This window comes from Roseateles saccharophilus, from assembly GCF_031458095.1.
In the GTDB taxonomy this organism is placed as follows: Bacteria; Pseudomonadota; Gammaproteobacteria; order Burkholderiales; family Burkholderiaceae_C; genus Pelomonas; species Pelomonas saccharophila_A.
Genome location: NZ_JAVDXU010000005.1, coordinates 390778 through 433627, shown reverse-complemented (window position 1 = coordinate 433627; position 42850 = coordinate 390778). Strand labels below are relative to the sequence as shown.

The window sequence follows — 42850 nt, the reverse complement described above, 5'->3', positions numbered from 1 at the left end:
GAACCCGACTTCTCCAATCACCTCACCGCTAACTGCCGTTCCCGACAAGCGCTGCGTTGTGATCAGCGAAGCCCACGACTGTAGCACAGGTTTTTACGTACGTGGAAGCCCTGGCCGAGTTTTCTTTTGGAGCGCGCGGAGTACGCGGCTCATGCCGCGGCCTGCCCGGCTTGGCGAACCGGCGGCACGCCTTGGTTGCACGACGATTCGGAAAAAGACTGCGGGGCCCGGCGACGCCTCGGCGTCACCAAGCCCCGCAGCCAGGAATGAGCGTCGTCAGAGTTCTTCCTGGAAGGCTTCCTCACGCTTGTTTTTGATAGACGGCAGCATCACCACGACGATCATCAATGCCGCGGCGATCAACAGGCCGGCCGACAACGGGCGGGTCAGGAAGGTGCTCCAGTCGCCACGCGCCAGCAACAGGGCGCGCCGCAAGTTCTCTTCCATCATGGGGCCGAGGATGAAGCCCAGCAGCAGCGGCGCCGGTTCGCAACTCAGCTTGTAGAAGACATACCCGACCAACGCGAAGGCCGCCGTCAGATAGACGTCAAAGCTGTTGTTGTTCAGCGAGTAGGTGCCGATGCAGCAGAACACGACGATGGCCGGGAAGAGGAAACGGTAGGGCACCGTCAGCAGCTTGATCCAGATACCGATCAGCGGCAGGTTGAGAACGATCAGCATCAGGTTGCCGATCCACATCGATGCGATCAGGCCCCAGAACAGCTCCGGGTTGCTCGTCATGACCTGCGGACCGGGCTGGATGCCCTTGATCGTCATCGCTCCCACCATCAGCGCCATCACGGCGTTGGGCGGGATGCCCAGGGTCAGCATGGGAATGAACGAGGTCTGGGCGCCGGCGTTGTTGGCGCTTTCCGGTCCGGCCACGCCCTGGATGGCGCCCTTGCCGAAAGGAATGCGCGGATTGCGGGCGACCTTCTTCTCCAGCGTATAGGAGGCGAAGGACGCCAGCAGGGCACCGCCGCCCGGCAACACGCCGAGCACCGAGCCCAGGGCCGTGCCACGCAGTACCGCGGGCCAGGCCTCCTTGAAGTCCTCCCGGGTGGGCCACAGCCCCTTGACCTCCTTGGTGAAGACCTCGCGGTGCTCTTCAGGTTGGCCTAGGTTGGCGATGATCTCGCCAAAGCCGAACACGCCCATGGCGATGACGACGAAGCCGATGCCGTCGGTCAGCTCAGGGATATCGAAGGAGAAGCGCGCCGTGCCTGTGATGACGTCGGTGTTGATCTGCCCGAGCAGCAGACCAAGCACGATCATGGCGATGGCCTTGATCAGCGAGCCCGAGGCCAACACGACCGCGCCGACCAGGCCGAGCACCATCAACGAGAAGTACTCGGCCGAACCGAACTTGAAGGCCAGTTCGGTCAGGGGCGGCGCGAAGGCCGCGATGATGATGGTGCCCACGCAGCCTGCGAAGAAGCTGCCCAGGCCGGCAGCCGCCAGCGCCGCACCCGCGCGGCCGCGTCGAGCCATCTGATAACCATCGATGGCCGTCACGACGGAACTGGATTCGCCGGGCACATTGATCAGGATGGCCGTCGTCGAGCCACCGTACTGTGCGCCGTAATAGATACCGGCCAGCATGATGAGGGCGGGCGTGGCATCCAGCGTGTAGATGGAAGGCAGCAGCATCGCGATGGTCGCGACCGGGCCAAGCCCAGGCAGCACGCCGATCAGCGTTCCCAGCACCGTGCCAAAGAAGGCGTACAGCAGGTTCTGCAGCGTCAGCGCCGTCTGGAAGCCGAGGCCGAGGTTGTTCAACAGGTCCATGGTCGCCCTCAGCCGGTGATGTAGATGGGCCAGAGCGGAATGGTCAGCTTCAGGCCAAGGATGAACAGGGCCCAGCTGCCGACCGTCAAGACGACGCTGCTGATCAGCACGTCACGCCAGTGGAACTCGCTGCCGGCAAGGGCCGACAGCGTGATGAGGATGGGCAGCGTGCAAGCCAGGCCCAGGCGCGGCAGCGCGAGACCGAAGACGGCGATGGCGACAATGATGATGAGCAGGGGCCGCCAGGCGATGTCGCCGATGGGGTCACCGCCTTCCGACTCCAGTGTCAACGCCTTGAACAGCACGAGGCCGCCGAGCAGGGCCAGCAGGATGCCGAGACCGAAAGGGAAATAGCCCGGGCCGGGCCGGGCCGAGGTGCCGAAGGAATATTCCGTCGCGCCCCAGGCAAATGCCACACCCACCACCAGAAACATCAGCCCGGACCAGAAGTCCCGCTGGCTCTTGATCTTCATCGCTTGTCGCCTCCGACGCGCCACGGAGGCGCGCATTTGTTGCCGGCGATTCTGGCAGTCGGACTCTAGGCAACCGCCTGTGGATTACACGTAAGACAAGGGTCTGCGCCCCGGCACATCTCAGCCTTCCCACGCCGGCGTGCTGCGCAGCACCTCTTCCACGGTCGTCGCGCCTTCCGCTACCTTCATCGCTCCGGCCAGTCGCAGCGGGCGCAACCCCTCCTGCATGGCCTGACGCCGCAACGCCGGCAGGTCGGCAACCGCAGCCTTGACACCCTCCGACACCGTCAGCAGTTCGTAAAGACCCGCGCGCCCCCGGAAGCCGGTGTTGCGGCACTCCAGACAACCGACCGGTTTGTAGGGTTTGACACCGCCACCCAGCCGCCAGTGGCGCACCAGCTCGTTGAGGCTCTCGCGCGTGACCATGGGATCGGGCTGCTTGCAATGCGGGCAGAGGGTGCGCACCAGGCGCTGGGCCAGCACGCCGATGACGGTCGCGCTGATCAGATAGCTCGGCACGCCGAGGTCCATCAGCCGGGTGATGGCCGACACCGAGTCGTTGGTGTGCAGGGTGCTGAACACCAGGTGACCCGTCAGCGCCGCCTGGATGGCCATCTCGGCCGTCTCCAGGTCACGGATTTCGCCGACCATGATGATGTCCGGGTCCTGGCGCATCAGCGCTCGCAGGCCTTCGGCGAAGCCGAAGTCCAGCACGTTCTGCACCTGGGTCTGGTTGAAGGCCGGCTCGATCATCTCGATGGGGTCTTCGATGGTGCAGACATTGACCTCGTCAGTCGCCAGGCGCTTGAGCGTGGAATACAGCGTCGTCGTCTTGCCGCTGCCGGTCGGGCCGGTCACCAGGATGATGCCGTGGGGCTGCTTGACCAGGCTCTCCCAGCGGTCCGAATCGTGCTGGCCAAAGCCGAGAGACGACAGGTCCTTGACCGCCGTCTCGGGGTCGAAGATGCGCATGACCATCTTCTCGCCAAAGGCTGTGGGCAGGGTCGACAGCCGCATTTCGACCTCGTCGCCGGCCGGGTTGCGCGTCTTGATGCGGCCGTCCAGCGGGCGGCGCTTCTCGACGACGTCCATGCGGCCCAGCAGCTTGATGCGCGAGGTCATCGCGCTCATCACCGTCGGCGGCAGCTGGTAGACGGTGTGCAGCACGCCGTCGATGCGAAAGCGGATGACGCCCATCTCGCGGCGCGGCTCGAGGTGGATGTCCGATGCGCGCTGGTCGAAAGCGTACTGCCACAACCAATCGACGACCTGCACGATGCCCTGGTCGTTGGCATCGAGCTGCTTGTTGCTCTTGCCCAGCTCGACCAGTTGCTCAAAGCTGGCCACCTGGCTCTGCTCACCGGCCTTGGCCGCGGCGCGCACCGATCGAGCCAGCGTGAAGAACTCCGTCGTGTAGCGCGCGATCTCCAGCGGGTTGGCAACGACAAGCTTGATGGGCTTGCGCACATGCGACTCGATCTGCGCTACCCAGCTGGTGTCGAAGGGCTCGGAGGTCGCGATCGTCACGTCGTTGATGCCGAACTGCACCGGCAGGCAGCGCTTGGCCTCGGCATAGCCGATGGACATCACATCACCCACGCGGCCGACATCCACCTTCAGCGGGTCGATGCGCAGATAGGGCAGCTTGGCGCGCAAGGCCAGCCATTCGGACAAGGAGTCCACATCCAGCGGCTTGCCCGTGCTCAGGCGCACCAGGGCGGCATGGCCGAGGCGCACCAGCGGGTGCAGGGCGCTGTCGCCGGCCGCGAAGCGCTGCTCGGTGCGCTGCAACTGGGTCTCGTCGATGAGACCGTCCTCCTGCAGCCAATGCAGCAGTTGGCGCCATTCCAGGCGGCCTTCGGTCTTCGTGGGGGCAGCCAAGGGCTTGGACTTGGTCGACATCGAGGGCTCTGCTTCTCAAAGGGCGTTGAGGATGCTCATCGGCAGGGGCCGCACCAGCCTAAGCCATTTGCGGGCCGGCAGCTTGAAGCGCGATTCGATATTAGCCGCGCGCTGCTCGAGAACTTCACGATGCGGCACCGGCACGCCGCGGGCGGCGACCATGATGGTGTTGCCCTCCTTGGTGGGCGCCAGGCTCCAGACCTGGTCGGACCCGAAGGCGCGGGCGATGCGCAGGGCGCTGCGGGCAAAACTGGCGCTGCGGCCAAAGAGATTGACCGTCATCAGCCCACCGTCGGCCAGCACGCCGCGGCAGGCGGCGTAGAAGGCGTCGTCGTCCAGCACCGGCGCGGCAGCATCGTGGTCGTAGAGGTCGACGTTGAGCACATCGACCGTCTGCAGATGGGCATCGTCCATGACCCAACGCGCCGCGTCTTCATTGACGACGTTCAGGCGCGCATCGTTCGCCGGCAAGCGGAACCACTGCCGGCAGGCGGCGATGACCTCGGGATTGATCTCGACGGCCGTGGTCTTCATCTTCAGCTGGCCATGGCAGAAGCGCGTCAGCGCCGCAGCACCCAGGCCCAGCTGCACGGCATGGCCTTCGCCCAGCGCGGCCGGGTCGCGCCACAGCATCCAGGCGCACATGCGCTGGATGTATTCCAGCTCCAACTGGTCGGGCTTGCGGATGCGCATGGCGCCCTGCACCCAGATCGAGTCCAGGTGCAGGAAGCGCACGCCGTCGAACTCGCTCAGCGTCGCCGGACCCCAGGTTTGAGCTTTGGACTTCATTGCTGGGCCACCCAGTCGCCGACGCCCTTCAACATCGCGTCCAGGCGCAGGCGGTCCAGCAGCCGGCCGGCGGCCATGTCGACGACCGTGGCGTCACGCAGGATCAGGTCGGCCGGATTGGCCTCGGCGGCCCAACCCGCCCAGGCCGCGAGCGCGGCCGTCAGCATTCTTTTCATCCAGGCATCCTAGGCCAGATAAGGCGCCAGTCCGGCCTGCCACTCGGCGATCTTGTCGGCCAGGCTGCGGCCGGCGTGAGCCGGGCTGGTCGACGGCAGGCGCAGTACCGGCAGGCCTGGATCACCCAGGGCCAGCAGCGTCTGCTTGTGCGCCAGCGTGCCGTTGCAGGCGATGGCACGCAGCTGGGGCAGGCGGGCAACGAGAGCGGCCAGGTCGCTGGGCTCGGCCGCTTCGATGGCCGTGTCCAGACTGCCCTCGCGGCGGCAGGCGGCCACGGCGTCCCACAGCGCGACGCGGTGGCGGCGCAACGCCTGCAGCCGCTCGGCATAGGGCAGCGCCGGCAGGGCGGCGTCGCCCAGCAGCGCGCCCATGAGCGGCCAGAAGGCATTGCGCGGATGGGCGTAATACTGTGCTGCCTGCAGCGAGGCCGCACCGGGAAAGCTGCCGAGCACCAGCAGCCGCGCACGCGCGTCGTAAACCGGCGCGAGGCCAATCAGACGCCGCTCGGTCTCGGCGTTTGCTGGATTGGCCGGCGGCTGAGAGGATGCGGTTGTTTTCAAAGACGGGAGAACCCATGAACACGGAAGCCATCTGGCAGTTTCTCAGCACCCAGGGCGTGGATTTCGGCCTCAAGATACTCGCGGCCATTGCCGCCTGGGTCGTCGGCCGGTGGCTCATCTCGATGGCCTTGCGGCTGTTCACGGGCGCGCTGGAGCGCGGCAAGCGCATCGACTCGACGCTGGCCACTTATCTGCGCTCCATCCTCGGCGTGCTGCTGAACATCGTCCTCATCCTCGCGATCCTGGACATCTTCGGCGTCAAGACCACCTCCTTCGCCGCCCTGCTGGCCGGCGCGGGCCTGGCCATAGGCACGGCCTGGGGCGGGCTGCTGACGCACTTCGCGGCAGGCGTCTTCATGCAGGTGCTGCGGCCCTTCAAGGTCGGCGACTTCGTGCAGGCCGGCGGCGTGACCGGCACGGTGACCGAGATCGGCCTGTTCGGCACGACCATCAACACGCCCGACAACGTGCACACCATCGTCGGCAACAACACGGTGTTCAGCGGCGCCATCCAGAACTTCTCCGCCCTGCCGCATCGGCGCGTGGACTGCACGGCCAAGGTCGCCAACGGCGTGGACCCGCTGGATGCCATCGCGCGCCTGGCGCCGGCCATCGCCGCCATTCCCCATGTGATGGCCAAGCCGGCCCCCGACATCGAGATCCTGCAGTTCACGCCCGAGGGCCCGCTGCTCTGTGTCAGGCCCTATTGCCACACCGACCACTACTGGCAGGTCTATTTCGACACCCACAAGGCCATCGTCGCGACCTTTGGCGCCGCCGGTTACCCCGTGCCGGAGACGCCGATCGCACCGCGCAACCGCTGAAGGACCGCTGACATGGCTGACCTGATCGCCCGTATCGCCGCGCTCTGGCGCTACCCCGTGAAGTCCTGTGCCGGCGAAGCCGTCGCCAGCCTGCAGTTGGACGCCGACGGCTGGCCCGAGGGCGACCGCGGCTGGGGCATTGCCGACGCCGCAGGCGAGCTGACCTGGATGGGCGCGCATCCGCGCCTGGCCCTGGTCAAGACGACATTGAGCGCCCAAGGGCTGCAGCTCGAGGCCCAGGGCCGTTCGCTGACCGTGGCGCTGGATGGCGGCGAGGCCACCACGCTGCGCGGCTGGAACGGCGAGCGCCAGGCTTTCGACCTGCTGCCGGCCTGGGATGCCGGTGACGACGCCGCCGCCCTGCTGCGCGCCACGACGGGCGAGCGCCTGCGTCTGGTGCGGCTGAGCGCCGAGGCCCAGCGCCGTCCCATCCTGAATGCCCTGCACATCGTCGGCGACGGCTCCCTGCGCGCCTGGAGCGAGGCCATGGCCAGGCCGCTGAACAGCCCGGCGCAGCGGGCCCGACCCAATCTGCTGCTGCGCGCCGACGACGGTGATGCCCTGCCCGCCTTCATCGAAGACATCCTGACCGAGGCCCGAATTGGCGCGCTGACGCTGAGCCGCACGACGGCCTGCGTGCGCTGCGTGGTGCCGACCGTCGACCCGGCGACCGGCGAGGCCCAGCCGCCGGCCCTGGATGCGCTGACCCAGCTCAGCGCCGAGCGGGCGCCGGGTGCGCCGGTGCAGTTCGGCATCTATGCACGCGGCAGCGGCGCCGGCCGGCTCAGCGTGGGCGATCGGGTGGAGCTGTCGCTGAACTTCGGCGAAGCCTGATCAGCGCAGGCGCGGTAGGGCTGCACGCGCATTGGCGCTGGTGATGGCCGCGGTCCGTTCCAGCGTCCAGCCGCGCAGTTCCGCCAGGCTTGCGGCTATGCGCGGCAGCTCTGCCGACTCGTTGCGCGCCTGGCCCGGGCTGGCTTCGCGCTGCTCGGCCGTCTTGTAGAGCCAGTGCGGCGGGATGTCCGGCGCGTCGGTCTCCATGACCAGGGCCGTCTCGGGCACGCTGGCGGCGATGCGGCGAATCTGCAGCGAACGCTCAAACGTCAGCGTGCCGCCGAAGCCGAGCTTGAAACCCAGGTCAATGAAGGCTTGCGCCTGCTGTTCGCTGCCGTTGAAGGCATGGGCAATGCCGCCCTGCGTGAAGCCGACCCGGCGCAGGCCGGCCAGCAGCTTGTCGGCGCTGCGGCGCACATGCAGCAGCACCGGCAGGCCGGCCCGCTTGGAGAGCTTGAGCTGTTCGACATAGAAATGCTGCTGGACCTCGGGGTCAAGGCCTTCGACAAAGAAGTCCAGGCCGATCTCGCCGACGGCGACCAGCCGCGGGTCGGCATGGTGGGTTTCAAGCGCTTCAGCCAGGCTGCCGAGATCGCCCTCGGCCGCACGCATCACGCACAGCGGATGGATGCCCAGGGCATAGGTGAAATCGTGCTGGATGGCCAGCAGCCTCACCGCGTCGAGGTTGTGCACATCGACAGCCGGGATGACGACCTGCTCGACGCCTGCCGCCCGGGCGCGCGCGACGACGGCGTCACGGTCGGCGTCGAACTCCGCCGCGTCGAGGTGGCAGTGGGTGTCTATCCACATGCCGGCACTTCTACCTCAGCGGAAGACGACCGTGCGGTTGCCGTTCAGCAAGACCCGATGCTCGGCATGCCACTGGATGGCGCGCGCCAGGGCCACGCACTCCATGTCGCGGCCGATGCCGACGAGCTGCTCGGGCGGCATGCTATGGTCGATGCGGGCGACCTCCTGCTCGATGATGGGGCCCTCGTCGAGGTCGCTGGTCACGTAATGGGCCGTCGCGCCGATCAGCTTGACGCCGCGCTCATAGGCCTGGTGATAGGGCTTGGCGCCCTTGAAGCTGGGCAGGAAGCTGTGGTGGATGTTGATGGCCCGGCCGCTCAGGTCGCGGCACAGCTCGGGCGACAGGATCTGCATATAGCGGGCCAGCACCACCAGGTCGATCTGGTTGTCGGCCACCACTTCGCGGATCTTGGCCTCCTGGGCCTGCTTCTGAGCTTGCGTGCCGCCGAGCAGCGGGAAATGATGGAAGGGAATATTGTGCGAAGCCGCGAGCTGGTAGAAGTCGCGGTGGTTGGACACGATGGCCGGGATTTCGATGGGCAGATGTCCGGTCTGCACGCGGAACAGCAGGTCGTTCAGGCAATGGCCGAGCTTGGACACCAGCAGCAGCACTCGCGTCTTGCGGGCGCGGGCGACCAGCTCCCAGTCCATGCCGAACTCTTCCGCCAGCGGCTTGAAGGCCGCCTGCAGCGCCACCTCGTCCGCGGCCGCCTCGAACTCGATGCGCATGAAGAAGCGCGCATGGTCGGCGTCGCCGTGCTGGTGCGACGTGAGGATATTGCCGCCCTGCTGCAGCAGCACGCCGGTGACAGCGTGGACGATGCCGGCGCGGTCGGGACAGGAAAGCTTCAGGACAAAACGCGGATTCATGGTGCTTGGAATTGCCCGGCCACCAGGCGCAGCTGCCGGTCGCAGCGTGCCGCCAGGTCGCGGTCGTGGGTGACGAGGACGAAGGCCGTGCCGAGCTCGCGGGCGCGCTCCAGCATCAGCTCGAAGACGGCCGCGGCGGTGTCGCGGTCGAGATTGCCGGTGGGCTCGTCGGCGAGCACGCAGGCCGGGCGGGTGACGAGGGCGCGGGCGATTGCCACGCGCTGGCGCTCGCCGCCGGACAGCTCGGACGGGCGGTGCTGCACGCGCTCCTTCAGGCCCACGCGGGCCAGCATCTCGGCAGCCGCGGCCCGCGCGTCGGCCGGCGTCTGGCGGCGGATGCGCAGCGGCATGGCGACGTTGTCCAGGGCCGAGAACTCGGGCAGCAGGTGGTGGAACTGGTAGACGAAGCCCAGCTGCTGGTTGCGCCAGCGGCTGCGCTCGGCTTCGTCCATGGAGGCCAGCGACTTGCCCATCAGCGTCACGCCGCCCGAGGTCGGCGAATCCAGGCCGCCGAGCAGATGCAGCAGCGTCGATTTGCCCGAACCCGAGGCACCGACGATGGCCAGGGTCTCGCCGCGCGCCACATGCAGGTCCACGCCCTTGAGCACGGTGACGTCCAGGCCGCCCTCGCTGAAGCGGCGGGTCAGGCCCGTGGCCTGGAGGATCTGCTCACTCATAGCGCAGCGCCTCCGCCGGTTGCACACGGCTGGCACGCCAGCTCGGGTAGAGGGTGGCCAGGAAGGACAGAGCCAGGGACACCAGCGCGATGGGAACGATGTCGCCGCGCTGCGGGTCGCTGGGCATCTGGCTGATGACGTAGATGCTGCCCGGCAGGAAGCTCACATTGAGGACATGCTCGATGAAGGGCACGATGACGTCGACATTGAAGGCCACGAGCAGGCCCAGCAGCACACCCGACAGCGTGCCGATGACGCCCGACACGGCGCCCTGCACGATGAAGATGCCCATGATGGAGCGCGGGCTGGCGCCCAGCGTCCTCAGGATGGCGATGTCGCTCTGCTTGTCGGTCACCGTCATCACCAGGGTCGACACCAGGTTGAAGGCGGCGACGGCGACGATCAGCGTCAGGATGATGCTCATCAGCCGCTTCTCGATCTGCACGGCGTCGAACCAGTTGGCGTTGGCGCGCGTCCAGTCGCGCACCAGGATCTCCGGACCCATGATGCTCTTCAGCTCGGCGGCGACGCGGCGGGCCTCGTGCACGTCCTTCAGCTTGAGCTGCACGCCGGTCGGCCCGCCGGTGCGATAGAGCTTGGCCGCGTCGTCGAGGTGGATCAGGGCCAGGCCCGAGTCGTATTCATAGTGGCCGGCGCTGAAGGTGCCGACGACATTGAAAGTCTTGTACCGCGGCACCATGCCGGCCGGTGTCATCTGGCCACCGGCAGCGAGGGTGATCTTCTCGCCCACGCCGACGCCCAGCTGACGGGCCAGCTCAACGCCCAGCACGATGTTCCAGGCGCCGGGGGTCAACTGGGCAAACACGCCGTCCTTGAGTTGCGCGCCCAGACCCGTGACGGTCGCTTCCTCCGCCGGCGAGATGCCGCGGATGATGGCGCCTCGATATTCATCCCCCCGAGCGAACAGGCTCTGGCCGGCCACGAAGGGTGCCGCGCCGACGACTTCGGGATGCTGCCTGGCCTTGGCCGCCGTGGCCCGCCAGTCCGGCAGGGCCTGGCCGGCGTAGTCCAGCAGCTCGACATGGGCGATGACATTGAGCATGCGGTCGCGCACTTCCTTCTGGAAGCCGTTCATGACCGACAGCACGATGATCAGCGCCGCCACCCCCAGGGCGATGCCCAGGATGGATACGCCGGAGATGAAGCTGATGAAGCGGTTGCGCCGCCCACCGCGGCCAGCGCGCGTGTAGCGCCAGCCGACCTGGAGTTCAAACGGCAGGGCCATGGGGCGATGCAAAGGGAGACAGCATGGGGCCGGGATGGTAACTGGGCGCCCCGAGCAGAATGGGGCATCTGTCCTTAGAAACCCGCGATGAAGCCCTTGTCCGTCCTGCTGCCGGCGTCTCTACTGACAGCCGCCCTCATCTCCTGCCCCGCCTTCGCCATGCCCGACCTCGTCATCCTCGTACGCCATGCCGAACGGGCTGCCGCGCCCGCCGACGACCCCGGCCTGACGCCGGCGGGCGAACAGCGCGCCCAGGCCCTGGCCCAGGCCCTGGCCGGCCTGCGCGTCGACGCCATCGTGACGACGCCGCTACGCCGCGCGCGCGACACGGCCGCTCCGCTCGCCAAGGCCCTGGGTCTGCAGCCGCAGATCGTCGAGGCGCGGGGCGCCGCCCATGCGCCGGCCGTGGCAGACGCCGTGCGCGCCCAGACCGGCGTCGTCCTCGTCGTCGGCCACAGCAACACCATACCGGCCGTCATCGCAGCCCTGGGTGGCCCCAAGCTGGCCGATCTGTGCGAGACCAGCTTCCACCACGCCTTCCTGCTGCAATTGGGCGCGCTGGCGCCGCGCTGGGCCCAGTTCAGCTATGGCGCACCGAGCGAGGCCCCGGCCGCCGGCTGCCTCTAGTTCGCGCCGCGCTTGAGCTCCCACTGCGCCAGCGTGAACTCGCGATAAGGCACGGCCTGGGTCGTCAGCGTGCGCTCGAACCACGGCAGCGCCTCGCCGCGCCGCCCCTGGGCCGCAAGCTGCTGGCCGATGAAGAAATAGGCCTCCGCCAGGCGCAGCCTCTCGGTTTCGGGTTTTTCGCGGGCCCGCCTCAGCAGGGCCTCGCGGTCCAGGCTGCCGCCCAGATAGCTCAGCAGCGCGCCGCTCCATTTGCCGGCGTCGGCCGCGGCCAGCTCGTCGGCGATGGCCGCCTTGCCGCGGCCGCCCTGGCGCTCGGCGGCGAGGTAGAGCCACAGCAGCGTGAACTGGCGCGCCTCGCCGCTGGCACTGGCGGCGCTGTCGCGCAGCGCGGCCTCGGCGCTGGCGTAGTCGCCCAGCATGTAGTGGGCCGTGCCCAGCCAGCTGCCGCCGCTGCCGGCCAGCTGGGCCTGCTGGTTGAAGGCGGCCAGGGCTTCGGTCGGGCGGCCCAGGCCGACCAGCGCGACACCCTTGGCCTCCAGCGCCGCACCGCCCTCCTCGCCTTCAGCGCGAATCGCCAGGGCCGCTTCGGCATCGGCCAGGGCAGCCGTGAAGTCACCCAGCTGGTTTTGCGCCTGGGCGCGTTCGACGCGGACCCAGGCGGCGAGGCGGCTGCCGGGCGCCACCTGGTTCAGCAGCTCGGCGTCGATGAGGCGATTGATCTCATTGCCCAGCATCAGCTCCCACAGCGCATCCGGCCGGGCGCCATTGCGAAAGCGTGCCATGCGCTCGGCAATCTCGGTGAAGGGCTCCTCCAGGGCCTTGCGGTCCACCAGGTTCAGGCGCAGGCGCTGGGCGCCCAGCATCTGGCGGGCGCGGCCGACGCGCTCGCGGTAGCCGTCGACATCGCCCGGCAGCACCTCGTCGGCGCGCCGCTCCACACGGCTGATGAACTGCACGGTGGCGCCCTGCACCTCGACGCGGCTGCTGAAGGCGAAATGCTTGTCCATCAGCTGCTGGGGCGCGGGCGGCTGGGCGGTGAAGGGGCGCGCGCCGGTCACGGTCAGGCGCAGCTCGGCCGCACGCGTGCCCTCGAGCTGGAAGGGCAGGCGACGCCGCGCCTCGGGCGGCACGGGCAGGGCGTCCACCAGCTCGGCGGCGGGGAAGTCCAGGTCCAGCCAGCCACGCTGGTAGCGGCCGATGCTGGGATGCTCGAAGTGCAGCTTCAGCAGCCACTCGTTGCTGTCGCGATCGTCGATGACCTCGGGCTGTCCGGTGCTGACCAGGCCCGGCAGCAGGCGCACATAGGCGCCGCCGATGGACTCGGCGATGCGCTCCAGGCCGGCGGTGGCGAGGTGGGCGCGCCAGCGTTCGGCGGCCAGGCCGACGGCCTTGAAGGAGGTCGTCAGCTGCGCGGGACGGGCCAGCTCGCTGAAGTCCCAGTCCTGGCGGAAGCTCAGGCTGTCCTGGGCGAAGACCGGCGGCACCACGGCCACCGGCCCCGTCTGGCCCTGGCCGACGACGAGGGCGGCGCCGTAGCGGTAATAGCCGCGCTTCTCCAGCGAGTAGCCCTGACCGTTCATGGTCGGGTCCAGGAAATACACCACCTCGCCCAGCTTCACGCGGCTGATGACGTGGTCGAACTGGTCATGCGAAGGCAGGTAGTTGGCGATGCCGCGGTTGCGGGCCATCGAGATCAGGGCCGGCTGGGCCTCAACGCCCATGGCGGCCAGCAGCGTGTTCAGCAGCAGGGTCTTGTCCTTGCAGTCGCCCAGGCGCTCGGCCAGCGTCTTCGCCGCCGGCTTGGGCCGGTGCGAGCTCTCGCCCAGCGAGGCTGAGAAATAGCGCACCTCGTCCTGCACGAAGCGCAGCGCCGCGGCCACCTGCTGCTCGGGCGTGCCACCCTGGGCCTTGATCTCGGCCGCCTTGGCAGCGACGCCCGCCGAGGCGGGTTCGATGGCGAACAGCGTCTTGGCCCATTGGTCCACCTCGGCCCAGCTGGCGTATTCGCTGACATGCAGGGCCGGATAGACCTTGAACCAGGGCGGCGTGGCGGCCTCGTCCTGCACGGCCGGCACGCGCTCACGCAGCACGCGGATGACCTGGCGGCCCCCCTCCTCGAAGCGTTCGGGCACGACGTCGCTGGCCAGCGCCTTGACGGCCAGCCTGCGCTCGGGCGGCGCCTCGATGCGCAGGTGCAGGCGCTCGACCGGTGCGTCCGAGGCGAGCTGCAGCAGCGCCGAGTAGCGGCCTTCGAAGATGGGGTTCTCGCCCTCCAGCGTGTAGGCCAGGTCGACGACATCGCCGACGCGCACATCGCTGAGCACGACCAGGGCGGTGCGCACGCCGTCGATGAGCTGGCGCTCGAGTTGCTGCTCGCGGCGCATCAGTTCGATGCGCACGCCCTTGAGCCGGTCCAGGCGCTGGCCGTCGCGAATGACGGCGACCTGGTGGATGACGAGCTGCTGGTAGGCCGGGTTGAAGCTGATCTGCGGCTCGGAGACGTCGCGCAGCGTCGAGGTGTCCAGGGCTTCGTGCTGAAGATGGATATAGGTGGCCGTCGCCGACCGGGGCGCGAGCTGGACCTGCACGTCGATCAGCGGCTCGCGGCGCGCCTTGGCACCGGCCGTGGCCGCGGGCCGGGCTTCAGCGGGAGGCAGCGCCTTGACCCAGGCCGGCACGGGGCCGAAGCGATAACCGGCACCGGCGGGCACGACAGGATGGGAGGCATTGGCCTTGGCGGCAGGCTTGGGCGGCGTCTGCGCCGCAGCCCCCAGGGACAGGGCCAGCAGCAACGCTGGCCAGAACTTCCAACTCATCCACGTCCTCCCGGCATACCGCCTTGATTGTGCGGCTTGGCCGGAGGAACCCTCTTCAGTGCAGCATTTGTTCCACTTCGGCCGCCGGGTCGCCCGTTGCGGCGATCTTGGCGGCCAGCAGTTCCAGGTCGAGATGCAGATGCTCGATGAGTTCGGGCACGGCCACCTTCAGCGCATGCACGGGTTCGTCGTGATGCTCGGCGGCGTCGGCCAGCACCTCGGCCACATGCAGCACCGCGGCGATCAGCGAGAAGGGGCGGATCTCCAGCGGCGTGTTGGCGTCCTTGAAGGCTTCCACCATGGCATGCGGGAAATGCCAGTGCGCGGCCAACGACGCCGTCACGTCGGCGTGGGTGCAGCCGAAGCGGTGCTCCTCCAGCGAGAAGCGGCTGCCCGGCTCGGCGGCATGGGTCTCGACGTCGGCCACCAGATGGGGCTCGTCGATAGCCATCAGCAACTGGCCCGTGCGCAGCATCAGCCCGCCCAGGTAGGCGGTGTCGCTGGTGGTGGCGTCGGCACCCAGCATGCGGGCCAGGATGCGCGCGTAGTTGGCCGTCGCGACGCTGTGGCGCCAGAAGGTGGCGCGGTCCAGGCCCTCGATCTTGGGAAAGGCGCCGCTCAGGCAGGCGGCCATGGCGAGATTGCGCAGCGTCTCCAGGCCCAGGGCATGAGCGGCGTCGACGACGGTGGAGATCTGATGCGAGGGGCTGTAATGGGCCGTGTTGGCCAGGCGCAGCACCTTGGCCGCCAATGCCCCGTCCTTCTCGATCAGGGCGGCGATCTGGGACAGACCGACGTTGTCGTCATCGAAGCTCTTCAGCAGCCGCGAGGCCACCTCGGGCATGGTGGGCAGGGCGTTGTGCTTGACGAAGAAACGTTCCGCGGCTGCGCTCATCTGATACCTCCGGATCGACGATGACCGGCCCAGTCTAGGCCTAAGGTTTCGCCCGCGCCACGCTCTTCACCTCCCCTAAACGATCAGCAACGCACGGAAGTCGTTGACATTGGTGAAGCTGGGGCCGGGCGTGAGCAGGTCGCCCAGCGGTGCGAAGAAGCTGGCGCTGTCGTGGGCGTCCAGCAGGGCCTGGGGATTGAGCCCCAGGGCGCGCGCGCGGCCCAGGCTGGTGGGCGTCAGCAGAGCGCCGGCATGCGGTCCGACGCCGTCGATGCCGTCGGTGTCGGCCGCCAGCGCGTAGACGCCCGGCTCGCATTGCAGGGCCAGGGCGCAGCCGAGCAGGAATTCGGTGGCGCGGCCGCCTTTTCCAATTTCAGCGGCTGGCCTCCCCGGATCGACCGTCACCGTCGTCTCGCCGCCGGACAGGATGACGCAGGGTTTGGCAAAGGGCTCGCCGCGGCGCGCCACGGCACGGGCCAGGGCCGCATGCAGGCCGCCGACGACGCGGGACTCACCCTCGATCTCGTCGCTGAGGATATGGGCGGCAAGGCCTTGCTCGCGTGCCAACGCCGCGGCCGCCTCCAGGCTCATCTGCGGCGTGGCCAGCATGGCGAGTTCATGGCCAGCCAGTCGCGCATCGCCGGGCTTGGGCGTCTCGAAGGCGCCCGACTCCAGGCCGGCGCGGGCGGCGTCGGGCAGATGGATGCGGTAGCGACGGCAGATGGCCAGGGCGTCGGCGCAACTGGTCGGGTCGGCCAACGTCGGGCCGGAGGCGATGACGGCCGGATCGTCGCCCGGCACATCGCTGATGGCCAGCGTCAGCACCCGGGCCGGCGCGCAGGTGGCGGCCAGGCGGCCGCCCTTGATGCTTGAGAGGTGCTTGCGCACGCAGTTCATCTCGGCGATGGCGGCACCGCTGTTCAAGAGGCCGCGGTTGACGGCCTGCTTGTCAGCCAGCGTCAGGCCCGGCGCCGGCAGACTCATCAGGGCCGAACCGCCGCCGGAGATCAGGCAGATGACGAGATCGTCGGCCGTCAGTCCGCGCGCCAGGGCCAGCATGCGCTCGCTGGCGGCAAGGCCCGCAGCGTCGGGCACTGGGTGGGCCGCTTCGACGAGTTCGATGCGCCGCGGCCGCCAGCCGCCGGGGACATGGCCATAGCGTGTGATGACCAGGCCCGACAGCGGCGCGTCGGCGGGCCAGGTGGCCTCCAGCGCCTGCACCATGGCGCCGCCGGCCTTGCCGGCACCGAGCACCAGGGTGCGGCCTTTGGGTGGCAGCGGCAGATGGGCGGCGAGCACACGGCCGGGCAAAGCACGCGCGACGGCGACGTCATAGAGCTGTCGCAGCAGCGCGCGCGGGTCCGGCGTCATGGTTGCTGGGCCCAGCGATTGATGAGAGCGCGCTCTTCGTCAGTCATGCCGGTCGCGTTGTTCAGCGGCATGGCGCGCTGCACGACCACCTGCTGCAGCATCTGGGCCTTGTGGGCGGCCAGGCCTTCGGCGCTGTCCAGGCGCACGCCCTTCTGCGCGACCTCGCCGGTATGGCACATCGCGCAGCGCTGGGCGACCACGGCCTGCACCTGCTCCAGCGTGACCGGCGCCGCCGCGGCCGCAGCCGGCTGGGGCTTGGGCGCCATCCAGGCGATGAGACCGGCCAGCAGGGCCAGGGCCAGCGCGACGGCCCCCCAGCTGTTGACGCCCTTGTGGCGCTTGACGAAGAAGATGCGGATGGCCACGCCCGCGGCCATCAGCACGCACAGCACGATCCAGTTCTGCGCATGCTGGTGCAGCATGCCGTAGTGGTTGCTGAGCATGGCGATCAGCACCGGCAGGCCGAAATAGGTGTTGTGGACGCTGCGCTGCTTGCCGCGCTGGCCGTAGATGGGGTCGGGCTTGTGGCCGGCGCGCATCTGGGCGATGACCTTCCTCTGGCCCGGGATGATCCAGTGGGCGACGTTGGCCGTCATCATGGTCGCCAGCGTGGCGCCGACGATGAGGAAGGCGGCGCGGCCGGCAAACAGATGGCAGGCCAGCCAGCTCTCGAAGATGACGAAGACGACGACCACGGCCATCACGCGGCCGTCATTGCCGATGCTGCCATCCTTGGTGCGGTCCAGCACAGAACAGGCGATGTCGTAGACGGCCGTGCCCACGACGAGAAAGCCCAGCGCCGCCGCCACCGCCTGCCAGGGCGCGCCCCAGGCATGGATGCGGGTGTCGATCAGCATCTGGCTGGCATTGCACAGATAGAGGACGACGAAGAGGGCGAAGCCGCTCATCCAGGTCCAGTAGCTCTCCCAGTAGAACCAGTGCAGGTCCTGCGGCAGGTTGCCCGGCGCCACCATGTACTTCTGCGGGTTGTAGAAGCCGCCGCCATGCACGGCCCAAAGTTCGCCGTCCACGCCCTTGGCCTTGAGCTCGTCGGACATCGGCTTGACGAGGTGGTTGTCCAGCCAGACGAAGTAGAAGGAGGCGCCGATCCAGGCGATGACAGTGATGACGTGCAGCCAGCGCAGCAGCAGATTGGCCCAGTCGAGCAGGTAGATGTCCATGAGCGGTGGTGTTGTTCTCGCACGACCCCACCACGGCGGGTGCTGTGGGGCCTCAAGCGTCGCGTCTGCAGGCCCTCGTGAGCCCGACACCGCTGCGACAGGCCGCGAGTTTATGCAGGTCGGCGAAGGCCCGTGCCAGCGCTCAGGCCTTCTTGAACCCGACGTAGCTCACGCCGATCACATGGCCCTGGCCGTCCTTGATCGGCCTGTAGCAGGCGTCGAACAGCGTGCCGAGCACGTCCACCTCGCCGCGGAAAGACTGGCCGCGGCTGACGGCCTCATGGGCCTTGGCCCGCGCCAGCGGCGTGCCGACGCCGCGCATGCCCTCCGGCGTCAGCACGTTGGTGCTGACGCGCACGAAGTCGTCGCCCGACTTCACGAACAACGTCGCCGTCGCGCCGAGAGCCTTCTTGAGCTCGTCCACCAGCGCATATTGCTTGTTCAATTTGTGGCTGCCGAAATACAGGCCCGGCACTTCCCGGTCGCCGACGCGCTCGGTGCCCTGCAACCGGGGCGTGCCGAGTTGCGCCAGGCGCTCCTCCAGCTCGGCCATGGCGCGCTCGGGATTGCCGGTGTCATGCAAGCGGAAGAAGGCGACCGCATCGACCAGCTGCTGCGCCTGGTCGCGCAGGCTCGTGGCCGCTGCGGCGCTCTGCTCGACCAGCGCGGCGTTCTGCTGCGTGGTCTGGTCCATCTGGGTGACGGCCTCACCCACGTCGCTGACCTGCCGGGCCTGCACGGCGCTGGCGGCGCTGATCTCGTTGACGATACGGTCCACCTTGCCGATGGCGTCCACCACCTGTTGCATCGTCTCGCCCGCGCCATCCACCTGGCGCGAGCCCCGCTGCACCTGCTCGCCGCTGTCGGTGATCAGCTGCTTGATCTCCCTGGCCGCCGCGGCGCTGCGCTGGGCGAGACTGCGCACCTCCCCGGCCACGACGGCGAAGCCCCGTCCCTGCTCGCCCGCGCGGGCGGCCTCGACCGCGGCGTTGAGCGCCAGGATGTTGGTCTGGAAAGCAATGCTGTCGATGACGCCAATGATCTCGGCGATGCGCGACGAACTGGTGCTGATGCCGCGCATCGTTTCCACCACGCCGCCCACCACGGCGCCGCCCTGCGCCGCGGCGACGCTGGCTTGCGTCGCCACGCCGCTGGCGTCGCCCGCATGGTCGGCGCTGAGCATGACCTGATGGCGCAGGGCGTCCATCGCCCCCGCGGTGCGCTGCAGTGCGGCGGCCTGCAGCTCGGTGCGCTGGGAGAGGTCCATGTTGCCGGTGGCAATCTCGGCGCTGGCCATGGCCACGCCTTCGGCGCCTTCGCGCACCTGGGCCACGACGCCGATCCATCGCTGCTGCATCTGAGCGAGGCCCGACAGGATGCTGGCGTCGTCGCCCGGCCGCACCGGCAGGCGGTAGGCCAGGTCACCCTCGGCGATGCAGCGCAGATGCCGCGCCACGTCGCTCGGCTCACCCCCCAGCGCGCGTACCGTTGCGCGCGACAGCACCACCGCCAGCGCCCCGCCGGACAGCACGCTGACCGTCAACAGGACCCAGATGGCCAGGCGCGCCGTTGCCTGGCCTTCGCCGGGCGCTTGGCCGAGCGCCTGCAGCGCGGCCCAGCTGATCGCGACCGTCAGCACGATCAGCCAGCCGAATGCGAGCAGCAGCTTCTGCGCGGTTCCGAACCCGACTCTGCGGCCGAGCGGGTCACGGCCGTCGCGCTGCGAGCCTGGCGGGCTGGAATGGCGCATCGCGATCTCCTTCTTCATCAAGCTGTTTCACAAATCCCGCCCGGGGCGCGAGGCCGCCATCGTCGCAACATGACATCGATGGCCCTCCCCGCGAGCGGTGCTGTAACACCGCGTGCCGCGACTTTGTTCACGCCAACGAAAGGACCTGGGCTAGCACGGCAACTGCGATGACCGCAGGCACCTTGCCGGTGACACCCTGCACCCCGATGGGGCAGGTCACCTGGGCGCGCTCGGCCTCGGTGAAGCCGCGCGCCTCCAGGCGCTGGCGAAAGCTCGCCCATTTGGTTCGGCTGCCGATCATGCCGATGAAGGCCAGGTCGCCCTGCTCGCGCTGGCGCTTCAGGCAGGCGGCGACGAGGTCGAAGTCCTCGGCATGGTTGTGGCTCATGATGAGCACGGCCGAGCCGGGCGCCAGGTCGGCCACGGCGTCGACTGCCGGGTTGCAGACCTCCTGGCGCCAGCCGCGCTCGGGCGGCCGCTCGGGGAACTGGTTCTCGCGGCTGTCGATCCAGTGCAGGGCCAGCGGCAGGTCGCGGGCGATGTGGGCGATGGCCGCGCCCACATGGCCGGCGCCGAACAGAGCCAGCGGCCGCAATGGCGCCTGCGGCAGGCGGGCCGCCAGGTCCTCATCCGCCGCGACGCGCTCAAAGCGCAGCCAGACGACGCCGCCGCAGCATTGGCCGAGGCTGGCACCCAGCGGGTAGCGCACCTCTTCTTCCAGCTCACCGCCCGCCAGCGCCGCGCGGGCGCGGGCGATGGCGTCGAACTCCAGATGGCCACCGCCGACGGTGCCGCGGATGGCGTCGCTGCCGACAGCCATCCACGCCCCGACTTCACGCGGCACGCTGCCGGTGGTGCGGGAGACAGTGACGAGAACGACGGCTTCAGCTTCCACGGTAAGTTGAATAGCTCCAGGGCGAGGCCAGCAGGGGCACGTGGTAGTGGCTGCTCTCGTCGGCAATGCCGAAATCCAGCGGCACCTCGTCCAGGAAGGCGGGCTCGGGCAGCTTGTCGCCGCGGGCGCGGAAATAGGCCGCCACCTCGAAGACCAGGCGGTAGCGGCCGGCCATGAAGGTCGCCCCCTCCAGCACCGGCCCATCGGCACGGCCGTCGGCGTTCAGGTGCAGGCTGCGCAGCCATTTGGGGCCTTCCGCGTCGAAGCGGTAGAGCCGTACGGCCATGCCGGCGGCCGGGCAGCCGTTGGCGGTGTCCAGCACATGTGTTGTGAGTTTGCCCATGGAATCTCCGTTGATGGAAGCGCTGGGCGAGCCCCTCGCGAGTGCGCGCGCCTGGATACGGGATGCAGCGCCAGACGCAAACCGCAGCCATAGCTCGTGCTATGGCGCGGATTTGCAACGCCGCGAGCGCCCGTAGCCAGGATGCGCGCGCCGCGAGGGGCTTGCTCAGCGCTTCCTTAGGGCAAAGTGTAGGGATGAGCAACGCCCGCTACCCCCGCGATTTGATCGGCTACGGCGAGAACCCGCCCCATGCGCAGTGGCCCGGGGGCGCCCGAGTGGCCGTGCAGTTCGTCCTCAACTACGAGGAAGGCGGCGAAAACTCGGTGCTGCATGGCGATGCCGGCAGCGAGCAATTCCTGTCAGAGATGTTCAACCCGGCCAGCTATCCAGCCCGCCACCTGAGCATGGAGGGCATCTACGAATACGGCTCGCGCGTCGGCGTCTGGCGGCTCTTGAAGGAATTCGAGCAGCGCGCCCTGCCGCTGACCGTCTTCGGCGTGGGCATGGCGCTGGAGCGCCACCCCGACGTGACCCAGGCCTTTGTGGAGCTGGACCATGAGATCGCCTCCCACGGCTGGCGCTGGATCCACTACCAGAACATGGAGGAGGACACCGAACGCGCCCACCTGGCCCAGGCCATGGCCAGCCTCAAGCGCCTGACCCTGGGCCGCGACCCGCATGGCCTGGGTTGGTACACCGGCCGCGACAGCCCCAACACCCGCCGCCTGGTGGCCGACTTTGGCGGCTTCGAGTACGACAGCGACTACTACGGCGACGACCTGCCCTTCTGGCTGCAGGTCCGCAAGACCAATGGCGAGCTGGCGCCCCATCTGGTCGTGCCCTACACGCTGGACTGCAATGACATGCGCTTCGCCCTGCCCCAGGGCTTCAGCCATTCAGAGCCCTTCTTCGAGTACCTGCGTGATTCCTTTGACGTGCTCTATGCCGAAGGCGCCGACAGCCCGAAGATGATGAGCATCGGCATGCACTGCCGCCTGCTGGGCCGCCCGGGGCGCATGCGCGCACTGCAGAAGTTCCTGGACCATATCGAGGCGCATGACCGCGTCTGGGTCTGCCGGCGCCTGGACATCGCGCGACACTGGAAAGCCGTCCACCCCTTTGACGCCAAGACGGCCTTCGTCTGGGAATGATGACTCTCGACCAACTCAATCAAGCCAGCGCCGCGGACTTCGTCGCGCTGCTGGACGGCACCTACGAACACTCGCCGTGGATCGCCGAGCGCGCCGCGGCTGCACGCCCCTTCAAGAGCCTGGCCGCGCTGAAGGTGGCCCTGGCCCGCGTGGTGCGCGAGGCCAGCGTCGACGAGCAACTCGGCCTGATCCGCGCCCACCCCGAGCTGGCCGGCAAGGCAGCGGTGGCGGGCGAGCTGACAGCAGAGTCGACCAACGAGCAGCAGAAGGCCGGGCTGACGGCCTGCACGCCGGAGGAATTCGCGAAGCTGCAAAAGCTCAACGCCGACTACAACGCGCGCTTCGGCTTTCCATTTATCTTGGCCGTGCGCGGGCCACGTGGCACGGGATTCACGCGCGCCGAGATCATCGCCACCTTTGAGCGACGGCTGCGCGCCCACCCGGACCTGGAGCGCGCCGAGTGTTTGCGCCAGATCCACCGCATCGCCGAGATCCGCCTCAACGACAAGTTCGGCGTGAAGCCTGAACTCGGTGAACAGCTCTGGGACTGGGCCGCTGCACTGGCTGCCCACAGCGACACCGAGGATTTCCTGACCTGCACCTATGCCACGCCGGCCCACACGGCCGTCGCCGAGCAGCTGATGGCCTGGATGCGCGAATGCGGCTTCGACGAGGTCAGCCGTGACGCGGTGGGCAATGTCGTCGGCCTCTACAAGGGCACGGGCGACAAGACGCTGCTGACCGGCAGCCATTACGACACCGTGCGCCGCGCCGGGCGCTTCGACGGGCGGCTGGGCATTTTTGTGCCCATGCTGGTCGTGCGCGAACTGCACCGCCAAGGCAAGCGCCTACCCTTCGGCCTCGAAGTCGTCGGTTTCTCCGAGGAAGAGGGCCAGCGCTACCCGGCCGACTTCCTCGGCTCGAGCGCGCTGATCGGCAGTTTCCAACCCGCCTGGCTCGACCAGACCGATGCGGCGGGCATCACGCTGCGCGATGCGATGCAGGCTGCCGGTCTACCCGGCACGATGCAGGCCATCCAGACGGTCAAGCGCGACGCCTCGCGCTACCTCGGCTTTGTCGAAGCCCATATCGAGCAAGGCCCGGTGCTGGACAGCCTCGACCTGCCGCTGGGCATCGTCACCAGCATCAACGGCAGCCGCCGCTACACCGGCGAGATCATCGGCCTGGCCAGCCATGCCGGCACCACGCCCATGGGCCAGCGCCGCGACGCCGCGGCCGGGGTGGCCGAGCTCATCCTGTTCACCGAGCAGCGCGCCGCCGCCGTGCCCGATGTCGTCGGCACCGTCGGCATGCTGGAGGTGCCGTCCGGCTCCATCAACGTCATCCCCGGCCGCTGCCGTTTCAGCCTGGACCTGCGTGCGACGACCGACGACGCGCGCGACGCGCTGGATGCCGACGTGCGCGCCAAGCTCGACGAGATCTGCGAGCGCCGCGGCCTGAGCTACACGCTGCAGCCCACGCTGGCCGCCAACGCCGCGCCCAGCGACGCCACCTGGCAGTCGCGCTGGGAGGCCGCGGTCGCCCAACTGGGCCTGCCCATCCACCGCCTGCCCTCGGGCGCCGGCCATGACGCCATGAAGATCCACGAACTGCTGCCCCAGGCCATGCTGTTCGTGCGCGGCGGCAATGGCGGCATCAGCCACAACCCGCTGGAATCGGTGACGGTGGATGACGCCGAACTGTCCATCCGCGCGTTTGAACGTTTGCTCGATACCCTATGACACAGAACGCCATTGACGCCTGGATTGCCGGCCACTTCAACGACGAAGTCCGCTTCCTCCAGGCCCTCGTCCGCATCCCCACCGACACGCCGCCCGGCAACAACGCACCGCACGCCGACCGCACGGCCGAACTGCTGACCGAGCTCGGCTTCGAGGTCGAGAAGCACGCCGTGCCGACTGCCGATGTGCAGGCAGCAGGCATGCAGTCCATCACCAACCTCATCGTGCGGCATCGCTTCAGCGAAGACGGCCCGACGATTGCACTGAATGCCCATGGCGACGTGGTGCCGCCCGGCGAGGGATGGGTGCACCAGCCCTATGGCGCCGAGATCGAAGACGGCAAGCTCTTTGGCCGCGCGTCGGCCGTCAGCAAGAGCGACTTTGCGACCTACACGTTTGCGCTGCTGGCGCTGAAGAACTCCGGGCTGAAGCTCAAGGGCGCCGTCGAGCTGCACTTCACCTACGACGAGGAATTCGGCGGCGAGCTGGGCCCGGGCTGGCTGCTGCAAAAAGGCCTCACCAAGCCCGACTACCTGATCGCCGCCGGCTTCAGCTACCAGGTTGTCACGGCCCACAACGGCTGCCTGCAGATGGAGGTCACCCTGCACGGCCTGGCCTCGCATGCGGCCTATCCGAGCACCGGCATCGACGCGCTGCAGGCGGCAACGAAGCTGCTGACGGCGCTCTACGCCCACAACGACGTGCTGAAGATGCGCCGCTCCGAGGTGGCCGGCATCACCCACCCCTATCTGAACGTGGGCCGCATCGAAGGCGGCAGCAACACCAATGTCGTGCCCGGCAAGGTCGTCCTCAAGCTGGACCGCCGCATGATCCCCGAGGAAGACCCGGCGGCCGTCGAGGCCGAGGTGCGCGCGCTGATCGAGAACACGGTCGCGCAGAGCCCGGGCATCAAGCTCGACATCAAGCGCCTGCTGCTGGCCAGCTCCATGAAGCCCCTGCCCGGTGCCGCGCCGCTGGTGGCCGCGCTGCAAAGGCATGGTGAGGCGGTGTTCGGCGAGCCCATCCCGACCTCGGGCACGCCGCTGTACACCGACGTGCGCCTGTACACCGCCCACGGCATCCCGGCTGCCATCTACGGCGCCGGGCCGCGCACGGTGCTTGAGAGCAATGCCAAGCGGGCCGATGAACATCTGGTGCTGGACGACCTCCAGCGAGCCACGCAAGTGGTCGCCGGCGCCCTCGCCGAGTTGCTGGCCGCCTGAGCTTCAGGCCGCGGTGATCGCCGCGTTGACCATGTCGACCAGGCCCTTCAAGCTGCTCTCGCCCCAGCCCGTCTTGATGCCGGCGACACTGCGGTCGCGTCGCAGCACGACGGTATAGGGCAGAGAACCCGGTGCCTTGAAGGTTTCCTGGCAGGCCTTGCCCGGGTCATAGGCCAAGGTCAGCTGCACATGCTCGGCCAGGGCCCGGGACAGCTTGCGAAAGACGTCGCGCTCCTCGGTATTGACGGACACGACCTGCAACCGGTCGGCGGCGGCGCGCTGCAGCTTGTCCAGATAGGGGAACTCCTCGCGGCAGTAGCCGCACCAGGAAGCCCAGAAATTGACGACGACGACCTTGCCCTCGTAGTCGGACAGCTTCAGCTCCTTGCCGTCCAGCACCTTGCCCAGCGGCGCGTCGGTCGCCACGCGCTCCAGCGGCGGCCGCGCGGGCCCGGCCTTGGGGGCATCCTCGGCATGTGCGGGCAGGCTGCCCGTCAGCGCGGCCAGGCCCGCCCAGGCCAGCAAGCCGCGTCGATCCACGATTTCCTTGTTCATTCGGCTTCTTTCAGCACCCGGTGGGGAGAGGAGAAGCCTAGGGCATCCCCTGCGATGCCCCCCCACCTAGAATCCCAGTATGCCCAAGCTGACGCACGCCCGCGCCCGCCGCCAATCCTGGTGGCTGTTGGCCGTGTTCCTGCTGGGCGTGCTGGCGCCGGGCATCAGCGCGGCGCTGGCCCATGCGCGGGGCGACTTCTCGGCCTGGCAGGACATCTGCCGCTCACCTTCGGCCTCGACGAGCGCCGTCCAACCCAAGCCCATCGAGAAGGCCCTGGACCTGCTGGCCCATGGCCATTGCCCGGCCTGCCATCTGGGCGCGGCCGATCTCATCGAAGCACCCGCGGCGCCCGAACTGCAGTTGCGTGACGACCTGATTCTGCAAGCCCCCGAGCGCTTCTGGACCGCCCCCGTCACCCCCCACGCCTGGCGGCCTGCCAGCGCTCGCGCCCCACCCGGGCTGATCTGAGTCATCCGTCGCCGCGGCCGCGAGGCCCGGCGCTTTGCCGTCGCCCCCAGGGCGATGGCCGACCCAGATCCTGCCCCTGCATGCAACCCCACTCCCTCGCGCGCGCGGCTGCCGCCTGCGCCGCCCTGTCCGTCTGGACCTTCGCCCAGGCCTGCGACGACTGCGATTGCGACGACGCGCCGCCGCCAGCTCAGGTCGCCGACACCGACGCCCCCACGCCACGCAACAGGCTCGGCCTCGTGCGCGTCCAAGGCGCCGCGCCCTCCTCCCTGCCCAGCAACATCCCGACCACCCGCGAGACGGTGACGCGCGAGGACATGGCCCGCAGCATCAACGCCACCGACGCCGAGGACGCGCTGAAATACCTGCCCAGCCTGCTGGTGCGCAAGCGCTATATCGGCGACTACAACCACGCCATCCTCTCCAGCCGCGCCTCGGGCACCGGCAACAGCGCGCGCTCGGCCGTCTATGCCGACGGCATGCTGCTGTCCAACTACCTGGGCAACGGCGTCGGCGGCCTGAGCTTCCCGCCGCGCTGGGGCCTGGTGACGCCCGAGGAGATCGAGCGCGTCGACGTCATGTACGGCCCCTTCTCGGCGGCCTACCCGGGCAACTCGGTCGGCGCCGTGGTGGACTACCAGACGCGCATGCCGACGAAGTTCGAGGCCCATGCCAAGCTCGGCGCCGCCAGCCAGTCGTCGGAGCTTTACGGCCATCAGAGCCGCTTCAACGCCTGGCAGGCCAGCGCCTCCGTCGGCGACCGCGCCGGGGATTGGAGCTGGTGGATCAACCTCAACCGCAGCGACAGCGAAGGGCAGCCCCTGACCTTTGCCACACGCACGGCCAGCACCGGCACCACGCCGGCCGCCAACAGCACGGCCCAGCCGGTGACCGGTGCCGTCCTGCAGCTCAACACCACCAACACGCCCTGGTATCTCATCGGGGCGGGCACGCGCTATCACACGGTGCAGGACCACGCCAAGCTCAAGCTGGCCTACGAGCTCAGCCCCACGCTGCGCGCCAGCTACACCCTGGGCCTGTGGCGCAACACCAGCGAGGGCAACTCCGAGAGCTGGCTGCGCAATGCGGCCGGCCAGCCGGTCTACGGCGGCGCCGTCATCATCGACGGCAAGCAATTCGCGGCCTTGACGGGCAGTGACTTCGCGGTCACGCGCGAAAAGCTGCAGCACTTCATGCACGGCCTGTCGGTGAAGAGCCACGGCGGCGGTGAATGGGATTGGGAGGTCGCCGCCAGCCTCTACGACTACGACCGCGACCACAAGCGCCAGAACGCCGGCGCCAACCCACAGCCAGGCGCACTGACGGGCGGCGCCGGCACCCTGTCCGACGGCAGCGGCACCGGCTGGCACACCCTGGCCATCAAAGGCATCTGGCGCCCCGCCGGTGGCTCGCATGTCGTCGACCTGGGCCTGCAACAGGACGGCTACAAGCTCGACTACGCCACTTCCAGCATCGCCGGCAACTACCTCGCCGACGGCCCCGGAGCCCTGGCCAGCCAGGTCGGCGGCCGCACGCAATTGCAGGCCGCCTATTTGCAGGACGCCTGGCTGATCGCGCCGGACTGGAAGGCCGTGCTGGGCCTGCGCGCCGAACGCTGGGAAGCGCGCGACGGCCGCACCGACTTCTCGGCCATGTCGTCGCAGACCTATGCGTCGCGCCGCGAACGTTTCCTGTCGCCCAAGGCGGCGCTGTCCTGGCAGGTCGCGCCGAACACCCTGCTCAAGGCCTCCGTCGGCCGCGCGGTGCGCATGCCCACGGTGGCCGAGCTCTATGGCGCGACGTCCACCGCCAATTCCAGGTTCATCAACGACCCCAACCTCAGACCCGAGAAGTCCTGGACCGGTGAGTTCAGCGCCGAACAGGCCTGGGGTGCGCTGCAGGGCCGGCTGACGCTGTTCGCCGAGACCACCCAGGATTCGCTGTACTCCCAGACCCTGTTTGACCCGGCTGCCAACACCAATATCGGCCGCGTGCAGAACGTCGAGAAGATCGCCACCAGCGGCCTGGAAGCCACGCTGGGCGCGGTGGATGTCGGGCTCAAGGGCTTGGACTTCAACACCAGCCTCACCTACACCGATTCAAAGATCAAGGCCAACGCCGGCTTCGTCGGCACGCCGGGCGACACGATGGGCAAATGGCAGCCCAACATCCCGCGCTGGCGTGCCACGGTCGTCACCGGCTATCGCTTCGACGAGCACTGGAGCGCCAGCCTGGCCGTGCGCCACAGCGGCCGCCAATACCGCACACTGAACAACAGCGACGTGAACCCCTTCGCCTACATGGGCGTCAGCAAATACACCACGGCCGACATGCGCCTGCTGTGGAAGATGGACAGGCAATGGAGCGCCGCCTTCGGCATCGACAACCTGAACAACTACCAGTACTGGAATTTCCACAACTACCCGCAGCGCAGCTACGCCGCCGAGCTGAGATTCGACCTATGAAAACCACCCTGACCGCCAGCCTGCTCGCCGTCGCCGGCGCAGCGCACGCCCACATCACGCTCGACCAGCCCGAGGCCCCGGCCGGCAGCAGCTACCGCGCCGTCTTCAAGGTCGGCCATGGCTGCGAGGGCGGCTCAGCGACCAAGGAGATCGTCATCACGCTGCCCGAAGGCCTGCGTGGCGCCAAGCCCATGCCCAAACCGGGCTGGACCCTGACCACCCGGCAAAGGCCGCTCAAGACCCCCTACGACAGCCATGGCAAGGCCGTCACCGAGGAGCTGGCCGAGGTGCGCTGGACAGCCAATGGCGAGGCCAACCAACTGCCCGACGCCTGGTATGACGAATTCATCCTGCGCGCCTCCCTGCCCGCTGAGGCGGGCGAGCTGGCCTTTGCCGTGCGCCAGGTCTGCACCCAGGGCGAATGGAACTGGGCCGAGCTGCCGACGGCCGCCAATCCCAGGCCGCGCGCCCCGGCGGTGCGGCTGAAGGTCATCCCGGCTCGCGCCGAGGCTCACGCCCACTGAAGCCTAAAAAAGCCGGGCCGACCCCGGCTGATCGCGGCTTCGTTCACGGCCGGCTGCGCCGATGATTCAGCCCGTCACCAGTGCACGGCCCCCGGCAACGCTGCGGCCCCTGGCGAGGCGGATAACGCGATCCGCCCGCGACCATGAAAGCACAAGTTCCTGGCCCGCCCGCGTCACCCCGGTGTCGCTCGTCGAAGGCCGCCTGCGCTGTGTGAACGCCGCAGCCCTACGCACCCCAAAGGTGTGTCCCGGGCGGCGTGAAGCGCTCTTGCGCCCCGCCTGGCTCCGTCCAGGCGGGGCTTTCCTTTCTCTAGCGCATTGCCACGATGCCGCCTTCGGTCGCCGGTGCAATCAGGAAGAGGCCCGGCTCGCCGCGCTCCCCGCTCTTCACCTGCACATCCACTAGGCAGACCGAGCCCACTGGCGTCGCCCTCAGCAGGCGCGTCTTGCGCGGCTGCGGCGAGCGGCCCAGCCTGTCGATCAGTTCGCGGTAGACCGCCAGGCGGCCCGTGTCGGCGCCGGCGCCCAGGCTGCCGTCGATCGTGAATTGGGCGGTCAGGCCCCAAGCGTCGCTGGCATTCCAGCGGCTGTCGAAATCTTCGAGCTGGCGCTGCAACGACGCCTTGTCGTCGCAGGCCGAGGTGGTGGTGGAGGCCTCGGCGCGCAAGACCAGCGCGCTGGCGGCGACGAAGCCCAAGGCGATGACGAGGGTCGAGAACAGGCCGCGCGAGGCAGCGGGAGCGAGGTGTTTCATGGGGATCTCCTGAAAAGACAAGAAGTGGGTGCGCCGGCGGCGCGGGTGAGAGTGGCAAAACGGAGGGTGAGAGGCGTCATTGCGGCCGGCCGAGCGACCAGCTGCGCTCACCCAGGCCCGAGTCCGAGCCCTGGATCTGCCCGCCGGTGACCACGCCTTGCGCCGACCACACATGCCCGCCGAAGAACGGGGCCGTCGTGCTGCCACGCGGGCAGTTCACCGTCAGCACCGAGTTCCAGCGCGTGCTCAGCGCAAGCGTGTAGCGCGCAGGACGGGTGGATTCGTCGACGACCAGCTGGCCCGTGGTGTCGGCCTGCGCCAGCGACAGCCGGGTGGGCGACACGGTATGGGTGCAGACCGGATCGAGCATGGTGTAGACATGCTCGGCATCACCGCTCGGCCGGTAGACCCGCAGCGTGTCGGTGCTCTGCGCCGCGTCCAGTGTCCAGCGGGTGGCGAGCTTGAACTCGTGGCCCGTGAGGAGGTCGCCGACGACACCCTTCAGCGAGCCCACCCAGGCGTCCTCGGTGACGCGGATCCTGGCGGTCAGCAGCAGGCGGCGGCCGCTGGCGCCGTGGACGCTGCGAAAGCGCAGGGTTAGCGGATTGGTGGCCGGCACCTGGGCCGGCGCGGTGTAGACCACGCCGGCCTGCGGCTCGACGGCCAGCGTGCCGAGGCTCGCCGCCGGCGCGTCGCTGCCTTCCAGCGTCCACTGACGCTGGAAGCCGGGCTTGGCGTTGAGCACCGGCACGGTGACGTCACGCAACACCGGCATGGGAATGCACAGATCGTCCGGGTCGCCGCTTGCACAGGCGATGTCGCGCATCGCGTAGATGCTGACCGGCATAAAGCGCTGGCTGCCCAGCACGCGCACCGTTGCCGCGGCGGGCAGCAGCTTGTGCGCCTTGACGCGCACGAAGTCCGCCTTCAGCACGGACGATGCGGCGGCGGGCTTGGCCTGCAGCGTGCTGGCTGTCGGCTGCGCAGGCCACAGGCCGGGCGGCAGGCTGACCTGCAACAGGTGCTGGGCTTCGTCGTGAGCGGCCAGTGGCAGCACCCACCAGCTGCCGTCGACCTGGCGCAGCGCAATGCGGTCCTGCGTGACGTCGTCGGCGTTCTCGTCGGCGCCATAGCGCAGCGACAGCGTCAGCGTGCGGGCGGGACGCTCGGGCAGGCTCAGGCTCAGCCCGGGGCCCACGCCGTCAGGCAGCGGGTTGCCGGTCGGCCGCAGCAGCGCCGTGCCGGCCTGGCTGAAGCTGCCGTCGGGCAGCTCCAGTTGCAGGCTGCCGTCGGCTGCGCTCAGCCGGCGGGTGGCGGGAGTGAAAGGCAGCGGCGTGCCGTCGCCCACGGGTTGCGGGGCCGCCGTCGTCAGCACCGCCTCGCTGCCGGTGCGGGCGCTGGCGGAGGCGGCGACGCTGCCGTCCGTGCGGACGAGGCGGTAGGCGTAGCCGGTGTCGGCACTCAGGCCGCTGTCCAGCCACAGGCCGGCGTCGCTGTCGACTTCGGCGACGGCGGCAAAAGCGCCACCGTCACCGCTGCGGCGTTCGAGCCGCCAGCGGGTGCCGGGGCTGCCGCCGCTCCAGCTGACGGTGGCATGCATGGCGGAGCCTGACACCGCGGTCATCGTCGCGGCGGGTGCGGGGGGCGTGGGCGTAGGTATGGGCGTCGATGGAGAAGGCGGCACGGCAGGGGCGGCGCTGTCGCCACCTCCGCCACAGCCGGCGAGCAGCAGCAGGCCGGCGCACAACGGCGCGAGCAGGCGCAGGGAAGCGGTCATGGGAAGACTCCAGAACGTGGGTGGGTGGGGAAAGCGGGCGCCGCGGCGCCCTCGCGCTCACAGCCAGTGCCGCATCAGCACGACGTCGAGGTCGCTGCCGTTGGCCTCTCCGGCCTGCAGCACGCGCACGGTCGTCACGCGCTCGTCGGGCTGCAGGGCCAGCGCACGGCCAGCGTCGGTCTTGGTACCGGCCGCCACCGCCGTGGTGCGGATGCCGCCGGGGCCGAAGGTGGTGTCGGCGCTGCCGTCGGCCTTCAGTCGCAGCAGCACCGTGTCGGCGCTGGAGCTGTTGCCGGTGTAGACCCAGCCCCCCAGCAGCAGCCGGCCATCGGCCTGGCGGACGATGGCCGTGGCCTCGTCCCAGTTGTCGGCGCTGATCGCGACGACGGCGCGACCGCCCGTGCCGAAGCTCGCATCCAGGCCGCCATTGGGCAGCAGGCGCACAGCAGCGAAGTCATGGTCACGATGGCCCGCCAGCACCAGCTGGTTGTCGGGCGTGACGACGACGCTGCGCGCCGCCCCGGTGACGCTACCGAACAGGCTGCGCACGATGCCGCCGGTGCCAAAGCCCGTGTCCAGCGTGCCGTTGCCGCGGTAGGCAGCGGCGATGAAGTCGCCCTCGCCGCCCACGGCGACGATGCGCGACACGCCGCCGACGGTCTGCAGCGCCAGGCCGTAGATGGTCTCGCGCGCGCCGTCGCTGCCGATGGGGGTCAGCACCTTGCCGCCGCTGCCGAAGCCGGAGTCCAGGCTACCGTCGGCGTTGTAGCGGGCCAGCGCGAAGTCGGTGCCGTTGGCGCCCTGGGCGCTGTCGCCCGCCAGCACGATCTTGCCGTCGGGCTGCAGCAGCAGCGCATAGGCCTTGTCGGCGCCGTTGCCGAAGGCGGTGATGACCCGGCCGCCGTTGCCGAAGCTGGTGTCCAGCGAGCCGTCGGCGTTGTAGCGGGCCAGCGCGAAGTCGTAGCCGCTGACGCCCTGGTCGCTCGTGCCGGCGACGAGTATCTTGCCGTCCGGCTGCACGACCACGGCCTGGGCTTCGTCGCTGCGGCCGCCGTTGTTGAAGGCGGTGGCGACCTTGCCGCCGTTGCCGAAGCTGGTGTCCAGGCCGCCGTCGCGCAGGTGGCGCACCAGCAGGAAGTCGGTGCCGCTGGCGACCGTGGTGATGCCAAAGCCGGCCACCACGGCCTTGCCGTCGGCCTGCACGGCCACGCCGCGCACATAGTCGTCGGTGAGCCCTCCGGGCGTCACCAGGGTGCCGCCCCCGAAGCTGGTGTCGATGTCGCCGGCGGCGCCGCGCACGGTCACCGTCAGCGGCTTGCTGGCGCCGACGGTGCCGGCGCTGCCCTTGACCGTGACGGAGGTCGGCAGCGAATGCGGGGCCGTGAGGGCGGCTTGCAGGATCAGCGTACCGGTGCTGCTGCCGGCTGGCACATTGAGTGCGGCCGCAGTGGCGCCGGCGGGCAGGCTGTCGGCGCTGAACTGGATGGCGTCGGTGAAGCCGGCGTCGCGCTGCACCGTGACGGCCAGCGTCGCCTGCTGGCCCTGCCAGACGATCGCCTTGGACGTGTCCAGCGTGAAGCTGAAGCTGGCGGCTGGTGCAGGCGCCGGCGCGGGGCCGGGCTGGGGTTGCTGGGGCTGCGGCGCCGAGTCGGGCGTGGTGGCGCTGCCGCCACCGCCACAGGCGGCCAGGGCGGCGCAGAGAGTGGCGCTCAGCAGCAGTGCATGAGCGGGACGACGGTTGAGAGTTGAAGCGAGCATGGTGTTCCTGGGGTGGACGGTGGAGGAGGCCCTGGACCGGAAGGCTTCCGTTCAGGGGGTGGCGCCACTGTGCCGAGCGGCCCCCCCGCTGCCATCCGCCGAAAGGGCCAGTGCCACCGGTCGCGAAGAGCCATGCCGCCCTGGCCCGGCCATGGCCCATCGGAGCGATGCAGCGGCGGCGGCGGGCCGGAACACTGGCAGCTCCTCCCCTCACCCGCCGCCTGCCATGAGCACCCCGATCCGCCCCGACCTCTACGCCCACATCCACAAGGCGCTGCGCTTCTTCATGAGCGACACGCTGCACAAGCTCGGCCAGCTGGACGTGGACGACCCGCTGGACCTGGCCGCCAGCCTGGCCCAGCTCGAATCACTGCTGGACGCCGCCCGCCACCATGTCGACCGGGAGAACGGCTACATCCACCCCGCCATCGAGGCCCGCCGCGCCGGCGCGAGCGCCGCCATCGAGGCCGAGCACGAGGACCACCTGGACAGCATCGCCGCCCTGCGGGCCGAAGGCGCGGCCCTGCGCGCCATGCCGTCGGCCGCCGCCGCCCAGCGCCTGTACCGGCGCTTTGCCGTCTTCGTCGCCCACAACTTCGAGCACATGGGCGTGGAGGAAAGCCGCCACAACCAGGCCCTGTGGGCCACGCACAGCGATGCGGAGCTGCAGGCCCTTCACGGCCGCATCCTGGCCAGCATCGGCCCGCGCGAGATGAGCGAGACGCTGCGCTGGATGATCCCGGCCCTCAGCCCGGCCGAGCGTGCGCTGCTGGTAGTCGGCCTGCCGCCACAGGCGCAGGCGCCGGTGCTGGCCGCCGCCCGCTCCCTGCTGGACGACGGCGCCTGGGCCAAGCTGTGCCGGGCCCTGGGTCAGCCCAGCGTGCCTGGCCTGGTCGAAGCCTGACGGTCGCGCCACCAGGCGGCAGCCTCGCCGCGTGAATTCAGGACCAGCTTGTCGAGGATGTTGGCCACATGCCGCTTGACGGTGTGGGGGCTGAGGTCCAGCGCACGGGCGATGTGCTTGTTGCTGGCACCGGCGGCGATCTGCGCGATGACCTCGGCCTCGCGCTGGGACAGGCGCTCGTCAGGGGACTGGGTCTGCGTGTCGACGGCGATCCGCGTGGCGGGGCGCACGGCCTCGGCCCAGCCGCGCAGGCGGGCCAATTCGGCGCCGTCGAGCAGCTCGCCCCAGTCCTCGCCCGCCATCTGCAGCAGCCTGGGCACGGCCCACATCAGGCCACCCGGTTCGCGCCGGGCCAGCGCCGGTGCGAGGGCCCCGGCCGCGCCGGCCCGGTCGCCGCCTTCCAGCAGCACCGCGGCCAGAAGCACGCGCGCTTCGGCCAATTGACCCAGCAGGTCGCCACCTTCACCGTCGGCGAGGAAACCGCGCCAGGCGGCGATGGCTTCATCGCGCCGGCCCTGCAGTGCCGCGAGCTGGGCCTGCAGGCCGAGCAGCGGCCGCGGGCGGTGCGGCATGACAAGGTCGGGCAGATCCGCGCCGATGCGCGCCAGGCGCTCCAGGGCCTCGGCCAGCGCCTCGCGGTTGCCGGTGGCGGCTGCCATGCGGGCCAGGGAAAAGTGGGCATGCCAGCCGCCCCAGGCCCCATAACCCGGCACCTGCTCGGCCACCCGCAAGCGCATCAAGGCCATGGCCTCGTCGTGGCGGCCGGCGATCAGCTCGAACATGGCATGCAGGGCCTGACCCTGGTTGCGCGCGATGACGATGCGACCCAACCAGGCCGCATCGGCTTCGGCGCGGTCCAGCAGCTGTCGGGATTCTTCCGGCCGGCCCTGCCAGAACAGGTTCCAGGCCTGGGCCGTGTGGGCGTTGACGCCGAAGGGCAGCAACCGGTTGCCCAGCACCTGCATGGCGCCGCGGTACCAGCGGTCGGCCACCGGGGCCATGCCGACGCAGCTGATCTGGCGTGGGGGCGGCGAGCAGATGTACCAAGTCTCCAGCGTGGTCGCGTTGAGCAGCTCGGTGACGAGGGCGTCGAACAGCGGCGCAACCGCGTCGAAGCGGCAGCTTTCCATGGCATGCCAGGTGCGGCCCAACAGTGTCACGCGGCGCAGCTCGCCGCTCAACGCAAACGGGTCGAGGTCGCTAAGCAGGGCCTCAGCCTCCTTGAGGCGGCCCTGGGCGATCAGCAGGATGCTGCGATGGCCGCGCGCCGCGCGCAAGCCGGCCTCGTCGCCACGCGCTTCGAACAGCGCCTCGGCGCGGCTCTGATGCCATTCGGCCTGCTGGGCCTCCCACAGCACCCACAGCGACAGCGCCTTGACGCGGTGCAGCTCGGGGCTGGACTCGGCGAAGGCGGGGTCGAAGCGCTTGGTCAGGTCCAACAGTCCCTGGGCGCCGAGCTGGTTCATCAGCAGGGCGCCATCGTCCAGCAGCAGCTCGGCCGCACGATCGGGCCGGCCGGCGGCGAGCAGCAGGCTCTGGCGGCGCAGCGCATCGGTCTCCAGCGTGGCCGCGCGTTCGAGCTGCAGGCGATGCCGCTCGGGCTGTTCCTGGCGCAGGCGCTGCTGCAGCATGTCGCGAAAGAGCTGGTGCAGGCGCAGCGTGTGCGGCGCCAGGTCGACGACGGTGACAAACAGGGACAGCCGCTCCATCTCGGCCAACCATTGCGCCGCGTGCATATCCTCGCCCAGTGCCTGGCAGCGCGCGGCGTCCAGTTCGTGCAACACGCTGGTGCGCAACAGGAAGCCGCGCAGGCCGGGCTCGAGGCGGTCCAGCACCTCGGCGGCCAGGTAGTCGAAGGTGGCACGGTCGATGGCCGCGGGCAGGCGCTGGCCCTGGCTCATGCCCAGCGCCAGGCGCAAGCCGGCGGGCCAGCCCTGGCAGCGTTCGTACAAGCCCACCGCCGCAGCTTCTTCCAGGCCCGCGGCCTGGGCCAGTTGCTCGACCTCCTCCGGTGCCAGCGCCAGCTCGGCCGGACCGAGGTCGGCCAGCTCGCCGCTCGCGCGCAGGCGGGCCAGCCGCAGCGGGGGCTCGTGGCGGACCGCCAGCACCAGCCGCCAGCGCTCGCCCATGCGGGCCAGCCAGCGGTCCAGGAACTGCTGCGAAGCAGGGTCGGCAAGATGGTGGGCGTCGTCCAGCACGATGAGGCCATGCTGGACCTCGCAGGCCTCCAGCGCATTCAACATCGCATCGGCCACGGTGACGATCTCGGCTCCACCCCGCAGGGCGGCGTCCCGCAGGCCCTCGGGCGCCACGCGCCAGGGCGGGTCGTAGGGCTCGAAGGCGGCAAACAGGCAGTCCAGCAGGCGGCCGAGGTCATCGCCCTCGTCCAGGGCCACCCAGGCGATGGCGGTCTCGGTGGATGCATCGGCCAGGGCCTGGGTCAGGAGCGCCGTCTTGCCATAGCCGGCAGGGGCGCAGATGAGGAGGACGCGCCGGGTATCCAGCGCATGCTTCACGCGGGCCAGCAGGGCTGGGCGCGGCAGCAGCAGGCCGGCACGGGGGCGCGGCGCACGGGTCTTGGTATGGGCGAGAGCCATGGGCGCGCATGATAGGCAGAGCCCCGGGCTTGAGGGGGGTCGAGGGGCCGATTCACTAACGATTGCCTAACGGTGGCTTCCCAGACTGGCGCCCAACCTTGATGGGAGAACCCGCCATGACGCTCGCCCGACTGCTGACTGCCCTCGCCCTCACCGCCAGCCTGGGCGCCCACGCCCAGCAGGGCGTGGACCTGACCGACCAGAACCACAGCCCCGACTTCCCGAGCTGGACGCTGTATGGCAGCGCGCAGGCGCAGAGCTTCACGCCGGGCAATGGCTTCACCTACAGCGTGCTGAACCTGACCCAGGCCGGCACCGGCGGGCAGGCGGGCGCCGGCTGGGCGCCACAGGCACTGGCCCTGGACTTCAACAGCGCCTTCAACTTCCGCTTCTACTTCAACATCCAGAACGACCCCAGCCAGCTGCGCGGCGACGGCCTGACCCTGGTGCTGGCCGATGCCACCGGTGTCGGCAACGGCGGCTCCGACCTCGGCTATGGCGGCCTGTCCTCGGCCAGCGTGGCCTTCGCCGTGGACACCTTCCACTTCGACGGCGAGCCGGTGTCGCCCAGCGTGCAAATCCTCGCCGGCGGCAGCAACACGCCGCTGGCCTTCACCCAGACCGGCCTGGGCGACAGCATCCGCAACGCCAACTACGCCTTCATGGGTGAACTCGCCTACGCGCCCTCCGGCAACGGCGACAACGCCGGCCTGCTGACCGGCACCCTCTCCAATCTGCTGCTGGGCAGCTTCAGCGTGCAGGCGCAGGTGGACTTCGCGGCCCTGGGCCTCGTCGGGCAGCCGGTGTATTACGGCTTCACGGCCGGCAACGGCCTGGCAACCGACGGCCAGACCATCCAGTGGGGTGCGCCCGCACCGGTGCCCGAGCCGGGCAGCTGGGCCATGATCCTCGCCGGCCTGGCCTGCCTGGGCCTGATCGCCAGGCGCCGCCAGGCTCGCTGAGTTTCGCAGTCGCCGGCCCGCCTTCCTTTGCCGGGGCGAGGCCGCCATACTCCGCGCGGTGCATGCGCTCGAACAGATCCTGATCCTCTTCGTGGCGGCCGTGGTGCTGGCCGCCACCGCGCGGCGCGCCGGCGCGCCCTACCCCGTCTTCCTGGCCATAGGCGGCGCCCTGCTGGCCCTGATCCCCGGCGCCCCCAGCCTCAGCCTGCCGCCCGATCTGGTGCTGGCCCTGTTCGTCGCCCCCATCCTGGTCGACGCCGGCTACGACGCCTCGCTGCGCGACCTGAAGGACAACTGGGCGCCCCTGGTCAGCCTGGTCGTCGTCGCCGTGGGCCTGACCACCGCGGCGGTGGCCATCGTCGTCCACACCCTGGTACCCGGCCTGCCCTGGGCCGCGGCCATCGCGCTGGGTGCCATCGTCGCCCCGCCCGACGCCGTGGCGGCTACGGCCGTGCTGCGGCCGCTGCGGCCACCGCAGCGCATCCTGGGCATCCTCGAGGGCGAGAGCCTGCTCAACGACGCCAGCGCCCTGCTGATCTACCGCCTCGCCGTAGGCGCGGCCGCCGCCGGCGGCTTCTCGATGCAGGCGGTGGGGCCGACCTTCCTGCTGGCCGTGCTGGGCAGCCTGATCGCGGGGCCGGCGCTTGGCTTCATCGCCCAGCGCCTCTTCGAGCGTGTGCAGCACATTCCCACGGCCATCATCCTGCAGTTCGTCGGCACCTTCACGGTCTGGCAACTGGCGGAGCATGTCGGCCTTTCGGGCGTGCTGACGACGGTCTGCTTCGCGATGACGCTGGCCCGCCTGGCCCCTGAACGTATCCCGCCCCGCATCCGCATTCCCACCAACGCGGTCTGGGCGACGGTCGTGTTCGCACTGAACATCTTTGCCTTCATCTTCATCGGCCTGCAGCTGCGGCCCATCCTGATGGGCCTGGAAGCGCCGGCGCGCGAGCAATACCTGGGCGTGGCCGCCGCCGTGCTGGCGACGGTCATCGGGGTGCGCATCGTCTGGCATATGAGCTTCAACGCCGTCATCCGCTGGCGCGACCGCCGCCATGGCTTCAACCCCCCGCGGCCCATGCTGAGGCCCACGGTGGGCAGCGGCCTGGTGATCTCCTGGGCCGGCATGCGCGGCATCGTCACGCTGGCGGCGGCCCTGGCCCTGCCCGAGGGCTTCCCGGGCCGCGACCTCATCGTGCTGACGGCCTTTCTCGTCGTGCTGGGCACGCTGCTGATCCAGGGCCTGACGCTGAAACCGCTGCTGCGCGCGCTGAAGCTGCAAGACGGCGACCCCGTCGCCCATGAGGAACACGCGGCCCGCCACCGCATGCTGGAAGCCGCCTTTGCACAGCTGCCCACCGATGGCTCGGCGGCGGTGAACCTGGTGCGCAAGAACCTGAAGATGCATCTGGGCCGGCCGCTGCATGAAAGCGGCAGCCCCTTTGCCTCCTTCGGCGCCGAATACGACGACCGCTACCGCGCTGCCCTGCAGGCCGCCCGCCGGGTGCTGCTCGCCATGCGCGACGCCGGCGACATCGGCGACGACGCCTTCCACACGCTGGAGAACGACCTGGACTGGCTGGAGGTGTCGGACCCGCTGCGGGCCGCGAATGCGGATGCAACGGAATAGCGATCCAGGACTATGCTGGCTTGACCCCTTGGAGAGATCCCATGCACAACAACACCCTCCAACCCGCGTTCCTGAAGTCGTTGATGAGCGCCGGAGCAGACCTCGAACTTCAGTACAACGACCTGGCGCCGCATGCCAACGAAAGAATGGCCGCGGCGCTGGAGCTGGCCAAGCACGCCCAGGAAACCCAGCGTCGCCTCAGGTTCACCGCCCTCAGTGCCGGCACGTCGGGCATCAAGCACCTGGCCGAGGCGGGCGCCGGTTATGTGAGCTTCGCGCTTGTGAACTGATCCGGGCGTGCCCCCCCCCCCAGGCTGGCGGGTCAGTCCTTTCTCTCCACGAGACGGCGGCCAGCATCGGTATAGCCGGTGTGCAAGGGCTCGATGGTCTGGCGCAACCTGAGCAAGGCATCGGCCCCCAGGTGCTGGCCATGGTGGTTCAGCGTGGCGAAGGCCAGGTTGATGATGCGCGCATTGAGGCTGCTGCGGGCCAGTTCGGCCAGCGCCTCAAGCGTGCGCTGATGCTGCTTGCCGACCAGATGCGACATCGCCTCGTTGGCCTGCGCGTTGATGTCCTGGGCGGTGTCGCGCACCAGGATCTCGATGGCGGGCATGGCCGAGGCGGCCAGTTCCAGCAGACGGGTTCGTGGGCGCGACACGCAAAAGCGCCGTGCCAATCGCGTCGCCCAGGTCATCGCTTCCGGAATCGGCTGCTGGCCGGCGCAGCGCACCAGCAGCAGGAGCAGATTGCCGGCCATCTCGTAGGTGAATTCGGGACGGTCGATTTGCGAGGCCAGCTCGCGCAGGCCCGCCTGCGCTGGCGCAGCGCGCCGCAACGCCAGCTGCAGCGCCACTTCGCAGGTCAGCATCAGCGTGCGGACCCGGTAGCTGTCGGGATGGCGACCCAAGGCCCCCTGCAGGCATTTGTGCGCGCGCTCGCAACCGTCGACGTTGGCCACATCCAGGCTCGCGATGGCCAGCGCGACGACGCCCTGGTAGTCCAGCGTGCGCGAATTCGCGCCTATGGTCAGCGCCGCACCCAGATGCTTGGCGGCCTCGCCGCTATAGCCGAGGTAGAGCTGCAGCGAGCCGAGCTTTTGCAGGCGCGAGACATTGCCGGGCGTGATCTGCACCGCCTTGGCAAGCACCTCGACGGCCGCCTCGACCTTCATCTCCTCCAGCAAGGCACGGCCGTAGACGTCGTAGGCGTCGGCATAGGCCGGGTTCTCGGCCAGCAGGGTCTCCAGGGCCCGGCAGGCCTTGTCGGTATCGGCATCGCCCAGATCGATCTTGGCCAGGCCCAGCCGGGCCCAGGGCACGGCCTTGTAGGCCAGCACGGCCTCGAGCATGCGTCGCGCCGCGTCGAGCTGGCCCAGGCGCAGATAGAGCTCGGAGCCGATGCGCGCGGCATAGACCTTGTAGGTCGCGCTGTCGCGAAACATCGCCTCGCACAGCTGGGCCGCCTTGGCATAGTCGCCGGCCTCGATGGCCTGGAACACCGGCTTGAAGGCCTGCTTGCGCTCCAGCACCACCTGCAGCCTCTCCTCGAACTGGCGGGCCGTGAAGGGCTTGAGCAGATAGTCATCGAGCGCGCCTTCCAGGGCTTCGGCCACATGTTGATAGCGGGCCTCGCTGGTCACCATGATGAAGGCCGTCTGCATGGGCAGGCCCTTGGCCTGGCGCAGCTCGTCCAGCAGATCCTGGCCCGTCATGTCGTGCGGACCCTGCTGGCGAAAGGTCATGTCACTGATGATCAGGTCATAAGGCTGCGGTGCGCTCTTGATCAGGCGGCGCGCTTCCTCCGGGCGGCGGGCCATCTGCAGATGCTGATGCCGAACCCCCAGTTCGCGCAGCAGGCGGCCCAGCACCGAGCGCGACAGCTCGCCCTCGTCGATGACCAGGACCTGCAGCTGATCGACCGGTATCCCGCCACCCGAAGACAGCCAGTGCGGTTGGTTTGCCAATGACACCTCTTTCAAGTCACCGCAGGGGTAGCCACGAGGGGCGATCCGCGTACCGCGAATGTTTCCACATTCACCGCGATCCGTAACGCACTAAGCCAGCAGTTGCTCCAACCGCTGCTCGCGCAGCCCGTAAAAACGCTTGATCTCGGCAATCTGCGCCAGCAGCTCCGGCCGGCGTGCGGCCAGGGCCTCGGCCGCGGCGCCTTGGACCTTCACGGCCAGGATCATCTTGTTCTTGCTGGTGTGCTCCAGCGCGATGAACTCGAAGACCTGGGTGCGGTAGCCCTGGCTTTCCAGCAGCAGGGCGCGCAGGGAATCGGTCACCATCTCGGCCTCCTGGCCCAGATGGATGCCATGCTGCAGCATGGGCCTGAGCACGGCCGGCAGCGTCATCTGCGGGCGCAGCTCCTTGTGGCAGCAGGGCGAGCTCATGATGACCTTGGCGCCCGACTGCAGGCCGACATGCAGGGCATGGTCGGTGGCGATGTCGCAGGCATGCAGGGCGATCATCACGTCCAGGGGCTGCACGGCCTGGGTGCGCACATCGCCCTCGTCAAATTGCAGGCCGCCCAGGCCTTCGCCTTCAACGATGGCGCTGCACAGCCTGACCATGTCGCTGCGCAGCTCGATGCCCTTGACCCGGGGTTGCAGGCCGTGGGCCTGCAACCAGTCATGCACCGCAAAGGTCAGATAGCCCTTGCCCGAGCCGAAATCGGCCACGCGCACGGGGCCTGCCAGGCCGGCCTCTTCGACGGCCGAGGACAGGATCTCGACGAAGCGGTTGATCTGCTTCCATTTGCGCGCCATCGCCGGCACCAGGGCCGGCTCGCCCTTGACGAGATGGGTCAGGCCCAAGGCCGACCAGACCGGGTGGGCCATGTCCAGCGGCCTCTGCTTGGCCTTGTCATGGGCAGCCGGTGCGGGCGTTTCTGCACCTTCGAGGCGCGTCACCCGCAGCGTCTCGCGGCCCTTGCGGCTGACGGCGAACTGCACCTCCTCGGTCGCCGTGTGGAGATGCGCGTTGCGAAAGCGTGCCCCCAGCAGCGTGGCGATCTCGGCCAAGCCAGCCTCGGGCGCATGGTTCTTGGTGACGTCCTTGGTCCGGTGCCGCCACAGAAAGCTCAGCGCCGGCTCGCCGCGCAGTTCGACCAGGCGCACGGTCAGCCGTTCGACATCCGCGTCATCGCCGACCGGGCCGGACAGCAACAGCTTGCCGAACTGGCCGCCGGCAATGGCCAGGCGGACGAGGTGCAGAAAGCGTTCGTGGGCCGGCGCGGTGGCGGCGGGTGGGGGCGTGATGAGGGAGGTGAACAACGGTGCGGACATGAGCCACCAATTGTCCGTGATGCCCACCGGCAGCGCTTCAGCAGGGGTCGGAGGGCGGCGGCAGGTAGTTCTGCTTCAGCACCAGTCGCGCCATCCGATGCGGCACATGCCGAACATAGGGCCGGCCGGCGCTGTTGGAGATGAAGTGGAAGTACTCGCCCCTGTCGTTCATGCAGTAGCGCTCGAGGATGATGTCCACGGTGTAGCCCTCGACGGTCTGCC

37 protein-coding genes and 1 pseudogene (1 of these 38 cut by a window edge) are annotated in these 42850 nt (G+C 69.3%); 13 read left to right on the top strand and 25 right to left on the bottom strand.

All coding sequences use genetic code 11. From position 1 onward, the window contains the following. Positions 1 to 276 precede the first annotated feature (276 nt). The 6 genes from J2X20_RS27415 to J2X20_RS27390 all read right to left on the bottom strand — a co-directional run bounded on the left by J2X20_RS27415 (position 277) and on the right by J2X20_RS27390 (position 5689). On the bottom strand, positions 277 to 1788 hold the full coding sequence (locus tag J2X20_RS27415) for a tripartite tricarboxylate transporter permease (RefSeq protein ID WP_310272555.1): 1512 nt from the start codon (positions 1786 to 1788) through the stop codon (positions 277 to 279). 8 nt (positions 1789 to 1796) lie between these two features. Continuing rightward, the gene (locus J2X20_RS27410; protein ID WP_310272553.1) at positions 1797 to 2261 is read right to left on the bottom strand and encodes a tripartite tricarboxylate transporter TctB family protein; all 465 of its coding nucleotides are present in this window, start codon (positions 2259 to 2261) and stop codon (positions 1797 to 1799) included. Positions 2262 to 2381: 120 nt separating this feature from the next. Beyond that, positions 2382 to 4163 (bottom strand): type IV pilus assembly ATPase TfpB, encoded by a 1782-nt coding sequence (gene tfpB, locus J2X20_RS27405; protein WP_310272551.1) that lies wholly within the window; start codon positions 4161 to 4163, stop codon positions 2382 to 2384. 15 nt (positions 4164 to 4178) lie between these two features. Then, a complete protein-coding gene (locus tag J2X20_RS27400; RefSeq protein ID WP_310272550.1) occupies positions 4179 to 4952 on the bottom strand; it encodes a spermine/spermidine synthase domain-containing protein in 774 nt (257 codons plus the stop codon). Continuing rightward, positions 4949 to 5128 (bottom strand): hypothetical protein, encoded by a 180-nt coding sequence (locus J2X20_RS27395; RefSeq protein ID WP_310272548.1) that lies wholly within the window; start codon positions 5126 to 5128, stop codon positions 4949 to 4951. Before J2X20_RS27395 ends, J2X20_RS27400 begins: the two co-directional genes overlap by 4 nt. A gap of 9 nt (positions 5129 to 5137) precedes the next feature. After that, a complete protein-coding gene (locus J2X20_RS27390; RefSeq protein WP_310272546.1) occupies positions 5138 to 5689 on the bottom strand; it encodes a DNA-deoxyinosine glycosylase in 552 nt (183 codons plus the stop codon). A 14-nt stretch (positions 5690 to 5703) separates the two neighbouring features. Between J2X20_RS27390 and J2X20_RS27385 the strand changes: the two genes are divergently transcribed. Further along, entirely contained in the window at positions 5704 to 6513 is an 810-nt protein-coding gene (locus J2X20_RS27385) for a mechanosensitive ion channel family protein (RefSeq protein ID WP_310272544.1), read from the top strand. Positions 6514 to 6525: 12 nt separating this feature from the next. Further along, positions 6526 to 7347: an MOSC domain-containing protein gene (locus tag J2X20_RS27380; protein WP_310272542.1), complete on the top strand. Its 822-nt coding sequence runs from the start codon at positions 6526 to 6528 to the stop codon at positions 7345 to 7347. Here the strand turns inward: J2X20_RS27380 and J2X20_RS27375 are convergent, their stop codons facing one another. From J2X20_RS27375 to J2X20_RS27360, 4 genes are read right to left on the bottom strand one after another with little or no spacing between them, the layout of a single operon-like run. Then, positions 7348 to 8157 carry a TatD family hydrolase gene (locus tag J2X20_RS27375; RefSeq protein ID WP_310272540.1) on the bottom strand — a complete coding sequence of 270 codons (810 nt, stop codon included), beginning with the start codon at positions 8155 to 8157 and terminating at the stop codon, positions 7348 to 7350. A 15-nt stretch (positions 8158 to 8172) separates the two neighbouring features. Next, positions 8173 to 9027, bottom strand: coding sequence for a formyltetrahydrofolate deformylase (gene purU / locus J2X20_RS27370; RefSeq protein WP_310272539.1), 855 nt, complete (start codon positions 9025 to 9027; stop codon positions 8173 to 8175). Further along, complete coding sequence (gene lolD, locus J2X20_RS27365; protein WP_310272537.1) at positions 9024 to 9704, bottom strand: lipoprotein-releasing ABC transporter ATP-binding protein LolD; 681 nt, start codon at positions 9702 to 9704, stop codon at positions 9024 to 9026. The genes purU and lolD overlap by 4 nt, the downstream gene beginning before the upstream one ends. Further along, positions 9697 to 10950 (bottom strand): lipoprotein-releasing ABC transporter permease subunit, encoded by a 1254-nt coding sequence (locus tag J2X20_RS27360; RefSeq protein ID WP_310272535.1) that lies wholly within the window; start codon positions 10948 to 10950, stop codon positions 9697 to 9699. The genes lolD and J2X20_RS27360 overlap by 8 nt, the downstream gene beginning before the upstream one ends. An 87-nt stretch (positions 10951 to 11037) precedes the next feature. Between J2X20_RS27360 and J2X20_RS27355 the strand changes: the two genes are divergently transcribed. Continuing rightward, positions 11038 to 11577, top strand: coding sequence for a histidine phosphatase family protein (locus J2X20_RS27355; protein WP_310272533.1), 540 nt, complete (start codon positions 11038 to 11040; stop codon positions 11575 to 11577). On the opposite strand, the gene J2X20_RS27350 is transcribed toward J2X20_RS27355, so the two are convergent. From J2X20_RS27350 to uraH, 7 genes and pseudogenes are all read right to left on the bottom strand, one after another. Further along, positions 11574 to 14393, bottom strand: a complete 2820-nt coding sequence (locus tag J2X20_RS27350) for a DUF3857 domain-containing protein (RefSeq protein WP_310272531.1) — start codon at positions 14391 to 14393, stop codon at positions 11574 to 11576. The two genes, J2X20_RS27355 and J2X20_RS27350, sit on opposite strands and share 4 nt — an antisense overlap. Before the next feature lie 55 nt (positions 14394 to 14448). Then, a complete protein-coding gene (locus J2X20_RS27345; protein ID WP_310272529.1) occupies positions 14449 to 15288 on the bottom strand; it encodes an HDOD domain-containing protein in 840 nt (279 codons plus the stop codon). A gap of 75 nt (positions 15289 to 15363) precedes the next feature. After that, the gene (locus J2X20_RS27340) at positions 15364 to 16659 is read right to left on the bottom strand and encodes a glycerate kinase type-2 family protein (protein WP_310272527.1); all 1296 of its coding nucleotides are present in this window, start codon (positions 16657 to 16659) and stop codon (positions 15364 to 15366) included. Further along, entirely contained in the window at positions 16656 to 17840 is a 1185-nt protein-coding gene (locus J2X20_RS27335; protein ID WP_310272525.1) for a urate hydroxylase PuuD, read from the bottom strand. Before J2X20_RS27335 ends, J2X20_RS27340 begins: the two co-directional genes overlap by 4 nt. A gap of 142 nt (positions 17841 to 17982) precedes the next feature. Next, a pseudogene (locus J2X20_RS27330) lies at positions 17983 to 19275 on the bottom strand (methyl-accepting chemotaxis protein); the annotation flags it as partial. A 442-nt stretch (positions 19276 to 19717) separates the two neighbouring features. Beyond that, positions 19718 to 20485: a xanthine dehydrogenase accessory protein XdhC gene (gene xdhC / locus J2X20_RS27325; protein ID WP_310272523.1), complete on the bottom strand. Its 768-nt coding sequence runs from the start codon at positions 20483 to 20485 to the stop codon at positions 19718 to 19720. Then, a complete protein-coding gene (gene uraH, locus J2X20_RS27320; RefSeq protein ID WP_310272521.1) occupies positions 20475 to 20828 on the bottom strand; it encodes a hydroxyisourate hydrolase in 354 nt (117 codons plus the stop codon). The genes xdhC and uraH overlap by 11 nt, the downstream gene beginning before the upstream one ends. Positions 20829 to 21022: 194 nt before the next feature. Here uraH and puuE point away from each other — a divergent pair, with 194 nt between their 5' ends. The 3 genes from puuE to J2X20_RS27305 are packed head-to-tail and all read left to right on the top strand — an operon-like array spanning position 21023 to position 24944. Beyond that, positions 21023 to 21979, top strand: coding sequence for an allantoinase PuuE (gene puuE / locus J2X20_RS27315; RefSeq protein WP_310272519.1), 957 nt, complete (start codon positions 21023 to 21025; stop codon positions 21977 to 21979). Then, positions 21976 to 23721 (top strand): 2-oxo-4-hydroxy-4-carboxy-5-ureidoimidazoline decarboxylase, encoded by a 1746-nt coding sequence (gene uraD / locus J2X20_RS27310; RefSeq protein WP_409034208.1) that lies wholly within the window; start codon positions 21976 to 21978, stop codon positions 23719 to 23721. Before puuE ends, uraD begins: the two co-directional genes overlap by 4 nt. Beyond that, entirely contained in the window at positions 23718 to 24944 is a 1227-nt protein-coding gene (locus J2X20_RS27305; RefSeq protein WP_310272516.1) for an ArgE/DapE family deacylase, read from the top strand. Before uraD ends, J2X20_RS27305 begins: the two co-directional genes overlap by 4 nt. Before the next feature lie 3 nt (positions 24945 to 24947). On the opposite strand, the gene J2X20_RS27300 is transcribed toward J2X20_RS27305, so the two are convergent. Then, positions 24948 to 25499: a TlpA disulfide reductase family protein gene (locus J2X20_RS27300; protein ID WP_310272514.1), complete on the bottom strand. Its 552-nt coding sequence runs from the start codon at positions 25497 to 25499 to the stop codon at positions 24948 to 24950. A gap of 79 nt (positions 25500 to 25578) precedes the next feature. Here J2X20_RS27300 and J2X20_RS27295 point away from each other — a divergent pair, with 79 nt between their 5' ends. From J2X20_RS27295 to J2X20_RS27285, 3 genes are all read left to right on the top strand, one after another. Beyond that, positions 25579 to 25968: a DUF2946 family protein gene (locus tag J2X20_RS27295; RefSeq protein WP_310272512.1), complete on the top strand. Its 390-nt coding sequence runs from the start codon at positions 25579 to 25581 to the stop codon at positions 25966 to 25968. Between the two features lie 80 nt (positions 25969 to 26048). After that, a complete protein-coding gene (locus J2X20_RS27290) occupies positions 26049 to 28433 on the top strand; it encodes a TonB-dependent receptor (protein ID WP_310272510.1) in 2385 nt (794 codons plus the stop codon). Continuing rightward, positions 28430 to 28957, top strand: coding sequence for a YcnI family copper-binding membrane protein (locus J2X20_RS27285; RefSeq protein WP_310272508.1), 528 nt, complete (start codon positions 28430 to 28432; stop codon positions 28955 to 28957). The genes J2X20_RS27290 and J2X20_RS27285 overlap by 4 nt, the downstream gene beginning before the upstream one ends. Positions 28958 to 29267: 310 nt before the next feature. On the opposite strand, the gene J2X20_RS27280 is transcribed toward J2X20_RS27285, so the two are convergent. The 3 genes from J2X20_RS27280 to J2X20_RS27270 all read right to left on the bottom strand — a co-directional run bounded on the left by J2X20_RS27280 (position 29268) and on the right by J2X20_RS27270 (position 33246). Beyond that, positions 29268 to 29711, bottom strand: coding sequence for a hypothetical protein (locus J2X20_RS27280; RefSeq protein ID WP_310272506.1), 444 nt, complete (start codon positions 29709 to 29711; stop codon positions 29268 to 29270). Between the two features lie 76 nt (positions 29712 to 29787). Then, positions 29788 to 31488, bottom strand: coding sequence for a hypothetical protein (locus J2X20_RS27275; protein WP_310272505.1), 1701 nt, complete (start codon positions 31486 to 31488; stop codon positions 29788 to 29790). 57 nt (positions 31489 to 31545) lie between these two features. Continuing rightward, the gene (locus tag J2X20_RS27270) at positions 31546 to 33246 is read right to left on the bottom strand and encodes an NHL repeat-containing protein (protein WP_310272503.1); all 1701 of its coding nucleotides are present in this window, start codon (positions 33244 to 33246) and stop codon (positions 31546 to 31548) included. Positions 33247 to 33472: 226 nt separating this feature from the next. On the opposite strand from J2X20_RS27270, the gene J2X20_RS27265 reads away from it, so the two are divergent. Then, complete coding sequence (locus J2X20_RS27265; protein ID WP_310272501.1) at positions 33473 to 34150, top strand: hemerythrin domain-containing protein; 678 nt, start codon at positions 33473 to 33475, stop codon at positions 34148 to 34150. Here the strand turns inward: J2X20_RS27265 and J2X20_RS27260 are convergent. After that, positions 34117 to 36747: a winged helix-turn-helix domain-containing protein gene (locus J2X20_RS27260; protein WP_310272499.1), complete on the bottom strand. Its 2631-nt coding sequence runs from the start codon at positions 36745 to 36747 to the stop codon at positions 34117 to 34119. The genes J2X20_RS27265 and J2X20_RS27260 overlap by 34 nt on opposite strands. A gap of 116 nt (positions 36748 to 36863) precedes the next feature. Here J2X20_RS27260 and J2X20_RS27255 point away from each other — a divergent pair, with 116 nt between their 5' ends. From J2X20_RS27255 to J2X20_RS27245, 3 genes are read left to right on the top strand one after another with little or no spacing between them, the layout of a single operon-like run. After that, entirely contained in the window at positions 36864 to 37709 is an 846-nt protein-coding gene (locus J2X20_RS27255) for a PEP-CTERM sorting domain-containing protein (RefSeq protein WP_310272497.1), read from the top strand. Positions 37710 to 37767: 58 nt separating this feature from the next. Next, complete coding sequence (locus tag J2X20_RS27250) at positions 37768 to 39339, top strand: cation:proton antiporter (RefSeq protein WP_310272495.1); 1572 nt, start codon at positions 37768 to 37770, stop codon at positions 39337 to 39339. A 41-nt stretch (positions 39340 to 39380) separates the two neighbouring features. Continuing rightward, entirely contained in the window at positions 39381 to 39629 is a 249-nt protein-coding gene (locus J2X20_RS27245; protein WP_310272494.1) for a hypothetical protein, read from the top strand. Positions 39630 to 39661: 32 nt separating this feature from the next. On the opposite strand, the gene J2X20_RS27240 is transcribed toward J2X20_RS27245, so the two are convergent. From J2X20_RS27240 to J2X20_RS27230, 3 genes are all read right to left on the bottom strand, one after another. Beyond that, positions 39662 to 41302 (bottom strand): response regulator, encoded by a 1641-nt coding sequence (locus J2X20_RS27240; RefSeq protein WP_310272492.1) that lies wholly within the window; start codon positions 41300 to 41302, stop codon positions 39662 to 39664. Between the two features lie 90 nt (positions 41303 to 41392). Continuing rightward, on the bottom strand, positions 41393 to 42628 hold the full coding sequence (locus tag J2X20_RS27235; RefSeq protein ID WP_310272490.1) for a class I SAM-dependent methyltransferase: 1236 nt from the start codon (positions 42626 to 42628) through the stop codon (positions 41393 to 41395). Between the two features lie 37 nt (positions 42629 to 42665). Continuing rightward, on the bottom strand, positions 42666 to 42850 hold the 3' end of the coding sequence (locus J2X20_RS27230; protein WP_310272489.1) for a hypothetical protein. The gene runs 217 nt beyond the window's last position; only the last 185 of its 402 coding nucleotides appear in the window; the start codon falls outside the window, past its right edge; it ends in the stop codon at positions 42666 to 42668.

Coding starts and splice junctions, on each gene's coding strand:
- J2X20_RS27340 (WP_310272527.1), bottom strand. CDS start 16,659: ATGACGCCGGACCCGCGCGCGCTGCTGCGACAGCTCTATGACGTCGCC.
- J2X20_RS27380 (WP_310272542.1), top strand. CDS start 6,526: ATGGCTGACCTGATCGCCCGTATCGCCGCGCTCTGGCGCTACCCCGTG.
- J2X20_RS27245 (WP_310272494.1), top strand. CDS start 39,381: ATGCACAACAACACCCTCCAACCCGCGTTCCTGAAGTCGTTGATGAGC.
- J2X20_RS27305 (WP_310272516.1), top strand. CDS start 23,718: ATGACACAGAACGCCATTGACGCCTGGATTGCCGGCCACTTCAACGAC.
- tfpB (WP_310272551.1), bottom strand. CDS start 4,163: ATGTCGACCAAGTCCAAGCCCTTGGCTGCCCCCACGAAGACCGAAGGC.
- J2X20_RS27385 (WP_310272544.1), top strand. CDS start 5,704: ATGAACACGGAAGCCATCTGGCAGTTTCTCAGCACCCAGGGCGTGGAT.
- J2X20_RS27275 (WP_310272505.1), bottom strand. CDS start 31,488: ATGACCGCTTCCCTGCGCCTGCTCGCGCCGTTGTGCGCCGGCCTGCTG.
- J2X20_RS27335 (WP_310272525.1), bottom strand. CDS start 17,840: ATGGACATCTACCTGCTCGACTGGGCCAATCTGCTGCTGCGCTGGCTG.
- J2X20_RS27375 (WP_310272540.1), bottom strand. CDS start 8,157: ATGTGGATAGACACCCACTGCCACCTCGACGCGGCGGAGTTCGACGCC.
- J2X20_RS27270 (WP_310272503.1), bottom strand. CDS start 33,246: ATGCTCGCTTCAACTCTCAACCGTCGTCCCGCTCATGCACTGCTGCTG.
- J2X20_RS27345 (WP_310272529.1), bottom strand. CDS start 15,288: ATGAGCGCAGCCGCGGAACGTTTCTTCGTCAAGCACAACGCCCTGCCC.
- J2X20_RS27300 (WP_310272514.1), bottom strand. CDS start 25,499: ATGAACAAGGAAATCGTGGATCGACGCGGCTTGCTGGCCTGGGCGGGC.
- J2X20_RS27265 (WP_310272501.1), top strand. CDS start 33,473: ATGAGCACCCCGATCCGCCCCGACCTCTACGCCCACATCCACAAGGCG.
- uraH (WP_310272521.1), bottom strand. CDS start 20,828: ATGGGCAAACTCACAACACATGTGCTGGACACCGCCAACGGCTGCCCG.
- J2X20_RS27255 (WP_310272497.1), top strand. CDS start 36,864: ATGACGCTCGCCCGACTGCTGACTGCCCTCGCCCTCACCGCCAGCCTG.
- J2X20_RS27410 (WP_310272553.1), bottom strand. CDS start 2,261: ATGAAGATCAAGAGCCAGCGGGACTTCTGGTCCGGGCTGATGTTTCTG.
- J2X20_RS27280 (WP_310272506.1), bottom strand. CDS start 29,711: ATGAAACACCTCGCTCCCGCTGCCTCGCGCGGCCTGTTCTCGACCCTC.
- J2X20_RS27290 (WP_310272510.1), top strand. CDS start 26,049: ATGCAACCCCACTCCCTCGCGCGCGCGGCTGCCGCCTGCGCCGCCCTG.
- purU (WP_310272539.1), bottom strand. CDS start 9,027: ATGAATCCGCGTTTTGTCCTGAAGCTTTCCTGTCCCGACCGCGCCGGC.
- J2X20_RS27235 (WP_310272490.1), bottom strand. CDS start 42,628: ATGTCCGCACCGTTGTTCACCTCCCTCATCACGCCCCCACCCGCCGCC.
- uraD (WP_409034208.1), top strand. CDS start 21,976: ATGATGACTCTCGACCAACTCAATCAAGCCAGCGCCGCGGACTTCGTC.
- puuE (WP_310272519.1), top strand. CDS start 21,023: ATGAGCAACGCCCGCTACCCCCGCGATTTGATCGGCTACGGCGAGAAC.
- J2X20_RS27260 (WP_310272499.1), bottom strand. CDS start 36,747: ATGGCTCTCGCCCATACCAAGACCCGTGCGCCGCGCCCCCGTGCCGGC.
- J2X20_RS27395 (WP_310272548.1), bottom strand. CDS start 5,128: ATGAAAAGAATGCTGACGGCCGCGCTCGCGGCCTGGGCGGGTTGGGCC.
- J2X20_RS27400 (WP_310272550.1), bottom strand. CDS start 4,952: ATGAAGTCCAAAGCTCAAACCTGGGGTCCGGCGACGCTGAGCGAGTTC.
- J2X20_RS27355 (WP_310272533.1), top strand. CDS start 11,038: ATGAAGCCCTTGTCCGTCCTGCTGCCGGCGTCTCTACTGACAGCCGCC.
- J2X20_RS27415 (WP_310272555.1), bottom strand. CDS start 1,788: ATGGACCTGTTGAACAACCTCGGCCTCGGCTTCCAGACGGCGCTGACG.
- lolD (WP_310272537.1), bottom strand. CDS start 9,704: ATGAGTGAGCAGATCCTCCAGGCCACGGGCCTGACCCGCCGCTTCAGC.
- J2X20_RS27285 (WP_310272508.1), top strand. CDS start 28,430: ATGAAAACCACCCTGACCGCCAGCCTGCTCGCCGTCGCCGGCGCAGCG.
- J2X20_RS27360 (WP_310272535.1), bottom strand. CDS start 10,950: ATGGCCCTGCCGTTTGAACTCCAGGTCGGCTGGCGCTACACGCGCGCT.
- J2X20_RS27350 (WP_310272531.1), bottom strand. CDS start 14,393: ATGAGTTGGAAGTTCTGGCCAGCGTTGCTGCTGGCCCTGTCCCTGGGG.
- J2X20_RS27295 (WP_310272512.1), top strand. CDS start 25,579: ATGCCCAAGCTGACGCACGCCCGCGCCCGCCGCCAATCCTGGTGGCTG.